Here is a 57671-nt window from a genome sequence, read left to right as displayed (position 1 = left end):
TTCCTGTGTTTGGGCAATGTATAAATTACATTTTAATGAGACCGAGGATGCAGATACAAAAAAAGCAGTATTCTGCACTGCACCAGCAATTAGAAATACATTTTCGAATCTATTTAGTGAAGCTATTGGGACATTCGTTTTATTGTTTACTATCTTATATTTTACAGATGCCAGTATCAATGATACCGAAACCGTTGTTGGTTTAGGTTCTTTAGGCGCACTACCTGTAGCGCTTCTGGTTTGGTCTATTGGTCTATCACTTGGCGGCACAACAGGTTATGCCATAAATCCTGCTCGTGATTTAGGACCAAGAATTATGCATGCTATCCTGCCAATAAAAAATAAGGCAAATAGTGACTGGAGCTATTCTTGGATTCCTGTTATTGGACCTCTGGCTGGTGGTTGCTTGGCTGCTTTACTTATGCTGGCACTTTCTTAAAAAAGACAATTTTATTAATTAAATTTAAGATGTCAATTCATTGTGGATTGGCATTTTGTTTGTTCAGTTTCTAAAAGTATCTTTACATAGTCTATGAAACACCTACTCTCAATTATATTCCTTTTTTTGGGCTTGCAAACTCACGCGCAGGAGTTGCCTCCTATTGAAAAATTCTCATCTGCAGATTATAATGGAGACAATCAAAACTGGATGATTTCCCAAGCAGAGAATGAGTTTATTTATGTAGCCAACAATAAAGGTTTATTGGAATATAATGGTTCCGTTTGGACCAGTTATGTGTCACCAAACAATTCGGTTATGCGTGCAGTAAATGTTATTGATGACAAAATATATACAGGCTGCTATGAGGAATTTGGCTATTGGCAAAAGAACAAATTGGGTCGATTGGACTATATGTCTTTACTTCCGAAGTTAAAAGATAAAGAGTTTAAAGACGATCAAATCTGGAACATCCTTGACTACGATGAATGGATCTTGTTTCAATCTGGTCACGAACTCTATTTTTATCACAAAGTTGACGAAACTTTCAAAATCATTTCTTCGGAAAGTATCATCTACAAAGTATTTCTAGTTGGTAATCAATTATATTACCATGTCGCAAATGAAGGGATTTTCAGTATAAAAGATGGCAATCCAACCTTGGTAATTAATGACGCTGTCGTTTTAGAAGATCGTGTTATAAATATTTTTGAACGTGAGAATAAATTGCTTTTGTTGACCAGAAATTCCGGATTTTATTACCTAGAAAACGATACCTTAAAATCTTGGGAGGTTTCAAGTAATTCTGAATTAAAAACACTCAACGTATTTAATAGCATCCAGCTCGATGATGGAAGTCTAATTTTAGGAACAATCTCCAACGGGATTTTAAAAATCAGCACTACAGGAGCTATTGATTATTCGATAAATCAAAAAAAAGGGCTTGCCAACAATACTGTTTTATCACTTTTTGAAGATAAAACGCACAATGTCTGGGCTGGGTTGGATAATGGGATCAATTGCATAAATGTAAAATCTCCAATTAGAACGTTTATTGATTATGAAGGCGTTTTAGGAACTGTTTATTCTACGATCATTTTTAAAAATCAATTGTATGTTGGTACTAACCAAGGGCTTTTTTATAGATCTTTAGATGACAAGAATCAAGCTTTTCAATTTGTAGAAGGCACAGCTGGTCAAGTTTGGAGTCTATACAGTGATGGTGAAAACTTAATGTGCGGTCATCATCTTGGCACCTTTTTAATTGATAATAATACTGCGGAAAAGATAAGCACAATTTTAGGTGCTTGGAATTTCAAAAAAATCCCTAATCATCAAAACTTACTATTGCAAGGTAATTACAGCGGACTTTATATTCTTGAAAAGAAAGACAGCTTATGGAGTTTAAAACATAAGGTTGAAGGTTTTGGCAATTCTGCGAGATTTTTTGAAATTAATGATGATAACGAGATATTTGTTAATCATGAATACAAAGGTTTGTACAGTATGCAAATTGACAATTTTTATAGAAAAGTTGATTCTGTAAAACTCCACCCAGAAGTACCAACCAGCAAAAGCTCTAGTTTGATATCTTATCGCAATGCTATTTTATATGCAGCAAATGAGGGTATTTTTAGGTATGAAAAAACTAAAAACGTTTTTATCAAAGACTCTTTAATGAGTGCATTACTTACACCAGAAGATTACACCTCTGGCAAAATGGAAATAGATAAAACAGGGAAACTCTGGATGTTCTCTAAAAATAATATAAGCTATATTAAAAATGATGATCTTACGAATAATCCAGAAATCACCAACATCCCTATACCTTCTAATTTAAGAGCAGGTGTTTTGGGTTTTGAGAACATTCAGCATATAAAAAATGAAACTTATGTTTTAGGGACAACTAACGGTTACCTTACTTTAGATCTTTCAAAAACAGATTACCAATATGATTATAATGTTTATTTAAACAGAGTTACAATCAAAAATATTGACGAGCAAACAAGAGCTTTATCAATTTCAGAAAAAGGCGAGTTTGATCACAAAAAAGGTATTGTAACATTTCAATATTCGGTACCTCAATATGATAAATACCTCGACATCACATATCAGTATAAGTTAATGGGACATATTGATAATTGGAGTGATTGGACTAACAAATCTAGTGTTCAATTTGAGAATTTGTCTTTTGGAGATTACACTTTTGAAGTAAGAGCAAAAGTAGGTAATCAAATATCACAAAACAGCAATCCATATAATTTTAAAATAAACAGACCTTGGTATATTTCTGATTTTGCAATCGCCATCTATGTCTTAGCTTTAATTGGAATTGGCTTTTTAGTTCACAAAGCTTATAAATTTTATTACGTTAGAATTTTAAAGCATGAGCAGATTAAGAATGAGAAAACCATTATCCAGATTAAAAACGAGAAACTTAACCAAGATATAGAAAGTAAAAATCGTGAGCTCGTCATTTCTACAATGAGTATCATCAAAAAGAATGAGTTACTTAACAAAATAAAGAAAGAACTTAAAAAAAGTAATACTAAAAAAGATCTTGGAGATGCAATAAGCTTAATAGATACCAATTTAAACAACACCAAAGACTGGAAATTCTTTAAACAAGCATTTAATAATGCAGATAAAGATTTTTTAGATAAGATTAAAGCGCAACATCCAGATTTAACTCCTAACGATTTACGTTTTTGTGCCTATTTAAGACTTAATTTATCATCAAAAGAGATTGCGCCTCTTCTCAATATTTCAACCAAAAGTGTTGAAACAAAAAGGTACAGACTTAGAAAAAGATTAAATCTTAACCATGATGACAGCCTAGTTAATTATATCTTAAAATTTTAATACCTCGACAGGGCTGTTTTCTACCTAGACTTTACCACTACATGAGCAATAAATCACCCATTTTATTGAGATTTACAGTAATTTAACATTCGTTAACAAATAATAGTATTTACGGTAAACACGAGGCTATATTTAAAGTCATTTTACGTCAAAAATTACGATGTTCGTTTTTTATCGTGGTATATTTTATCAATTTAACAACGAATTGCATTTAAATTTACGAAAGCTTAATACTGAACATTAGAACAGTTTTAAGTCTAATTATAATTTTGACATTTAATAAACTAAACCAAAATTCATGAAATTAAAATTTCAAAAATTTAGAATTGAAACATTCTTATGTCTCTTTTTACTGTGTAGTTCATTTTCATTAATGGCGCAAACTACAGTAAAAGGAAAAGTGCTTTCAGCAGCAGATAATATGCCATTGCCTGGAGCATCTGTAGTAGAAAAGGGTACATCAAACGGTGTATCAACAGATTTTGATGGTATGTTTACATTGGAAGTAACAGACGAATCTGCTATAATCGTAGTCTCTTATTTAGGTTACGACACTCAAGAGCTTACAGTTACTACAAGTGACATGACTATAAGTCTTAAAGAAGGTAATGCTTTAGACGAAGTCATTGTTGTTGGTTATGGTACTCAAAGAAAGAGTGACGTTGTTAATGCTGTAGCAAGTACAGATATGGAGAAAGCAATGTTGTCTCCAGTATCAGACGTTAATGAGATGCTAAGAGGTAGAATTGCAGGTCTTCAAGTAGATGTTGGAGGTGGTACATTACGTCCTGGTGGAACTTCAGAAATTTTATTAAGAGGTCGTGGATCAATTGAAGGTAATATTAGTGCTATTTACGTAGTGGATGGTATTATTAGAGATGGTGGTATTGAAGATATCGATTCTGATGATATAGAATCTATTGAAGTTTTAAAAGATGCATCTGCTCAGGCAATCTATGGATCAAGAGGTGCTAATGGTGTTGTTTTAATTACAACCAAGCGTGGTAAGGCTGGCAAAATTAGTGTCAACTATCACGGTTTTTATACGACTAAATCTATTGAAAGAAATTTTGATGTTTACAGCGGACAAGAATTTGCGCAATTGCGAAGAGAAGCTGTAAGAGCTAATAATGATGGTGATGTCTATTCCGAAGACGAAGAGATTTTTTCAGAATTGGAATTAGAATCTATAGCTAATAATGATTTCGTGGATTGGGAAGAATTATTGGTGAGTAATGGTAACGTCAATAGTCAAGCGTTTAGCATTTCCGGAGGAACAGAAAAAACAAAGATCTTTGGTAGTATTAACTACTTTAAAGAAGAAGGGATTATACCAACTTCTAATTATACAAGAAAAACATTCCGTTTAAATGTAGATCAAGAAATAAGTGATAAGTTTTCTGTGAATTTCGACGTAAATATTTTAAATGATGATATCAATAGAGCTGCTAACGTTAATGTAATTACATTCTCTCCTTTAGGAAGAGCTTTTGATGAAGACGGTAATCTAACCCAATTTCCTAGTGGTGAAGAGTTATCTGCAGTAAATCCACTTTGGAATCTTAGAGAGCAAAATAATTTAGAAAAAGGAAATGATTTTGTTGTAAACATCAGTCCTATTTGGCAAATTACAAACAACTTAAAGTACCAATTAAAAACAAACTTTACGAGAAGAACTTCAGAAAGAGGACAATATTTATCATCTTTAAGTTCGGCTGGAGATGATGTTAACGGTATTGCTAGAATTGATAATAGATTACAGGAATCCTATTTAATTCAAAACGTCTTAACATATGATGCCAAAATTAATGATGACCATAAATTTGATTTTACAGCAGTACATGAAGCTCAAGAATTTAATTCTTTTAGAACCTTTACCCAAGGAGAAGGATTTACAAACGAGAGCTTAGGTTACAATGGAATCTCGAATGCAATCGGTAATGTATTTGTAGAACGTGATGATCTAGGTAAGGTAAGCCTTACTTCGGTTGCTGGGAGATTACGTTATACGTTATTTGATAAATACCTTTTAGAAGGGTCTTTTAGAAGTGATGCTTCTTCTACAAATGCAGAAGGAAATAAATGGAGTCAAAATGGTGGTGGATCCGTAGCTTGGAAAATACACAAAGAAGATTTTTTAAGTAACACCAATGCTGTTCAAGAATTAAAATTAAGATTGAGTTATGGTTCATTGGTAAATGCATCACGTTTTGCTTATAGGTCTCTTTTTACTGCAGAAGGTCAAAACTACATTTTTGATGGTGAGTCTGCTTCAGGGTATTCTCCATCAACAACATTACCTAACCCAGATTTAAGATTTGAAAGAATTACGACTGCAAATGTTGGTTTGGATTTCTCATTATTTAAACGTTTTTTATTCGGAAGTATCAACTGGTACGATGCTCGAACTACAGATTTACTATTAAGAAGAGGTGTGCCATCAACCACAGGATTTACTGATACTTATTTTAATGCTGGTGAATTACAAAATACCGGGTTTGAAGTTAATCTTACTGCAAATCTTATCAACACAGAAGACTTTAAATGGTCGGTTTCTACAAACTGGTCTAATAATAAAAATAAGATTATCGAGCTATATAACGACGGAAACGGAGATGTCATAACCGAAGACAATACATTCAATTACTACGTAGGTCAACCAGTTGGAGTAATCTACCAGTATCAATTTGCTGGTATTTGGCAAGAAGGTGAAGATTTTGAAAATGCACCACAGGCAAATCCAGATTCTGCATTACCACAAGAAAATTTACGTCCTGGAGATATTAAGATATCAGATGTTAATGGTGATGGCATCATTACTCAAGACGACCGAGTCTTTATAGATCCAAATCCAGACTGGTTTGGGTCATTATCAACAAACCTAGAATATAAGGGATTTGATTTATTTGTTGATTTTTACTTTGTAGAAGGTGCTACTAAAATCAACCCATTCTTATCAGATTTTAATAATGGTGGTACACTTTCAGGGAAATTAAATGGTGTAAAAGTAGATTACTATACACCAGAAAATCCATCTAATACATTTCCAAGACCTAGTTTTGATACAACTCCTTTATATCTAAATTCTTTAGCAGTAAAAGATGCATCTTACGTAAGGTTAAGAACGGTAAGTTTAGGATATACTTTAAATAACGAGACAGTTTCACAAATTGGACTTGAAGGATTAAGATTTTACATAACAGGTACTAATTTATTTACAGATACTGATTATATTGGGTATAGTCCAGAAGTTAATATTAGAAATACGTTTTCTAATGCAGATACAGGCTATCCAGATTCTAGAGCGTTTACATTTGGTGTAAGAGCAAACTTTTAATAAAAAAATAAGATACATATGAAAACGAATTATTTTAATTTAAAATTAAAAAGCAGCATGCTGATGGCATTGACACTTGTATTTATGGTGTCATCATGTGAAGATTTTCTTGAAGAAAATCCAAGTACTCTAATTGATGCAGAATATATTTATACTACCGAAGAAGGATTAAAATCTGGTGTTGTAAGTTTATATAAATTTGATAGAGATCGTTATGATGCAGGCACAGAAGATTACATGGGAGGCGTACTCATGTCTTCAAGAAGTGATTTAGCATTTAGTAGAACCGGTTACACAGGTTTAATGGGAAGATACCAAAGAGGTGTTTCTCCTGTTGATCAAGGCGCTAATTTTGTATCCTCCTTATTTTGGAAGCAATATTACAATATGGCAAATAAAGCCACTGCTATTATTAATGCTGCGGAAGTTGTTGAGGATATAGATGAAGACTCCAGAAATCAAATTATAGCAGAAGCTAAGTTTTTTAGAGCTCATGCCTATTTTTATTTATACAGAATGTTTAATAACATTTATGTAACTACTGAGACCGCTACTGTTGATAACGCATTTGACGTAATAAATGATAGATCTTCGGAAGAAGAAATTTTCGCACTTTTAAATAGCGATTTAAGCTTTGCAATAGAAAATCTAGAATGGACTGATACTTTTGGACGTATCACAAAGGGAACCGCAAAACACGTGAAAGCTAAAGTAGCAATGTGGCAGGGTAACTGGACAGAAGCTAAAAACCAAGCTTTAGACGTTATTGAAGGACCAGATAGTCCACACAGTTTAGTAGGATCTACAGCAGATGTATTTTCAGGAGATCGTAATCATTCCGAAGCATTATATGTTATCCAATCCCAAGACGATCTTCTTGGAGGTGGTGGTACCACAATGATTAATGCTAATTATGTTACGCAATATTTTCAAATACCTGGTATAGAGGCCAATATAGAACAAGGTGGAAGAGGTTTCTCTAGAGTATTACCAAATTTATATTTATTAGGTCTTTTAGCAGACGATCCAAATGATACTAGAGATGATGATACTTATTTCAGATTGAAATATTATTACACATCTGGTGACAATATTGGTGAAGAAATTGATATTTATCAACCTATTACAGATTTAGATAACCCAAGTAGCAATTACACCCAATATTATCAAAGATTACATCCTTCATGTATTAAATTCGCTCAGGATGATGACAATCCAGATTCATATTTAAACAGAAGTAACATTTTGGTATATCGTTTAGCAGAAACCTATTTAATTGCTGCGGAAGCTATTTTAAATTCTTCTGGAGATCCATTGCCATACATCAATGCTGTTAGAACTAGAGCAAATGCAGCTCCTTTAACGAGTGTAGATCAACAAGCCATTTTAGATGAGCGTGCAAGAGAATTAGCTTTTGAAGGTCAACGTTGGTTTACTTTAAAGAGAATGGGGCAATCGGTTATAAATTTCCAGATTACAAATTATGCTGGAGATGGAGAGTTTTTTCCTAATAATCTTGGAGAAAGAGATCCTAGAACAAATTGGCAACCGCATTATATTAATTTCCCTATTGCTCAAATTGACTTAGACTTATTAGGTCCTGGTTACCCACAAAATGACGGGTACTAAAATTTAATTATCTTAAAAATTTCAACTCATCATTATACTGTTTTGTAATGTGTATAATGATGGGTTTATTATAACTTTTATATAGCTCGAAAATCCCTATCCCTAATTAATAGCAGCTATGATTATCTGCGAAACTGTATGATTCGCCTTAAAGCCTAAACTATGCGTTATATATTTTTTGTTTTAGTCTCCATTTTAGTAATGTCCTGTGAGTCTTCTAAGGTAAAATATATAGATTTTGCAGATAATAAAGTTATAGCTCATCGAGGCGCATGGAAAACTCAAAACTTACCAGAGAATTCTATTGCAGCCCTAAGACAAGCCATAGCATTAAATTGCACTGGCTCTGAGTTTGATGTTCGCATGACAGCAGATAACGTTTTAATAGTAACCCATGATGCTGACTATAACAATCTTAAAATTGAAAATTCCACTTACGAAGAGTTAGCAAAATTGAAACTTTCTAACGGTGAAACACTACCTAAACTTAGTGATTTTTTAAAGGCAGGAATGAAAAATAATGATTCTACAGGTTTAGTTTTAGAAATAAAACCTTCAAGCATCGCTGGTCGCAATATCAAAATTACCAATAAGGTTCTCGATTTAGTAAAAGAATTGAACGCAGGTTCCCACATCTCCTATTACATTAGTTTTAGTTACGAAATTTTAAAACACATTGCTAAAGTCAATCCAACTGCAAAAACTCTTTACTTGGATGGTTCTAAAGCACCACAAAGCTTAAAGAATGACAGTATAACTGGTTTAGACTATTTGGTCTATAAATTGAAGAAAAAAGGGAATTGGATCAAAGAAGCTCAAGAATTAGGTCTAGTTTTAAACGCATGGACAGCAGATAAAACGGAAGATATAGATTGGTTAATCGCCAATAACTTTGATTACATAACCACCAACGAACCCGAATTGGTTTTTAAAAGGCAAAAAGCAAGTCCAACCAATGACAGTTACAAACTAGTTTGGAGCGATGAGTTTAATGACGACGGAAAACCAGACCCCTTAAAATGGGATCACGAAATTGGGTTTAAGAGAAATCAAGAGAAACAATATTATACAGATAGTTTAAAAAACTCAAGAATTGAGGATGGTTACCTCATCTTAGAATCCCATAAAGAAAAAATTAAAAACGCAGCTTTTGAAAGTAAAGACGTTAAAAACTGGCGAACAAATCAGCCCTTTGCAAACTATACAGCATCAAGTTTGACCACTAAAAACTTAGCAGAATGGACTTACGGTCGTATAGACATTAAAGCTAAATTGCCAGAAGGCGTCGGTTTATGGCCTGCATTTTGGATGTTGGGCGCAAATTACAGCGAAGTAGGCTGGCCAGAATGTGGCGAAATAGATATTATGGAACATGTTGGATTTAACCCAGACTCTATTTTTGGCACCATCCACACAAAATCGTATAATCACATGAGAGGTACACAAAAAGGTAAAACCACCTATGTTGAGAAGCCATATGATACCTTCCACATCTACTCTCTCGTATGGACACCAGAGTACATGGATTTTATTCTCGACGGAAATGTCTACAACCATATAGAAAACGAACATAAAACCACTCAAGAATGGCCATTCGATCAAGACTTCCATTTGAAGATCAACGTTGCCATTGGTGGAATGTTAGGCGGAAGAAAAGGAATTGACGATGAGAGTTTCCCTAATAAAATGATCATAGATTACGTACGAGTATATCAAAAAGAAAATTGATTATGAAATTTAGTTTATTCGCTGCAGGACTATTGTTTTTTTGTTTTTTCACAAATTGCAATACAACCTCTAAACCCGAAACACAAACCGAAACCGAAAACCTGCAAACTGCCATGTCGAACAACTTAAAAGTAATGACTTACAATATGCGCTTAGATGTTGCTTCAGATGGAGAAAACGCTTGGCCAAACAGGAAAGATTTTTTTACATCCCAAGTGCTATTTTTAGAACCGGATATTTTGGGAGTTCAAGAAGCGAGACCCAATCAAATTGAAGATTTAAACGCATCACTGAAAAACTATAAATTTATTGGTACTGGACGTGATGGTGAAAAAAAAGGTGAATACTCTGCTATATATTATAATTCAGAAAAAATAAAAGTAGAACAAGAAAACACCTTTTGGTTATCCCAAACACCAAATGAAATGTCACAGGGTTGGGATGCTGCTTACCCAAGAATCTGCACCTATGGTTTGTTTACCGTTTTAGAAAACAATCAAAAAATATGGGTGTTTAATACGCATCTCGATCACCAAGGAGCAGAAGCTCAAAAAGAGGGCATGAAACTTATTCTAGAAAAAATCCAATCTGTAAATACCAATGATTTTCCAGTAGTGATTACGGGTGATTTTAATGTAGAACCCAATAGCGAAGTCATCGCATACACAACAAATTCATTTCATGATACTAAAAATTTGGCAGCCATTACTTTTGGTTCAGAAGGTACATTTAATGGTTTTAAATATAATGAACCCGCGACGAGACGAATAGATTATATACTACTTTCAAAATCTACTAATCTTTCGGTAAAAAAGTATGCAGTGTTTTCTAGCGCAGTAGATTTTAAATATCCTTCAGACCACTTTCCGGTATTTGTTGAATTAGAATTCAAATAATATTATTAATGAGAAGATTATCACCATCGTTTTTCTACAAATTTGTGATCTTATTTTTTATAGGGATCATTATACTAGTTGTTTCTAATACTTTAAGAGCTCAAGAAAAACAAAATCCAGATCAACAACTACAATATAAATCAGATCATTCAGCAGACATTGAAAACACTATTTTAAATGAAAAAGTAGATTCTGTCTTAGCATTAATGAAAATCAATGAAAAGATTGGACAATTGGTTCAATATAGTGGTGGTTGGGATGTTACAGGGCCTTCATCCTCAAAAGGAGATCAGCACAAATTAGACAAGTTAAAAAAGGGAGAAGTCGGCTCAATGCTTAATGTGACTTCTGTGGCTTCCATTCGCGAAACGCAACGTATCGTTATGGAACATTCGAGATTAAAAATTCCCTTGATTTTTGCTTATGATGTCATTCATGGTTATAAAACGATTTTCCCTATTCCGTTAGGAGAAAGTGCGAGCTGGGATTTGGACATGATTGGGCAATCTGCTTATATCGCAGCAAAGGAATCTGCTGCATCAGGTTTAAATTGGACGTTTGCACCAATGATTGATGTGTCAAGAGATGCACGCTGGGGAAGAGTGATGGAAGGTGCTGGTGAAGACACGTTTTTAAATGCTGAAATTGGCGTGGCAAGAATTAAAGGCTTTCAAGGTAATAATCTCGCTAACGTTAACACCATCGCTGCATGCGCTAAACATTTTGCAGGATACGGTTTTGGAGAAGCTGGTCGAGATTACAACACCGTACATATTGGTGAATACGAATTGCACAACACCATCTTACCTCCTTTTAAAGCTGCTGCAGATGCTGGAGTAGCAACGTTCATGAATTCCTTTAATGATATTGATGGCATTCCTGCAACTGGCCATAAAGTATTGCAAAGAGATGTATTAAAAGGCAAATGGAACTGGGACGGATTCATCGTTTCAGATTGGGGAAGTATAGGAGAAATGGTTGCTCATGGTTACGCTTTAGATAAAGAGCATGCTGCTGAAATTGCCATGAATGCAGGTAGCGATATGGATATGGAATCTTATGCTTACGAAGCTGCTCTTGAAACGTTGCTCGATGAGAATAAAGTAACAATTGCTCAAATTGACGATGCTGTTAAACGTGTTTTAAAACTGAAATTTGAATTAGGTCTATTTGATGATCCTTATAGATACTGTGACGAGGAGCGCGAACGTACACAGGTTTACACACCAGAACATCTTTATGTTTCTCGTAATGTAGCAAAGAAATCTATTGTATTGCTCAAAAATGAAAACGAACTTCTTCCGCTTTCTAAAACCATAAACAGTATTGCTGTTATTGGTCCATTGGCAGATGATAAGAATTCTCCCTTAGGAAATTGGAGAGCTAAGGCAGAATATAATTCTGCTATATCATTGTTGGAAGGTGTAAAAGCTTCCGCAGATAAAAACACGACAATTTATTACGAAAAAGGGATTGATCTCACGATCCCAACTGTAGAACCTGGACAAAATCAATTTTTGCATCCATTACAATTTAATACAACCGATCGCTCCGGAATTGAAAAAGCGGTGAAAGCTGCAAAAAAAGCAGACGTTGTGTTGTTGGCCATTGGAGAAGATGCCTATCAAACAGGAGAAGGCAGAAGCCAAACCGATATTGGATTTAAGGGACTTCAAATAGAGCTTTTAGAAGCTGTGCAGGCAGTAAATCCCAATGTCGTTGTTGTGTTGATGAATGGTCGCCCAATGGATTTATCGCGTCCTACGGAACTCGCGCCTGCTATTTTAGAATGTTGGCATTTGGGTTCGCAATCTGGTTATGCCATTGCAGATGTACTTTTTGGGCGTTATAATCCCTCAGGGAAATTGCCAGTTTCGTTTCCGCACAATGTCGGTCAAGAGCCATTATATTACAATCAAAAAAATACGGGAAGACCTTATAACCCTAAGCATGTCACGTTTTCTGGATATCGTGATGCACCAAAAACCGCATTATATCCATTTGGTTTTGGGTTGAGTTACACCACTTTTGAATACAGTAATTTAAAAACTTCAAAAACTGAAATCAACACAGATGGAAGTTTATTAGTTACTGTAGATGTTAAAAACACTGGAGACGTTATGGGTGAAGAAGTCGTACAACTTTACATTAGGGATTTGGTAGGTAGTTTAACCCGTCCTATCAAAGAGTTAAAAGGCTTTCAAAAAATACAGCTAGAACCTGGAGAGACTAAAACGGTCACTTTTTTATTAGACAAAGAGCGTTTACAATTTTATACCATCAATAAAACATGGGAAGTTGAGCCAGGACAGTTCAATATTTGGGTTGGTGGTAGCTCTGAGGCTTCTTTAAAAACTAGTTTTACTGTTGTGGAATAGTTTTTTTTCTTCGGAAATTTTAAAGCTTAATTGTAAATTCATTTTCTTTATGTTTTCAATCTACAAATAATCAAGATCTTTTTTGTAAAAACACAAAATACTTGTAAAAAGCATAGTAATGTTACATATAGTGCATACTTTGTTACAATATTTTTAAGTATAAACACAGACTTCAACTAATTTTATCATCTATAAACCAGGCACTTAAAAGAGTCTTAAAATATATGGTGATGAAAACATTTTTACTTATTACGGGATTTCTAATATTCGGATTAACGTCCGCTCAAAACTCCATAAACTATAAAGCTATTATAAAAGACAGTAACGGTAACGTTCTTGATACCGAAACCATATCGGTTAGGTTTGGTATTATAGATGAATCTACATCGACTACTGTATATCGAGAAGAATTTGCTTCTGTTGAAACTAATCAGAATGGTCTTATTATTCTAGAAATTGGAAGTGGTAGTGCATCTATAGGAACATACAACGCGATAAATTGGAATAGTGGAAATAATTATATGCTAAAAGTAGAGGTTGATCTTCAAGATGGTTCTGGTTATGTCGATATGGGAAATAGCCCTTTTAACGCTGTTCCATTCGCGAAAGTTGCGTCAACAATTGCAAAGATACCAAGTAGAACTCTTGAAGTTGCGGGAGATGGATTACAAAGATTAAGAATCAATTCAGAAAATGGAATAACGACATCTCTTGAGCTTATGAGAACTGGAGCCTTTACAGACTGGAGAATAGAAAATTCAAGTACTTGGTTGGATTTTTTAATATCTGAAGACGATTTTAGCTCTAGTGAGTATAAGTTTTCATTTCATAAAGATGGACGTTTGGGTATAAACAATAGCAATCCTGTTGAAGAACTTGATGTCACTGGAACGATTCGATCGTCTGATCTCGCTGGTTCAGGTACGCGCAACCTTGTTGCTGACGCACAAGGGAATCTAATCGTAGACAACCAAACAAAATTCATATCTATTAATCCAGTAGCTTTTCATGCAAAAACCCCAATTGGAGTAGAAGTAGCGACGACTGTTATTACTGGGAATGCACTATCAGGACAGTCTGGAGATAAGCTTTTTCAAACGAACCTAAACATTCCTCATGGAGCAACCCTTACTGGTGTATGGGTACACTATGTCGATAATTCAGCAGCCTCAAATATGACTTTCCAAATGGAAAGAAGACCAGTGAATAACAATACTTTCGTTTTAGTTGTTGACGGTGCCTCTTCGGGAAGCAGCTCTGCACATAGAGTTTATACAGTTTCTCCGTTAGGTTTTACTAATATAGATAATTCTAGATACACTTATATAATGAAAGTGCGTTCAACCAATTGGCAAAATCAAATGTATGTAACAGGTATTGTAATTTCTTATATAGACTGAATATTATGGCTACCCTCTAAACAAAAAGAAATCATCCTTCATGTCTTCAATTTGAGCATCCTCATTTGTGATAATGTAATCAATAGCTTGAGTGGTAAATTCATCCCCTTTTGGAGTTAACGACACAATCTTGTTATCTATCATAATCATATTGTTTTTTAAAGCCAAGTCTAAAACAGTTTTAGAGCGGACTTTTTGCCAATTGATATGTTCGTTTAAATGATTGACGTGACGTTCACGTTTATCGTCGTGGTTTTTAAGGTGTAACAGAAAAGTAAGTAAAGACACTTCTGTACGTTGTTGTTTCTCTCGGTACATAACAGCAATAACGCCTTTGCTAGGTGCAAATAGATACACAAATAAAAATAAAACTCCGAGCATAGTAGTAATGGATCCAGAAATAGACGCATCTAAATAATGTGCTAACCAGTATCCTGAGATAGCGCTAAATATTCCGAAGCCAATAGACAACCACAACATTTTCTTTAAATCTGTTGTGAGCAGATATGCAGTGGCAGCAGGCGCAATCATCAAAGCAACAACCAAAATAGCGCCAACTGCATCAAAAGCGCCAACAGTCGTTACTGAAGATACGGTCATTAAACCATAGTGGATGATCACCGGTGAAAACCCTAAACTTGCTGCCAAGCCCTTATCAAAAGTGCTCAGTTTCAATTCCTTGAAAAAAGCAAGGAGCAACACAATTGTAATCATCAAAATACTACCAACAATCCAAATGGATTTTGGCCCAACATCAACTCCAGAAATCATCAATCTATCAAAAGGTGCCAAGGCGAGTTCTCCAACTAGAACAGCATCAATATCTAAATGTACATCGTTTGCTTTTTTGGCAATCATCAAAACACCAATACTAAATAAAACAGGAAACACTAAACCGATTGCTGTATCCTCTTTTACCAATCCCGTTTTTTGAATATACTCTACCAAAACTACTGTGATTACTCCTGTTAGAGCTGCCAATACAATCAATAATGGAGAATTTAAATCTTGGGTAATAAAAAACCCAACCACTATCCCTGGAAGTATTGAGTGACTGATGGCATCGCTAATCATGGCCATTTTCCGAAGTACTAAAAACGTACCTGGAATAGCACATGCAACAGCAACCAAACTGGCAATAATTTGTATTTCAATTTGCGCGTTACTCATCTTTTTTGTTTAATTGGTTGTACAAATTGGCAGCAGATTCAAAACCCTCACTGGTCAAACTCCATGTAGAACCTTGTAAAGTCACATAATTTTTCTCAACTAATTTGTTTAGTGTCGCTCTGGTATAACCTTGAAAACTATTTAAGATCTTAATTTCGTGAGGATGCGAGATATTGTTATGAGTTTCAGCAATATTGTACATAAAGGCTAGTGTTTTATGCAATTCTAGATCACGACGGTTTTTTATAAATCGTATTTGTTTAAACAATAATCCTCTACTTGGAGAAAACAAAAAGGATATTAGTACAAAAACTGCTGCAACTAAAACGATCACTGGTCCTGTTGATAAATTATTTTGGCTTGCGCTGATGGCTGTTCCAAACACTCCGGAAAATGCTCCAAATATCGCTGCTAATAGTACCATAGTTGCGAGACTATTTGTCCATTGTCTTGCAGCTGCTGCAGGAGCTAACAACATCGCACTCATTAACACCACACCAACGGTTTGCAGACCTAAAACGATGGCCAAAACAATAAAACTCGTGATTAAAACATCAATGGTTTTTGTATTAAACCCCAAGGTTTTTGCATAGTCTTTGTCAAAGAGTAAGATTTTAAATTCTTTCCAAAACAAAAGTAGTACGAACAGACAAATCCCTGTAACAATTGCCATCATCCAAACGTCGCTTTCTACAAGTGTTGCTGCCTGCCCAAATAAATATTTATCCAGTCCAGCTTGATTGGCATTTGGTTGTTTTTGTATGAATGTGAGCAAGAGCATTCCGAAGCCAAAAAACAAAGATAAAATTAAGCCTAGCGCAGTATCTGCTTTGAGATGGGTTTTGGTGACGATTCCCCTAATCCAAAATGTGCCAATCAAACCACTAACCAAAGCACCCAATAGCAACGTGTTACTGTCTTTTGCGCCTGTTATTAAAAATGAAATTGCGATACCTGGCAATGCTGCATGTGAAATTGCGTCACCCAATAAACTTTGTTTTCTCAATACAGCAAAACTTCCCAACATACCAGTCACTGCACCAAGAATTGCAGTTCCTAAGGTGATGGTTCTCAACGTATAGTCTGTAAAGACTAGAGAAAAATAGTCTTGAATATCCATTATTCTTGTATGCTCACTTTATAATTAATCCCATAGGTCTTTGTAAGATTATTGTCATTAAAAATATCCTTAACTGGACCTGTGGCAATTTTCTTAACGTTTAAAAAGGTCACCCAATCAAAATATTCAGGGACGGTTTGTAAATCATGATGTACAACAATTACTGTTTTTCCTGCCTTTCTTAAATCTTTTAAAATATTGATAATCGCAATTTCTGTAGTTGCATCCACACCTTGAAATGGCTCATCCATAAAATAGATAGAAGCATCTTGTACCAAGGCACGCGCTAAAAATATACGTTGCTGCTGTCCGCCAGAAAGCTGACTTATCTGTCGGCTTTTAAAGGATAACATCCCAACTTTTTCCAGCGCTTCTAAAGCTAGTTTTTTCTCTTTTTGGCGAGGTCGTTTGATCCAGCCCAAACTTCCGTAGGTTCCCATTGTAACCACATCAAGAGCTGTGGTTGGAAAATCCCAATCCACACTACCTTTCTGCGGAACATAAGCTACCAAAGACCGCTGTTTTTCATAAGATTTGCCATAGATCGAAACACTTCCTGCTATGGGTTTTAAAATTCCTAAAATGGATTTGATAAGCGTGGATTTGCCCGCTCCATTTGGCCCAACGATCGCCATTAACACGCCTTCCGGGATTTCTAAATCGATATCCCAAAGTACAGGTTTGTAGTTGTATGCTACGGTTAAATCGTCTACTTGTACTGCTATCACTCCTGCGGAGGCAGGAGTCTCTTTGTCTTTTGTTTCTCTATTCATCTTTTTAAAAGATTTTCTCTAAAAACCCACTCTAAAAAATTCATTAAACCAATGTTCGGTATCTTTTCGACTGTGAGATTCCTGCCTTCGCAGGAATTTACTTCAAAGCATCAACTATCGTATTTACATTATACTCAAACATTCCAATGTAAGTCCCTTCGGGAGTTCCTGCATTTCCTAATGCATCGGAATATAAAGTACCTCCTATTTCTACATCGTGTCCTTTAGATTTTACTGCTGCCTGTAAGGCCTCAATGGTTCTTCTTGGCACTGAGCTTTCTACAAATATAGCTTTGATTTCATTCTCAATGATAAATGCCGAAAGCTTCTGCACATCTTGTACTCCAGCTTCGGTAGCGGTAGATAATCCTTGTAAGCCAACCACTTCAAAGTCGTACGCTTTTCCGAAGTAATTAAAAGCATCATGCGCTGTTACTAATATTCTTTTTTCCTTCGGAAGGGTTTCGATCTTTGCTTTTAGCTTTGTCTGTAAATCGTCTAATTTAGCCAGGTATGCCGACTCGTTTGCTTTAAAAGCATCTGCGTGTTCTGGACTTTTTTCTGAAAGTACTTTTGTTACTTTTTTAGCAAATTGTTTGAAATACGCAATATCAAACCACACATGAGGATCGTAATTTGACGCAAAATAATCGGACCCTATCAAGGTGCTTTTATCCAATTCTTCGCCAAGAGCAATTGGCGTCTTGGTTGAACTTCCCATTTTCTCAAATACCTCAACAAGCTTTCCTTCAAGATGAAGCCCATTGTAAAAAATCACATTGGCATTTACTAATTTGGTGACATCACCTTCACTGGCTTTATAAAGGTGTGGATCTACTCCACTGCCCATCAACCCTTCTATATTCACATAATCTCCACCAATATTTTTTACCAAATCGGTAATCATGGTTGTCGTAGTGACGATGTTTAATTTTCCGTTTTGTTTTGCTTCTTGTTTACAACTGAAAAAAGCTGTTATTAAAAGTATGGCTATTATTTTTTTCATTTTAAAATTTTCTGTTTTCAATTTTGTTTTAATTATTGAATAGTCTAAGACTGGCTCCCAAACCTATTAAGATATCCTGGCCTTTGGTGATACTCCTTCCGAAGTAAGTGTCAATTTGTAAATCGTTTGAAACTAAATACGTTAGTCCAGCATCCCAATAATGGTTGGCTTTACTGTCTTCTGGCAAGTCACCATAAAGCTCTGCGTACATTCCAAATTTCTCTGTGAAACTATAGCCATACGCTACTGTGTAAATGGCAGCAGCTTCTGGGGAATCGTTTCCCCACTGACCTCCAATATTATACGCAATGCTCGAGTTTTCGCTTAATGTGTGGGATAATGAAAATCTAAAATCTATTGCTGTTGTTTCTGGACGATAGTCCTTTGATGCAGAAAAAAGCGGAAACACATGTCCAATCAATGCTATTTCTGGCATGCCATTTTTCTCTTCAGCAATATCAATTTTCACACCTAATAATAAAGGTGATAAACCGCTAGTGACATTATCCAGCTTATTGCCATTGACTTTTGTTGTCCCTTCAACGAAGTCCCAACCTAAGCGAAGTTCTAAATTATCAAGAATTCCATAACGTACTAATGTAGTGTTATAGGTATAGTTTTCATTCTTTATAGAATTTTCTTCAAAGGAATCATATAAACCACCAGACTCTATTTGGAGGATGCCTTTACCTACTGTCGATGACGCTTCTGTTGCATCTGGTCTATCTGTAACTAATGGCTGAGAGGATTTTTCTGATTCATTTTCATCTTGAGCATATAAAGCTCCGGAGCCTATTATTAAGCACCATAAAAGGATAATTTTATTTTTCATCAACATAAATAATTTTTGTAAAATCTTCATTTAAAACAATCGTATTTGACCCAATACTGATTTGAGTCATTTTATTAGTTACGAATTGTTTGGAGACGGTTAACGTATTTCTATATTTTATTTGGTTTTGATCGCAAAAATCAAAGAATTCTTTATCATCACTCATTAATCTGGATATCATATATGTTTTTCCTTCTATTGCTTCGGAAAGCGAGATAGATGTATCCTCTGTAGTGATTTCACCATTTGCATTTGGGATAGGATCGCCATGAGGATCAAATTTTGGATGGCCTAAATATTCACTTATTTTCTCTGCCAACAAATCTGATGTTTGGTGCTCGAGTATTTCTGCTTCCCGATGGATATCGTGCAGAGACATATCAAACATTTTAAATAGAAAGGCTTCCCAAAGTCGGTGTTTTCTAACAACGTTGAGTGCCATTTTGGTGCCTTTTTCGGTAAGTTGAAGTTCTTGGTATTTTTCGTAATTAAGAAGATCTTTCGCAGCTAATTTTTTAGCCATATCTGTTGCTGCTGCATTAGAAATACCTAGCTTTTTAGCAATATTTCCAGGCTTAGTATCTTTAATATCATGTTTTTCATTTTTGTAAATTGCTTTTACAAAATTTTCGATAGCTACAGACATTTATAATGACTTTAATTAATTTTTAAGTGGACTTAAATATTATACAAATGTAACTAAAATTTTAGTATTTTGTTAATCAACTTTTTATTACCATCATTATTGGATTAAATTAGAGTTATGAAAAAACCTGTATTATTATTTTTTATTAATTCTATTTACGAGTATTTCAAGAATTAAAGCTCAGACGTCATTCATCAAAGATTCGCTGAGTGTCACTTCATTTTTAGAGTTTGATAGAATAGCAGATTTTGAAAATTATCAAGTTAAATTTAAAAAAGTATTCTCAGATTCCCGTTGCCCAAAGCACGTAACATGCTTTAGAGCTGGAGAAGCAAAAGTAGTGGTCACTATATTTGAGAATGGGAGGTTTATAGAAAATAAACACATAACTATTGATGCAAGTGGCTATGTTGTCAAGGAGAACAATCTAATATTTAAAGCAACAAAATTTAAAATCTTCGGGATGTCTCTCAATCCCTATCCTAAAGCCACAAATAGAATTGCAGATGAAGATTATACGTTAGAAATTGTTTTTCAGCCTAAAAATTAAATTAGGATTTTTTTTGAATAGATTTTAGTGACAACCACAATCATCTTGTCCACAGGCTTTAGAACCTGCTGTTTTTTTCTTAGGAAGAATGCCATATGTATTCAATAAATACCATATTGCTAAAGCAATTGCTATACCTACTAATATGTTTTGAATAACTGTGTTCATTATATTTGGTCTTTTCTAAATATACTAATTATTTTAGAACTTGATAGGCTACTAAAGCGACAATATAGGCGAAAGCACTCATAATAACCAATTGGTACATTGGCCATTTCCAAGAATTGGTTTCACGTTTGACAATTGCCAATGTACTCATACATTGCATGGCAAATGCATAAAAAAGCAAAAGAGAAATACCGCTGGCAAAATTAAATAATGGTCCGCCCAAAATTGGGTTGACCTCTCCTGCCATTCGGTTTTTTATGGTTTCTTCTTCGTCGCTTCCAACGCTGTAAATGGTTGCTAAAGTTCCCACAAAAACCTCTCTTGCTGCGAATGAGCTTACGATGGCGATTCCAATTTTCCAATCGTATCCTAATGGTCTAATAGCAGGCTCAATGGCATGTCCAGCAATCCCGATAAAAGAATGTTCTAACTTATGAGATGCTAATTTTTGTGCAAATTCCTCTTGTGATAAATTTTCCGAAGCATATTGTGTAGATACAATATTCTCTGCATTATTAAAATCATCTCCAGCTCCATAAGACGCTAAGAACCACAACACGATTGAGATTGCTAAAATAATTTTACCTGCTCCAAAAATAAATGACTTTGTTTTTTCCAAAACTGTCAAAGCCACATTTTTAAATAATGGTACTTTATAATTAGGCATCTCAACTACAAAAAAGGTCTTGCTTCTAATTTTTAAGATTTTATTTAAAATCCAAGCAGATACTATTGCTGCTCCAAACCCTATAAGATAGAGGAACATCAATGTTAATGCTTGGTAACTCAACCCTAATACTCTGCCTTCTGGAATTACCAAAGAAATGATGATCAAATAGACAGGTAATCGGGCTGAGCACGTCGTAAAAGGTGTGACCAAAATAGTGATTAACCGCTCTTTCCAACTTTCAATATTTCGGGTTGCCATAATTGCAGGAATTGCACATGCTGTTCCAGATATTAATGGTACTACGCTTTTACCGCTCAATCCAAAGCGTCTCATAATGCGATCCATTAAAAAGACAACGCGACTCATGTAACCACTTTCTTCTAGCACTGCAATGAATAAGAATAAAAATGCTATCTGCGGAATAAATATTACGATACCACCTAATCCTGGTATGATGCCTTCGGCAATTAAGTTGGTAAAAGCGCCATTTGGCAGTACGTTTTTAGTCCACTCGCTTAACGATGCAAATGCACCATCGATAAAATCCATCGGGACACTTGACCAATCATAGATAGCTTGAAAAATCGTTAAAAGAATCACTCCAAATATTAAATAGCCCCAAACTTTATGGGTTAATATGCGATCCAGTTTTATTCTAAGATCTTTGGCAGATTTTAGGTCAATGGTCTGCCCTTGTTTTAAGGTATTGTTTATAAATTGATAACGCTTAATGGTTTCTTTTTGCTGAAGTCGTTTAAGATCTGCTTTACCTTTGGTTTTAAAACTGTTGATGGCATCAATTTCATTTCTGTCTACTTTTCCGAAGTTAACATCTTGCGTAATGACCAACCATAACTTATATAATAACTGTTTTGGAAATGCTTTTCTAAGTTTGTTGAAATATTCTGGATCAATTTCCGAAGCATTTAAACAAGGTGATGTTGGGAGCTCTTTGTAATTTGTAATGAGCTCTTTTAAGCTTTCAATACCTTTCTTTTTTCTCGTGCTTACAAGTGCTATTTTAGTTTGAAGCTCTTCTTCGAGATACGGAATATCTAGCTGTATGCCTTTATATTCCATACGGTCAGCCATGTTAATGACCAAAATTGTAGGAATTTCAAGATCCTTTATTTGCGTGTATAAAAGAAGATTTCGCTTTAAATTTTCTACATCGCTTACAACAACTGCAACATCTGGAAAATCTTTGTCATTTCTATTGAGAAGCAACTCAATAACAACATTTTCATCTAATGAAGATGCGTTTAAGCTATATGTACCTGGTAAATCAATAATATGAGCTTTAACGCCTCTTGGGAGTTTGCAAATTCCTTCTTTTTTCTCAACAGTTATACCAGGATAATTACCTACTTTTTGATTTAAGCCTGTTAAAGCGTTAAATACAGAAGTTTTACCTGTGTTTGGATTTCCAATAAGCGCAACATTAATTTGTTTAGCCATTAGAAATTTCTATTAAAATGTGGATTGCGGTTTCTTTTCTTATGGCCAGATGCGTCCCATTAATATTAAGATACATTGGGTCTGCAAAGGGTGCGACTTGTACAAGTTTTACCAAATTACCAGGCAAACAACCCATTTCCAACAGTTTGAGAGGGATGTGTATTGAGGAAACATCGGTAATTACACCTTCTTGACCTCGTTTTATATCTGCTAAAGTAACTTTCAATATTATTTAGATTGATTTTAATTAAGCAAAAATAAAGTAAAAAACTAGCGTAAAAAAATTGTAGTTGGTTTTTATTGGTATTCCTTTTTAAGAGTCTTGATATCTTGAATTAAAGAATCAACAGACGTTGGACTTATCCCATTGTATAACCCCCTAATTTGCTTGTTTTTATCTATTAATGCAAAGTTTTCTGTGTGGATCATTCCGTAGTCTTCAGAATCATCATCTTTGACTACTAAATATGATTTTCTTGCAAGATCATAGATTTCTTTTCTATCGCCTGTGACGAGATTCCATTTTTTATCATTAACTCCTTTTTCAATAGCATAGCGCTTTAATTGTGCTACGGAATCAATTTCTGGAGTTACAGAATGTGAAAGTAACATGACCTCATCATCAGTCAAGTACTCTTGTTGTACTCGAGACATTTGATCTGTCATTATTGGACAAATAGATTGACATGTCGTAAAAAAGAAATCGGCAACATAAATTTTATTCTCGTAGTTTTCTTCAGTAATCGAATCGCCATTTTGATTGATGAGTTTAAAGTCAGCAATTTTATGGTATTTTTTTTTGTACTGAATAGTGCTATCCACCAAAGAAGCATCCACTTGATTAGGTTGGTAAATAGGCAAACGTTTCTCTTGATCTAAAGCTGAATATATCAAATAAATTATAACTGCAGAAACTAAAGCCAGAACGATAAAAAATACTTTAAGCTGTTTCAAATACCTCAACATAAACTGATAATTAAGAATTTAACGGTTGTGATTTGTAAGTTTGGAGTGCAAAAATACGTCACAATACTAACAAATTGACTACTTTTAACATGCTATCTTAGATTTAAGAAAAATACATTATCATGAAATTACGACTACTTTTTATATTCGCACTTTGTACTGCAACATCCTTTTCACAAGACTATAATGAAACTTTGGATGCCATTCGTGAGTCGGAAGCAAAATCTGCATTAAATCACATGATGCAGCGCTCAAATCTAAACACAGGGAATTACGATTTAAAATACCACAGACTCGAGTTGGATATTGATCCTTCCGTAGCATTTATTGCAGGTGATATTACGAGTTATTTTGAAGCAAAAAGCGACATGTCAACTGTTACATTTGACCTTACTTCAAATATGGTTGTCTCACAAGTAATGCAAAGAGGAAATGTATTGGACTTTACTCAAAACGATGCTGATGAATTGGTTATCACGTTACCAGTAACTCAAACCACAGGTGTTTTAGATTCACTTACCGTAAGTTATTCTGGCAACCCAATAAGTTCTGGTTTTGGATCCTTTGAGCAAACAACACATAATGGAGACCCAGTAATGTGGACACTGTCTGAGCCTTATGGTGCAAAAGCTTGGTGGCCATGTAAACAGGATTTGATTGATAAAATTGATTCTATTGATGTCTTCATGACCACTCCACAGTTTAATCCTTCAAGCGAAGAATATATTTCTGTTTCTAATGGGCTCGAGCAAAGTCAGGTCATTGAAGGCACAAATAAAACAACTCATTTTAAACATCGTTATCCAATCCCAGCATACTTAATTGCCATAGCAGCTACTAATTATGAGGTATATTCACATACGGTTCCAAATAATGGCAACCCTTTTGAAATCGTAAATTATGTGTATCCAGAAAGTTTAGCAAATGCTCAAGCAAACACACCCATTACTGTAGATATCATGAATATTTACACAAGTTTGTTTGAAGAATATCCTTATGCAGATGAAAAATACGGTCACGCTCAATTTGGTTGGGGAGGCGGTATGGAGCACACCACAGTATCTTTTATGGGAAGTTTTGGTCGCAATCTCGTGGCACACGAATTGGCCCATCAATGGTTTGGAAATAAAATTACCTGCGGAAGCTGGAAAGACATCTGGCTCAATGAAGGTTTTGCCACCTACCTTTCTGGAATTACCATCGAAAATTTAGATGGCAATGATGCATTTAGAACTTGGAAGCAGCAACGAAATAACTCCATTACTTCTCAACCAGGAGGAACAGTTTATCTTACAGATAACGATACCACAAGCGTGAGTAGAATATTTAGCGGACGTTTATCTTATAATAAAGGCGCAATGGTATTACATATGCTTCGGAAGAAACTTGGAGACACTCAGTTTTTTCAGGCATTACAGACGTATTTATCCACTTCGGAACATGCTTTTGATTATGCCAGAACTGAAGATTTTATCGCTATTGTTGAAACATCAAGTGGAACAGATTTAACCGAGTTTTTTAGTGATTGGCTCTATAATGAAGGTTACCCAAGTTATACCATAAACTGGAACCAACCCGCAACTAATGACGTTTCAATAACTATAGAGCAAGTGCAAAGCCACCCTTCTGTCTCCTATTTTGAAGCGCCTGTTCCTGTTCGTTTGATCGGGACACTTGGTGAAACTCTAGATTTGGTTTTAGATAATACGTTCAACCAGCAAAATTTTTTAGAAACAGTGAATTTTGAGGTTCAAGCTCTTTTGTTTGATCCAGAATCTGATTTAATTTCAAAAAACAACGATGTGCTTCTGGGAGTCAATGATGGGTTAATAGATCGGGAATTGGTATTGTATCCCAATCCAACTTCCGAAGTATTGCATATTAATAAACCCGAAAGTTTAGATATTTCCGAAGTAAAAATATTTAATCCGTTAGGGCAACTCGTCAATAAGATGCCTTTTACTCAAACCATAGACACATCGTCCTGGACTACTGGATTATTTTTTGTCCAATTTCAAACCAAAGATGGAGTCATTACTAAAACGGTGTTAAAAAAATAAGCATAAATCACCCTAAAACATTACTTTTGTCGCTTAGAATTTTTATGATTAAGAATACATGGAGTTTGTAATAAGAGTATCTCAGTTTTTATTGAGTCTTTCACTACTAATCGTGCTACACGAATTAGGTCATTTTATACCAGCAAAATTATTTAAAACCAGAGTAGAGAAATTTTACTTATTTTTTGATGTCAAGTTTTCTTTGTTTAAAAAGAAAATTGGAGATACGGTTTACGGTATTGGCTGGCTACCTTTGGGAGGTTACGTGAAAATTGCAGGAATGATTGATGAGAGTATGGACAAAGAGCAAATGTCCCAGCCACCTCAGCCTTGGGAGTTTCGTTCAAAACCAGCTTGGCAGCGTTTAATAATTATGTTAGGCGGTGTTACGGTTAATTTTATTTTGGCGTACGTCATCTATGTTTTTGTTGCATTTATATATGGAGACAAAACAACTAAAATAGATAGTTTAAAAGATGGTTACTGGATAGAAAACCAACTATTACAGGATATCGGTTTTAAAACTGGTGATAAGGTCGTCAAAGTTAACGACATAAAAATTGTCAATGATTATGATGTGCGCTCTAATATTATTGGTGCAGAAACCATAACCATTAGAAGACAAGGTGAAGAAAAAGTCATTACGTTACCTGAAGATTTTCTTGGTCAATTTTCTTCTGCGGAAAGCAGAGAGTTGTTCGAGCGTCGTATTCCATTTATGGTTGGTGCTGTACAGGACTCTTCCTTGAACAAATCGGCAGACATCAAACCAGAAGATATTATCACCTCTATAGATGGAAAGCGATTAAGATATTTTGATCAATTAGACTCAATCATGAGTAACTATAAAAACAGGACCTTAGAAGTAGAAATATTGAGAGGCGATCAAAAAATCACGCGAGATCTCAAAGTTAATGATAAAGGCAAACTTGGCATCCAGGCTGCCTTTGATAACGATCGTTTTGCAGAATTGGGTTATTATGACATTGCAATTCAAACCTACACTTTTGGAGAAAGCTTTGGTGCTGGTGGCGCAGATTTTGTAGAGACGGTACAAAAATATGGAGCTCAATTAAAAGCTATCTTTAATCCAAGCACAGGAGCATATAAAGGTGTTGGTGGGTTTAAAGCAATTTATAGTATATTCCCTAGCGTTTGGAGCTGGCAAGCATTTTGGGTGCTTACTGCATTTTTATCAATTATGTTAGGTGTTCTAAACCTATTACCAATACCAGCCTTAGATGGTGGGCACGTAATGTTTTTATTATATGAAATCATTTCTGGACGTGCACCAAGCGATAAGTTTTTGGAACGTGCTCAATTAGTTGGGTTTATCATATTAATTGCTATGGTACTGTCTGCCAACATTAACGATTGGATTTAAAAAAATTAAATTTTTTTTTAAAAAAAGTTTTTGACATACTTAAAAATTAATATATATTTGCGCTCGCAAAAGCGATAAAACAGTCCTCCTTAGCTCAGTTGGTTAGAGCATCTGACTGTTAATCAGAGGGTCCTTAGTTCGAGCCTAAGAGGAGGAGCAAACAAAGTTCAACAGAAATGTTGGACTTTTTTGTTTAAATCATTCACTTAAAAATAATATTCAATTTAAATTCTTCTCATTAGGAAGCACCTCTATTTCTTTTGAAATTAAATAAATATCCTTAATTATTACTTCTTCCTTTTTTAAACTATCTAAGATTTTCTTAGGCATACTAGATTCTATGTCATTTTTATTAATAACATAATAAAGTTTAAATTTATAAATACTATTTGAATACAAAGGCAAGGCAAAAGTTTGATCTCCTGAAACGTTGTAGTCTATTGAAAGAGGCAAACTTAAAATGGATTTAACGTTTATACTTTCGTTTGGGGCTAAAATTTCAAAATTACTTAACCTTTTTTCGTCATCATAAGAATTATAAATTGTGATTTCTTCTGCTAGACTATCTTTTTCATATTGTTGAATCACTTCATTTGTTAAACGAGGTAAATCATGTAAACCAAAAGGAATTGGATATAAATCTTCATTTTTACTACTTTGGATTTGGTAATACAAATTAGAAGTTTCAATGTTATCTCCTTTATAAAAGTTATCAGTAATTATGTTTTTTGTTAAGACAAACAACTTTTCATTTGAATTATTAGTAAGTTCGAATTTCACATTGTTTATAGATTTTAACCAGTCATTATTATTTTGATAACGAAAGTATACACTATTCATGATAGCACGTCCACTTGAGTCTTTAGGACTGTCAAATATAGTTGCGTAGTGTAATTTCTCATTTAACAAATTGAGCTCAATGTCTTTTTTTTTGGTACAGCTAATCGTAATTAATAACGCTAATGCAATAATTAGTTTGGTTTTCATAATTGAAATTTTAGAACCTCGTACACAAATTTAACTCAAAATCCATAAGCTTAGTATAAGTTTTGTTGGATTAAAACAACCGCATCTGTCCATCTTTATAAAACTCATGCAGTTCAATATTTAACTTTGGCATCGCTTTATCTTTAAAATATTTTAATCGTGCCAGTTTAACCAAGTCATTAATTTGTTTTGCAATTTGACCTTCACCTTTCATGCGCTGTCCAAAACGAGAATCGTTCAGTGTTCCTCCATGGCAATCTTCAATTTGATGCAAAACTTTTTCTGCACGATCTGGCATCGTTTTATGAATCCAATCTGTAAATATGTCTCCTATTGCTCCGTTTAATCTCACAATGGTATGTGCGATACTCAAAGCTCCAGCTTCAGAAACTAATTTTGCCAAAGGTAAAATTTCATGACTATTTATAGACGGGATTATTGGCGCTAACATGACATTTACAGGAATCCCGTTGTCACTTAAAATCTTTACGGTTTCAAGTCGTTTTTTAATGGTAGCTGTTCTTGGTTCTAGAATTCTTCGGGTAGTTTCAGATAGGGATGTAATAGATATGTTTATGCTTACCAAATTATCTTTTGCTAGTGCTTTCAAAATATCCAAATCACGAAGAATTAGAGCGTTTTTTGTAATAATACCAACAGGGTGTTTATACTTTAGAAACACCTCCAGACAATTTCGGGTAATTTTAAATTCCTTTTCCGCAGGTTGATAGCAATCTGTATTTCCCGACATGACAATAGGATGAGCTTTCCAACTTTTACGCTTAATAAAAGCCTCTAATAATTTTGGCGCCTCTTTTTTAACCAAAATACGACGCTCAAAATCCAATCCTGCACTAAAACCCCAAAATTCGTGACTATTTCTAGCATAACAATAAATGCAACCATGTTCACAGCCTTGGTACATGTTCATAGAATAACCCATTCCAACATCTGGACTGGTCACTTTATTGACTATTGTTTTAGGAAAGACTGGAAGATATAGCGTTTTATTTTGATCTACTTCTTCACCTTCTTTAGCGCAGTATTCTAAGAAATCATCTCGCTGTTCATGGCTTAATTCGAAAAACCGATTGGGCACATTACGTTGAGCACCCCGACCTTTCACAGCAGATTTATCTAACATATTATTAATTTTTTGTAAAATTACAAAAATAATATGCGCTTAATATAATTTAAATTTTGAATTGCAAACAAATTACAGAATTATTTTCCTGGAAAATCTGCCTTGCGCTTCTCTAAAAACGCAGTAGTTCCCTCCTTGAAGTCTTCGGTACCAAAGCATTTACCAAATTGTTTGATTTCAATTTTATAACCATCAACGCCATCTTTAAAATTCGCATTAACAGCTTTTATAGCACCTTTAATTGCTACGGAAGAATTTCTCATTATTTTCCCAGCTAGTTTTTCAGCCAGCGCAATGACCTCACCTCCAGCAGTAACGTGATTTACCAATCCATATTCTAAAGCTTGGTTGGCATCAATCATACCAGCTGTCATAATCATTTCCATTGCGCGACCTTTTCCTACTAACTGTGGTAAACGTTGTGTACCGCCATAACCAGGAATTACGCCCAAAGATACTTCTGGTAACCCCATTTTTGCATTCAAACTTGCTACTCTAAAATGGCATGCCATTGCCAATTCTAAGCCTCCGCCAAGCGCAAATCCGTTTACAGCAGCAATAACGGGAGTAGAAAGTTGTTCTATAAAATCAAATAAAATTTCTTGACCTTTTGCAGCTAATTTACCGCCATTTTTTTCATCAAAATGAGCAAATTCGCTAATGTCTGCACCCGCAACAAAGGCTTTTTCTCCGCTACCCGTAATAATAATTACCTTGGTCTCTTTACTTTTATTACAATCATTTAAAGCCTCGTGAAGCTCTTCAATTGTGTCTTTATTTAAGGCATTTAATTTATCAGGTCTATTAATTGTAATTGTAGCAATACCGTTGTTTACAGTGCTTAAAATATTTTTGTAACTCATCGAAAATTTATTTTCGTTCCCGAGAAATCGAGAATCTTATTAATATAATGTTTAAAAGCACTTTTGTCAACTTTAGTGCTAGTTTGTAGTTGCTTTCTCTTTATTGGCAGACTCCTTTCTTCAAAGGAATTTTATATTTTCTTCGGAAATGCAACCGTAAAAACAGTTCCAAATCCTAGCTGAGATGTAAAGGTAATATTTCCTTTATAAGTTTCTACAATATTTTTTACCATCGCCAAGCCTAATCCCATCCCACTGGATTTTGTAGTAAATTTAGGTTCAAAGATTTTTATTTCGTTGTCTTCGGAAATTCCCAAACCATTATCTTCAACAGATATAATTACCATTCCGTTTTGTGAGCCAACATTAACTTCTATTCTGGGATTTTCTCTTTCTTCTGGTATTGCCTGGATACTGTTCTTAACCAAGTTAGTGACGACCCTAATCAATTGGGTACGGTCAAAATTGGCTAGAATTTTATCTTCTTCCGCAGAAAAAATAATATAATCCTCGCTAAAAATATCCAATCCCAACTTCACGATGCTTACCACATTTAACGTTTCGTTTTGCTGAGCTGGCATTTTTGCGAAATTTGAAAATGCCGACGCAATGGAGCTCATCGTATCAATTTGCTGGATTAGGGTTTGACTATATTCATCTACTTTTTGGTGGATATTTTCATCCTGCGGATCAAACTTACGCTGAAAACTCTGAACACTCAATCGCATTGGTGTTAACGGGTTTTTAATCTCGTGAGCTACTTGTTTCGCCATTTCCCGCCATGCTTGCTCTCTTTCACTAGTGGCTAATTTTACTGCACTTTCCTCGAGTTCGTCAATCATGCTATTGTAAGAATTAACTAAAGTTGAAATTTCTTCGCTAGAGGATGAGATATCGATTCTCTTATTGCGTTTTTCCAGACGTGTTTCATTGATTTTATCTGAAATTGTCTTCAACGTTTTTGTGATATATTTCGACAATAATAATGCTAGTAAAATTGCAATGAGCATCATAAAAACATAGGCGTACGCTAAACGTTTTAAAAATTCGTTGAGCTCTTTATTGAGAAAATCGTCATTCTCTAAATAAGGTAAATTTAATATGGCAAGCGGTTTGGACCTTGCATCGTAAATGTAAGTATACGACGATTGAAATGTTTCACCGTTTTTTTCATTTTTTACTACATAGCTGTGGTTTGCACCATTAGAAATCTCGTTTAAAATGTTAACATCTATGCAACTAACTACCGAATCTTTTGTGATACTCGCTTTTGAGGATTTTAAAAGTGTACCATCTAAATCGTAAAGAATAACCCGTAGGCCATGAATGGCATCAATACGATAAATTTCATCTTTAAAGATTAGTGGCACTTTTTCGGTTTCTACGGGATATGTTGTTTCTCTAATAACGTAATTGATATCACTAATAATGGCAGATTCCTTTCGTTCTAATCTTTCTTTATGATAGTCTCTTGCCTCCTCATTATATTGGTAAATTGTTACTCCTGCAATTAACACAGATGCAATAAGCACCAATAAAATCATTGCAAAAAATATTCGAACTCGTAAAGACAGTTTGTTTAACTTCATCTCAATTTTTGTAGTGCAATAAATGTAACAATAATTAAGCCAATGTTAGGCATCTGGATTTTTGCTTCTAATGTTTTTGTATATTTTGAAACCAAGCATCAATAAAATGCCCAATACAAGAATTCCTATAACGCCAAAAATCCAATTAATGGCACTTTTGAGAATAACAAGGAATATAACTGCAAATAGAATAAAGGTGGCGCCTTCGTTCCAAAGTCTCATAAAATTTGAAGTTTTTTTAACCTCATCCCGTTGCAACTGCTTGTAGTATTGATGGGTTTTTAAGTGATATAAAAAAAGTAATGCTACAAAGACTAGCTTTACTTGCATCCACGGAATTTCTAATAATACCGGGTTTAAAAACAGAAGCACAACTGCAAAAGAGGTCGCTAAAATTGCAGAGGGCCAAGTAATGATATTCCACAAGCGTTTTGCCATAAGTTTGAGTTGCCTACCAAGAATTTCCTTTTCTGGAGACGGTTTGTGAAATGCTTCTATTTGATACACAAATAATCTTGGGATATAGAATAAACCGGCGAACCAAGTCACTATAAATATGAGGTGTAAAGCTTTTATATAGTTGTAATATTCCATTAATTTTCAACAAATAAGTAATTCAATTGCTTTTCATTAAATGCTTTATTAAATGCTTTAATTTCATCATTAATCAATGTATTGAACATTTTTAATTGCTCATCAATTTTAGCAGTTAGTTCGTTTTTTACAGCAAAATCTTGATCTGTTGGTGCAAAATCTCCCATACCAACCAACGCATTTAGATGTCCCAACTTATTAGTTAATCGAATAGGAAAATTCAAAGGATCTTGACCACTTTTATTTTGTGTTTGGTATAAAGCCTCTTCAATTTTAGTAAATTCCTCTTTAAGCTTTTTGGCATCATCCAAAAGTGTTTTCAAATCTTCATTGCCTTTATATTGTTCTTCAAAAGCAGTCAACTGTGTTTTAATATTTCTAATTTTTTTAATCGATTTATGGGCATCATCCATCGTTTTATTCACATCTGTTATAAAAGCAAATTGCTTTTCCATGTCTGCTTGAGTACTTTCTGCTCTTGGGTCTGCAACAATAGTAAACGTCTGCGGAATAGCATTACCATTCACATTCAAATGAACCTTGTAAGTTCCAGGAATAGCTTGAGGTCCATCTAAACTTGCCCACCATAAAATCATGCCTTCCAGTTTTTCTGCACCATCATACGTCATATCCCAAACAAATTGATTCATTCCTTTTTTAACCTCCAACTTATCCTCTTTCTTATTTTTTGTAGAAAACGTTTTTATCGTATCACCTTTGGGATCAAAATAAGTTAGCGAAACCTCATCGGTTTTTTCATCATAACTTTTCAAATTAAAATAGGTAATCACACCATTAGGATGATTCGTTCCAGCGGTTTTGCTTCCAGTTCTACTTCCACCACGCATTCTATAAGTGTCTTTTGGTTTGAAAATTTTATGTTCTTCGGAATTTCCTTCGGAAGCTTCGACATACAATTGATGCAAAACCGTCAAGTCATCAATCATCCACAAGCTTCGACCTTGGGTAGCAACAATTAAATTATTGTCTTTAATCGCCAAATCGGTAATAGGAACGATAGGTAAATTCAACTGAAACGGTTTCCAGTTCTTTCCGTCGTTAAACGAAATGTACATACCTGTTTCTGTTCCTGCATATAGTAACCCTTTTTGTTTTGGATCTTCTCTCAACACTCTTGTAAAATGTTCTTCATTGATGCCATCTGTGATTTTCTTCCATGTTTTTCCGTAGTCTGTAGTTTTATACAAGTAAGGTGCAAAATCACCTGTTTTATATTTTGTTCCTGCCACATAACAGGTTCCTGCATCAAAAGCACTAGGCTCTACACTATTGATCATCATCCATTCTGGCATGCCTTTGGGTGTGACATTTTCCCAATTTTTGCCACCATCTTTAGTAACATGAATTAAACCATCATCACTACCAACCCAAAGCAAGCCCTCTGTAACTGGTGATTCTTGTGCAGCAAAAATGGTACAATAGTATTCAACCGAAGTATTGTCTTGTGTTATTGGTCCTCCCGAAGATTTCAATTTCTCAGGATCGTTTCTTGTTAAATCCGGACTAATAATCTCCCAACTCTGACCTTCATTTTCGGTCACATGTACATGTTGTGAGAATGTATATAAGCGGTCTGTATTATGCTTAGAAAAAACAATTGGGAAGTTCCATTGAAAACGATATTTCATGCCTTCCGCTCCATGACCCATTGGGTTATCTGGCCACACGTTGATTGCTCTAACAGTTCCGGTTTCGTGATTTACCCTTGTGAGAAAACCATCGTAACTTCCGCCATAGACAATATTATTATTTTTTGGATCTACTGCTATATGAGCAGACTCTCCACCTGCAGTTTCTTTCCAATCTTCATCAGTTATAGAATATCCATCGGTTCTATGCGGAATTCTAATTGTCGAATTATCCTGCTGTGCCACATAAATACGATACGGGAATGCATTATCTGTCGTCACACGGTAGAATTGTGATGTAGGCTGATTATGATACGTACTCCATGTTTCGCCACCATCATAAGTGACTTGCGCTCCACCATCATCTCCAATAATCATACGGTTTGGATCTTCTGGGGCAATCCATAAATCGTGATGATCTCCATGAGGTGCATTATAAGTGTCAAACGATTTTCCACCATCTGTACTTTTATGGTAGCGAACATTTAACACATACACCACATCTGCATCTTTGGTATCCGCATAAACCCTTGTATAATACCATGCTCGTTGACGTAGTTTACGTTCGTTATTAACTTCATTCCAGGTTTCACCACCATCATCACTCCTATATAAACCACCGTTATCTTTATTTTCAATAATAGCCCAAACGCGTTGGTTGTTCACTGGAGAGACGGTTACTCCAATTATTCCCAAAGTACCTTCTGGGAATCCTTTTTTGGTTGAAATTTCAGTCCAAGTTTCGCCTTTATCTGTACTTTTCCAAAGTGCTGAACCTGCTCCTCCAGAACTCAAACTGTAAGGTGTACGTTGCACTCTCCACGTAGAGGCGTATAAAATTCTAGGATTGGTTGGGTCGATTAATAAATCTACGACGCCTGCATTTTCATTGGCGAAGAGTGTTTTTTTCCAAGTTTTACCGCCATCTGTACTTTTAAAAACTCCTCGTTCTTGTGTTGGTTTGTAGATATTTCCGAGGACACCAGCATAAACAATGTTATGATCGGTTGGATCAATTGCTATTCTTGGGACGTGACGCGAATTTTTTAATCCTGCGGAAGCCCAAGTTTTCCCAGCATCGACACTTTTCCAGATCCCATAACCTGAAGACACATTACCACGAACCGTTTTTTCTCCTCCTCCTACATAGATCACGTTGGGATCACTTTTTGCTACGGAAATTGAGCCAATACTACCACCAAAGAAACCGTCTGAAATATTGTCCCAAGAGCGTCCGCCATCCAAAGTTTTCCAGATACCTCCTCCTGTAGAACCAAAGTAATATAAATTTGGTTTATTGGGAACTCCTGTGACTGCAGCACTTCTTCCGCCACGAAATGGACCGAGTAGCCGATATTCTAAAGCATCATATTGGGATTCTTCAAAAGACTGAGCTTGTAAAGTGGTTACATTTCCGAAGAGAAAAAGGCATAAAACTGTGGTGAGTAATCGCATGGTGTAAAGGTTTTTTACTTTCAATAAAAATAAGCATAAAATAATATTATGCCGACACCTTATTTAATTTTAATCGAATCTCACGACGCAAAAAGAACCAAGTAACAATTGTAGACAGCACATCTGCGATTGGGAATGACATCCAAATCCCTAATTCCCCAAAAAATAGAGGCATAATGTACATGAGCGGAATAAAGAAAATAGCTTGCCTCGTCAATGTTAAAATCAATGCGGGAATAGCTTTGCCAACCGCTTGAAAATAAGCAGAGCCAATGAGTTGCAATGCCAAAATTGGGATTGCAGCAAACGTCCAGCGCATATTGGTTGGAGTAATGTTAATCACATCTACATCTTGTGTAAACCATTTGGTAATAACTTCTGGAAACACCATCAAAACAACAAACACAATACCTGCGAGAATGGTTGCATATTTAATCGCTGTATAAATGACTTCCTTAACACGATCATATTGAAAAGCGCCATAATTAAAACCTGCAATTGGTATGAACCCTTGTGTAATCCCAAAAACAGGAAACAGTGCAAACATGCTCAACCGACCAATAATAGCGTAAGCTGTGACCGATGTCTCACCTCCAAAATTAAAAAGCGCATTATTAACGAGCAAAAATGTAACACTCACTACCGCTTGTCTGGCAAGGGTTACAAAGCCCAAAGAACCAATTTCTGAAACGATGGTTTTCTCTAATTTAAAATGGGAGAGATTGATTTTTAATTCCGAATTTTTAGACAAAAAATACCATAAAATAAATAGAAACGACACCACATAAGATCCTGTTGTGGCCCAAGCTGCACCTTCCATACCCAGATCCATCACATTTATAAATATGTAATCCAAAAGTAAATTTCCAATAGATGGAATTAACATCGCGTACATAGCAAATTTGGGATTGCCCTCTGCCCGAATAACGTTGTTTCCCATCATGACAAATCCTAAAACCGGAACACCATAAAGGATGATTTCGTAATAGACTTTCGCTGGATCAAAAATGTTACCTCTACCTCCAAATGCTGGAATGAGTGTGTCTACATAAATTAATCCAAATATGGCAAATGAAACAGTAAATAAAAAGGTTAGGGTAATTTGATTTCCGAAGGTTTTAAAAGCTTTTGCAGGATTATCTGCTCCCAAAGCTCGTGAAATTATAGAGGAACCTCCAATCCCAATCGCCATTCCCAATGCTGCAATAAAAAAGGATACCGGAAGCACAACATTTATAGCTGCGATTGCGGTTGAGCCAATCCAATTTCCGACGAAAATAGTATCGACCAAAATATTGAGTGACATCACTAAAATCCCAATAGACGCAGGAACTGCCTGCTTAATGAGAAGCGAACCAATGGGCTGTGTCCCCAAATCTTTAGACGATGTTTTTGCCATTATGTGGTCACCGTTTCGGCTGTTGCCCAATCATTGATCCAGTTAGATAATAATTCTACAAACTCTTTGTCATCATTTAAACATGGGATGGTCGTAAAGTCTTTTCCTCCCATTTCGTGGAAAATCTCCTCACCTTCCATCGCAATTTCTTCTAAGGTTTCTAGGCAATCACTTACAAATGCGGGTGTAACGATAGCCATTTTTTTAATGCCCTCTTTACCCATTCTTTCAATAGTACGATCTGTATACGGTTGTAGCCATGGATCAAAACCTAAACGTGATTGAAAGGAAGTTGAGAATGTCCCTTCTTTTAATTTGAGTTTTTCACCAACCAGTCGCGTGACTTCTTTACATTGGTGTTTGTAGCAAAACACGTGTGCTGGCGACGGAGTTTTACAACACAGGCAATTTTCCTTATCGCTTGGTTTACAATGTGATTTAGTGATATCGCTTTTTCTAATGTGTCGCTCTGGCACGCCATGATATGAGAACAATAAATGCTCATAATCTTTTCCTTCTAAATGTCTTGCGATAGAATTTGAGAGTACTTCGATGTATTTTGGCTGGTTATAAAACGGTTTTAAATCTGTGATTTTTATCTGCGGAAAATGTGCTGCTCTAATTTCTTCTGCTAAAACTAGAATCGTTTCGGTCGTTGCCATTGCAAATTGCGGATACAACGGAATAAGAAATACCTCATCCACTCCCTTATCTACCAATTCCTGTAATCCATTTTTAATGGTCATACTTCCGTAGCGCATTGCTAAACTTACTGGAATATCGGTTTGGTTTTGGATTCCGCTTTGCAAACGTTCAGACAAAACAATGAGAGGTGATCCTTCATCCCACCAAATTTTTTGGTAAGCAGCAGCCGATGCTTTTGGTCTCGTATTCAAAACAATGCCTTTAACAAGCAAGGTTCTTGCCCAAAGAGGCACATCAATCACGCGCTCATCCATCAAGAACTCGCCTAAATATTTTTTAACATCTTTAGGGCTTGGGCTATCTGGTGAGCCTAAATTTACTAGTAAAACTCCTTTCATCTATTTTCTTTTTAGCAACTCAAAATTCAAAATTTAGATTTAAAATCTATAGCCTATTCTAAGGTGTAGATTCACAGCTACATCTGAATCGTCGAGCACAGTAATATTTTCTTTTTCAAAAATATGAATATAGCCTACCCCAATTCCCGCTTCATAATTGAAGTGTGATCCAATGTTTCGTCTAATTCCCCATGTTGGTATTATTGAAATGTCACTCAAAAAAACCACATTTTCAGGAAGATTAATTGTAAACAAATCTGGATGGTAGCTTGTTTTAATTGATATAAAATTACCACTATTACCATCTATACGTTTTGATTTTCCTTTACGTTTTTCTAGATTATAATACCAACGTGGCTCTAATGTGATTACTGGACCAAAAAAAGTAGACGTATTTTCATAAATACCTCCTCCCAATATTCCTGCATCTAAGCCTAATTCGGTTCTTAAAGCTATCGTTTTTGATAATTGCGATTCATTATGAATCCATACCCCTAAAAAACCTGTTTGGATACCAAAGATTGATTTCTCAACACTAGCATCCTGAGCATTCAAACTTAAGGTAAGCACAAATACAACTAAAGTTAAGAGGTGTTTTCTTTTCATAATAGATTTAGTTTGTTTTTATCAATTCTGTTCTCACACTCTCAGGAACAATCGAATCTACTAATTGCTTCATAGCATCGTCGTTTCCTATAAATTTCCACCCATCATATTTAGGGTCTTTAATAGCGAACATTGTTGCGTCCATATTGATAACCAAAGACATATCCGTTTGATTTGAAACCACATTTTCTGCTCCAAATTGGGTGTCCATAGTTACTTTCATAAAATCTAAAAAGGCCTTTTGATCTTCCTCTGGTTTATCCTTTTCAGACAAGAATGTCATTTTCATTTTACTGTTGTAAAATACTGCAGCATACGTAATTCCATCCACTATTTTTTCTTCGGAAACTTTAGTCACATCATTAGAAAGAAATTCAATTTTCATTTCTGGAGAGCTGAACATTTGCTCCATTCCTGCTTTCATTTGAGCTCTTGGAGCCATTTCAAAAACCTTTGGATACATATAATCCAACACACCATCAAAATTTTGATTGGTCATGTAATCGTAATAGGTTTGGGCATTTTTCGTGACCTCTTCTTTATGGGATTGCGCAAACGTTGAGATTGAAATAAGTAAGACAAGTATTGAAGTGAAGATATTTTTCATAGTGTGTTTTGTTTTTGCAAAAATACGATTTTATTAAAAAATATTCAATTGGTTATAGTTAAGAATATTTTAACCCAAAGCCATCAAATACTTCTTTGGTGTCGTCCCATATTTCTTTTTAAATGCTGAAATAAAATGACTCGACGTACTGTAACCTACTTTTAAACCAACCTCATTGACATTGTGGTTTCCAGCTTCTAACAATTTGCGAGCGACTTCCATTTTGTAATCAAACAAAAAACTAAATACAGAGTCTCCATAAATTTGTTTAAAGCCCTCTTTTAGCTTTTTAAGACTGAGACCAATTTCTTCGGAAAGCTCTTGAAGTGTTGGTGGTTCTGCCATACGAGTGATCATAATATCTTTGGCTTTTCTAATTTTGATGACGTTGGTCTCATCTACTAAAAACGGACATTGCTCAATATCTGCATCCTCACTCCTGTTAAAATACAAACTCAATAACTCTAAAGCCTTACCTTTAAAATAGAGCGTTTTTATAGATGAATTGAGATTGTAATTGATGATTTGATTAAGAGCAATCGCCATAGATGGTGAAATCTTTCCATCTTTATAATATTTTTTATCCTTATTGTCAACGCTTAAAAACGTGATGTAATCTGCTTCTTGCGAGAAAAGACCGTGAAATTTTTTAATCGATACCAATACAGACACCAACCAAGACTTAGAATGCACTTCTAAATGAATAGGCAAATCACGTTGCGGATTATACAACAACAGCGAATTCTCCTCTTCAATCTTTAAACGGTAATTCCCATTATTAAACACAAACTCGCTCGATCCCTTAATGCAAAAATGAAACTGTATATAACTACTATCGATCTCACGTTCAAGAGTTTGAATCGTGTTTTCATTATTTTGGTAGGTAAGTACAAAAAAGCCATCATCTAATTTTGTTTCGTTAAATGAACCTCTAGCGATATTTTTTAAGTCTGAAAAATCCATATTTATTTTGTTCTTATTTAGATTGGTTCTAAACTAAAGTATTTTAAAGCCTTGATATGACTACAAAAATATAACATTTATAAGGTTTTATTAATAAATACTCTCAAAAAACCACAAACGATATTAAAAGTTCTTCTAGCGTTGTTTTTTGTCGGTTAAGCTTTTTACTTTTGCTACCGCAAGTTTTCCTGGATAACTTTCCAAATCAAGTATGGAGCACTATAACATGTCGAGAGGCACAACATTTTACGCAATCGGGCTAAGCTATAAAAAAGCTGATGCAGAAATTCGTGGTCATTTTAGTTTGGATGAAGATTCAAAACTTGCAGTATTAAATCAAGCCAAGCACAATGGCATTGAAAGTTTAATACTCACTTCTACATGTAACAGAACCGAAATATATGGTTTTGCAGAACATCCATTTCAACTTATTCAATTGCTCTGTGACAACACAAAAGGAACTGTTGAGGAGTTTCAAAAAGTAGCATACGTTTATAAAAATAAAGATGCTATTACCCATATGTTTCGTGTTGGTTCTGGTTTGGATAGCCAAATTTTGGGCGATTTTGAGATCATAAGCCAATTAAAAGTAAGCGCTAGGTTATCAAAAAAACATAAATTATTCAATCCGTTTTTAGAACGATTGGTAAATGCTGTCATTCAAGCTTCCAAACGTATCAAGACCGAAACCGATATTTCTTCTGGTGCAACATCTGTCTCTTTTGCTTCTGTACAATACATTATGAAGTCGATTGAAAACGTTTCAGAAAAAAATATTTTACTCTTCGGAACAGGGAAAATTGGAAGAAATACCTGCGAGAATTTAGTAAAGCACACCAAGAATCCTCACATTACGTTAATCAACAGAACCAAAGACAAAGCGGAAGCTATTGCAGGAAAGTTCAATTTATTGGTTAAGGATTATTCCCAACTTCAGGAGGAAATCAACATTTCTGACATTTTAGTAGTTGCTACTGGAGCTCAAAACCCAACGGTAGATAAACACTGCATCCAAACAACTAAGCCTCTATTGATTTTGGATCTTTCAATTCCGAAGAATGTCAACGAAAATGTTTCAGAATTAAACAATGTTACCTTAGTGCATCTCGATGATTTAGCTCAAATTACAGATGATACATTAGAGCGCAGAAAGGCGCACATACCTGTTGCAGAAAAAATTATAGAAGAGATCAAAACCGAATTCAATGCATGGCTCGCAACACGTAAGTTTGCACCAACCATAAAAGCATTAAAACATAAATTAACTGATTTTGCTACTGCAGAATTAGATACACAACGCAAAAAAATGAGTGATTTCAATGAAGCGCAGGCGGAATTGATAAGCAGTAAAATTATTCAAAAAATCACTAATCATTTTGCACATCATTTAAAAGGCGATGACGTTTCTACAGACGATAGCCTAGAACTCATAAAAAAAGTGTTTCAACTCGAAGCAACCAAAGAGAATGTCTAAACTCATAAGAATAGGAACTCGTGATAGTCAATTAGCACTATGGCAAGCCAAAATTGTACAAAGTCAACTCGAACATTTAGGCCATAAAACAATATTAGTTCCCGTAAAGTCTACGGGAGATATCGTACTCGATAAACCCATTTACGAACTTGGAATAACTGGTGTTTTCACAAAAACATTGGACATTGCAATGCTCAATGGAGATATTGATATCGCAGTACATTCTTTAAAGGATGTTCCAACAGTTTTACCAAAAGGCATCGTACAAACTGCTGTTATTAAACGCGGAAATGTTAGAGACTGCCTAGTATTTAAAGATAACGAAGAGTTTTTATCACAACGAGAAGCAGTTATCGCAACTGGCAGTTTAAGGCGTAGAGCACAATGGCTAAATCGTTATCCAACCCATACAATGGTTGGTTTGCGAGGTAATGTCAATTCACGACTGGAAAAACTGGAAAACAGTGATTGGAATGGTGCCATCTTCGCAGCTGCGGGATTAGGTCGCTTAGATATAAAACCCGAAGAAAGTTTTAACTTAGAATGGATGGTTCCTGCGCCAGGGCAAGGTACCGTTATGGTGACTGCTCTAGAAGATGACGAAGAAACCCGAACTATTTGTGCAGAAATCAATCATGAGGAAACCGAAATAGCAACAACCATTGAGCGTAAATTCTTAAACGTTTTAGAAGGCGGATGCTCTGCTCCAATTGGCGCATTGGCATTTATTAAAAACGAAGAAGTACATTTTCAAGGTGTGCTTTTAAGTCTCGACGGTAGCAAAAAAATTGAAGTTCAACGTACAGTTGCACTTGGCGCACATCACGATCTCGCACAGTTTTGTGCAAATTACGTTATTGAGCGTGGTGGCAACCGACTTATGGACAGCATAAAAAAGTCGTCACGAAACATAAATATCTATTCTACCAAAACGTTGACCGAAGATCAAAAACAAATGTTTTGCGACGAAGTGGTTAGTGAAAGTTCAGATTTTATTAAAATAAGTTTAAACCGTATGACGCAAACCGTTTTAAGACCAATGCCCAAAAACGTAGTTGTCACGAGCAAAAATGCGGTACAGGCATTACTTACAAATTTTTCTTCGGAAGAGTTGAAATTCGAGAACATCTATTGTGTTGGAAGAAAAACAAAACGATTTGTAGAGCGTAAAATTGGTAAAGTCAAACATACCGAAAATAACGCAAAAGCACTGGCAGAGCACCTTGTTGAATTTATTGATGGCACTAATGTGACCTATTTTTGCAGTGATTTAAGACTAGATGACTTACCAACAATTTTGGCTGAAAACCATATAAATGTTAATGAGGTCATTGCTTATGAAACAAAGTACGATTCAAGAAAAATAAAGGATGGCGTAGAGGGAGTTATGTTCTACAGTCCGTCAACTGTACAAAGTTACAAACAAGAAAATGACGATGATATTATCGCATTTTGTATTGGAGATACTACAGCAAAAGAAGCTAAAAAGCATTTTAAAGATGTGAGAGTTGCTAAAATGCCTACGGTTGAGAGTGTTGTAAAGTTGGTGAATGAGTATTATGAAAGCCTTTAGCTTTTTGCCATTGGCTTTTAGCTAAACTTGTCTTACTAGAATTAAATGGCTAAAGGTTAAAATAAATGACCTGTAATAACCTGTATTATGAGAAATTTCAAAAAGCTTGAAATTTGGAAGAATGGAATTGAGATTGTAAAACAATTATATCCTTTAGCAGATTTATTGCCTTCCGAAGAAAAATTTGGATTGAAAAGTCAAGTTACACGAGCTTCAGTTTCTATACCGTCTAATATTGCAGAAGGCTGTAGTAGAAATAGTGATGTTGAATTTAAACGATTTCTTGAAATTGCAATGGGTTCTCTTTTTGAAGTTGAAACACAATTAATAATAGCACAAAAACTAAGATTTATTCCAGAAAACGAATTAAAAACTATTTTTGAGCTTCTTAATAAGGAAGCCAAAATGATAAATAGTTTAATAAATAAAATTAAAATGGGCTAAAGGCCAAAAGCCAACAGCCAAAGGCTAGTTATGAAAAACGATTTATTTCTAAGAGCATTAAAAGGAGAAACGGTTGAGCGTCCACCAGTTTGGATGATGCGTCAAGCAGGTCGTTACCTTCCAGAATTTATGGAAATCAAAGCTAAATATGATTTCTTTACACGTTGCCAAACCCCAGAATTAGCGAGTGAAATCACAGTACAACCTATTCGTAGATACGGTATGGATGCTGCGATTTTATTTTGCGATATTCTGGTAATTCCTCAAGCCATGAATATTGAGGTACAAATGAAACCAAACTTTGGTCCCTATTTACCAAATCCTGTTCGTACTCAAAAAGATGTCGATAATGTGATTGTCCCAGATGTAAAAGAGGCTTTAAGCTATGTTTACGAAGCTATCAAAGCAACCAAAGAAAAGCTAAATGATGAAATCCCGTTAATTGGTTTTGCTGGTTCGCCTTGGACGATTTTATGTTATTGTGTACAAGGTCAAGGTTCTAAAAACTTTGATAAAGCCAAAGAATTTTGTTTTACAAATCCAATTGCTGCACATCAATTATTACAAAAAATCACAGACACGACGATTGCCTATTTGAAAGAAAAAGTAAAAGCAGGCTGTAACGCTGTTCAAGTCTTTGATTCTTGGGGAGGCATGCTGTCGCCTGTGGATTATCAGGAGTTTTCTTGGCAATATATCCAACAAATTATCGATGCTTTAAAAGATGAAGCACCAGTAATTGCGTTTGGCAAAGGGTGTTGGTTTGCATTAGACAAAATGGCCAAATCTGGAGCCTCTGCTTTGGGTGTAGATTGGACGTGCTCTGCACAAAATGCACGTTATTTAACTGGCGGAAACATTACATTACAAGGTAATTTTGATCCAACACGTTTATTTTCTCCTCCAAGTGAGATCAAGAAAATGGTGACGCAAATGATTAATGACTTCGGAAAAGATAAATACATCGTCAATTTAGGTCACGGGATTTTACCAAACATACCTTTAGACCATGCAAAAGCATTTATTGATGCTGTAAAAGAGTATGAGCATCCTTGAAAATTTCCGAAGAAAAAATTAAAATTTTAGTTGATGAAACATACATTTCAAAGATTCGCTAAAAAGTATGCATTACTAAAACAAGGTTGGACACCTCAACAAAACCTATTTTACGGGTTTTTAACTTATATTTTGTTGGGCTCATTGTTGCTTTGCCTACCTATTTTTCAAAAGACCAGTGCGTCTATATTGGATAACATTTTTATAGCAACCTCAGCTGTTTCAACAACAGGTTTAGTTACAGTCTCTATTTTTGACACTTATAATTTCTTTGGCCAGTTTATAATCATGATCCTAATACAGTTGGGAGGTATTGGGTATTTATCGTTTACAACGTTCATGATTTTATCAACGACTCGTAAAATGACCTTATGGCATAAAAAAATTCTTTCTACGGAATTTACGCTGCCAAATACCATTAAGATTACAGATTTCCTAAAATCTGTGGTGCTGTTTACACTCATCATGGAACTTCTTGGAGCGGTTCTGTTTTTTATAGCTTTCAAAACGGAAGGGATGCCAACATTAGATGCGATTTGGTCTTCTGTTTTTCATAGTATAAGTACATTTTGCACAGCGGGTTTTAGTCTTTTTAACGATAGTTTTATGGGCTATGTTGATAATGATTTTATTAATTTCATTATCTCAATGCTGGCTATTTGTGGCTCGTTAGGTTTTATTGTGATTACCGATTTTGGATTAAAAATTAAAGATAAGACCCATAAATTGAGCTTTACTACTAAGATTATTTTCTTTGGGTTTTTAATCTTGCTCACTTTTGGAACCGCATTTTTTTATTTTGAGCCATCCATAATGGATGCGCATGGAGAATCTAGATTTCTCGCTGCATTTTTTCAATGTATGAGCGCCATGACCACAGTTGGTTTTAATACGGTAGACTTTGGGCTCTTTAATCAAGCTATGATGCTGGTTTGTATATTTTTAATGTATATTGGAGCATCACCATCAGGTACCGCTGGTGGTATAAAAATCACTACTCTAACTGCTGTTTTCGCAATCATGAAAAGCAGATTAAAAGGCAGTAAGAATATTACTTTTTTAGGACGACGTATTCCTTATGAGCGTCTATATATTGCAACGTCTGCTTTTATATTTTATACCATCATCATTGTACTAGGTACTTTTTTTATAACACTTACGAATGATTTTAAATTTGAACAAATTTTATTTGAAGTATCATCTGCTTTAGGAACTGTTGGTCTAAGTACAGGAATTACAGGAGATTTAAATACCTTTGGTAAACTAGTAATAATTATTTTGATGTTTATTGGTCGCTTGGGAGTATTAACTTTTGGATTGGCGATCTGGTCTAAAGATATTAGCGAAGAAGATCGAAAAGTTTTAAAAGAAGATATCGCAGTATAAATGATGTTTAAAAATATTTTAAAAGGTATACAAGCCTATTCTGGTAGTCTTACTTTAATTTCAAAATTGAAGCTTTGGAAGTATTTTTTAGTGCCTATCATCATCAGTATTATTACTGCCAGTGTAATCGTTATTTCAACCTACGGACTTTCAGACAACATAGGAAATTTCATTTCTAGGGTTTGGCCTTGGGATTGGGGAAAAGAGGCATTTACTTCTTTTTCAACGATTCTTGGAGCAATCGTCATTTTTGCGATAGGCTTAATTTTGTACAAACATATCATTATGGCGTTATCTGCGCCATTTATGAGTCCTGTTTCAGAAAAAATAGAAGCTCATTTAATGGGTGTTGAGAAGCACAATCATAGAAATACTACGTTTAGCGAACAACTTTGGAGAGGTATAAGAATAAACGTTAGAAACTTATTGAAAGAACTATTGATTACGATTCCGCTTTTGATTCTCAAATTTATTCCAGTGGTCAATATATTTTCTACGGTTCTTTTATTTTCAACTCAAGCCTATTATGCTGGTTTTGGTAATATGGATTATACGTTAGAACGTCATTTTAAATATCGTGATAGTATTAAATTTGTGAGAAATCATCGTGGGATTGCCATTGGTAACGGATTGATTTTCATCCTATTTCTTATCATACCTGTGATTGGAGTTATTTTAGTTCTACCAATGAGCGTAACTGCTGCCTCAATAAATACCGTAAAATTGCTGAAAGAGGAAAACAGACTTAATGAACAAATAACAAGGCTTTAATGATCGCTCAATTTGATGGTTTCGAAATTAATGCTATTCACGAAGGCGATGCTTGGAAGATTTGCGATTTTGCAATTGCTAATACAGATCGTTTGAAACGCTATTTTCCGAAGACATTAGAACAAAATTTGAACCCGACGTTATCTCAAATTTATGTGGAGAAAAATGTCAAAGCTTTTTATGAAAAAACACAGTTTGTGTTTACTTTAAAACAAACCGTAACTAGAAAACTTGCAGCATTAATTATCATCAAAGAACTAGATTGGAATATAAAACAAGGTGAATTTGCGTATGCGATCGACTACAATTTTAAAGGTCAAGGATTAATGTCTAAAGCTATAGGTAAACTCTCTACATATACCTTTGAAAATTTAGGTTTAGAGCGTTTACAAATTATTGTAAATAAAGACAATATACCAAGTAGTAATGTTGCCACTAATAGTGGGTTTAAGTGGCAAAAAACCTTAAAAAACGAATTTACACCCAATGGTGAAGCTCCTCTAGACATGGAGTTATATGAATTATTTAAAAGCGAACCGTGAAAGACAAATTCTTTAAATACATACACGAATTACAAGATACAATTACAGCAAAGCTAGAAGCTGTAGATGGTAAAGCTAGCTTTAAAGAAGATATTTGGGACCGTCCCGAAGGTGGTGGAGGACGAACACGAGTTATAGAAAACGGAAATGTTTTTGAAAAAGGAGGTGTCAATATCTCTGGAGTACACGGTAAATTACCAGACAGCATGCAAAAGTATTTTGGTGTAGAAGATGCCGATTTTTTTGCCTGCGGAATAAGCCTCGTGCTCCACCCAAAAAGTCCAATGGTGCCAACCGTTCATGCCAATTGGCGCTATTTTGAGATGTATGATAAAAATGGAAATATCGTTGACCAATGGTTTGGCGGTGGTCAAGATTTAACGCCATATTATTTGTTTGAAGACGATGCCAAACATTTTCATCAATTTTGTAAAACAGCGTGTGATAAGCACAACTCAAGTTTTTATTCTCACTACAAAGAACGATGTGATACCTATTTTTACAATACGCACAGAAACGAAACTCGAGGTATTGGCGGACTTTTCTTTGATTATTGCAAGAAAACCGATGACATGTCCATGCAAAACTGGTACGATTTTGTAACCGAAGTTGGTAACAGTTTTTTGGATGCTTACGTTCCAATTGTTGAGAAAAGGAAAGATTTAGAATACACAAAAGCCCAACGTGATTGGCAAGAAATAAGACGTGGTCGTTATGTAGAGTTTAATTTAGTTCACGATAAAGGCACGCTCTTTGGGTTAAAAACAAATGGTCGTATTGAAAGTATTTTAATGAGCTTACCTCCTCATGTGCAATGGGTTTATGACCATCACCCTGAAGCTGGTAGTGAAGAAGAAAAATTAATTACTGTTCTAAAAAATCCTATGGATTGGATTAAAAAATAAACACATTATGAATCAAAACATAAACACTTTAAAAATGTATCCATTAAGAAGAAACCGAAGATTAAGAACCAACGCATCAATACGAAGCTTAGTTCGTGAAACCATCATTTCTCCTAATGATTTTCTCGTTCCCTTATTTATTGTCGAAGGCAAAGGGATTAAACAAGAAATTCCATCTATGCCAAATTACTACCGCTTTAGTTTAGACTTACTGGAAAAGGAAGTGAAGGAACTTTGGGGCTTGGGTTTAAAATCGGTGTTGCTTTTTGTGAAAGTGCCAGATCATTTAAAAGATAACAAAGGTACAGAGGCTTTAAACTCTAACGGTCTTATGCAACGCGCTATCAAAACAATCAAGAATGTGTGTCCCGAAATGTTGGTCATGACAGATGTTGCTCTCGATCCCTATTCGTCTTTTGGTCATGATGGGATTATTAATGAAGGAAAAATAATCAACGATGATACCGTAAGTGTTTTAGCTGAAATGAGCCTATCCCACGCTCAGGCTGGAGCAGATTTTGTTGCTCCAAGCGACATGATGGATGGACGCATTTTTGCGATACGTGAGACTTTAGAAACTGAAGGCTTTACAGATATTGGGATTATGAGTTATTCGGCGAAATATGCATCTTCGTTTTACGGACCGTTTCGTGATGCATTGGATTCTGCTCCTGCAGATGTCAAGGATATACCAAAGGATAAAAAAACCTATCAAATGGATTTTGCCAATCGTTTTGAAGCCATCAAAGAAACCCAAATGGATATCGATGAAGGTGCAGATATTGTGATGGTAAAACCAGGATTGTGCTATTTGGATATCGTTCGGGAAATAAAAAATGCGGTCGATGTACCTGTTGCTGTCTATCAAGTATCGGGAGAATATGCGATGCTCAAAGCTGCTGCCGAAAAAGGTTGGTTGGATCATGACGCAGTGATGCTAGAACAAATTACAGCGATTAAACGTGCTGGTGCAGATGTCATTGCTTCTTATTTTGCTAAGGATGTAGTGAAATTATTATATTAGAGTTTGAAACAGTTTATTTTCATAGCAACGCTTATCATTATTGCTGGTCTAAGCATATTAATTATTGCGGTGAAACCAAAAAATGCCTCAACAACTACGTCTGCTCTAAACAATTCTAATTTCTGCGGAACAAATGCTTTTTATAACGAGAATTCTTCCGAAGGAAAAAAACTTTTCAATGCCAATTGTGCGTCCTGTCACCAATTGGATAGAAAAATGACCGGACCAGCACTTAGAAATGTCGCTCAAAAATATGATTCTATAACAATTCTCAAATTTCTTCATGGTGAAAAAACAGAAATCATGAATGAGGATTATGGTATGACTTGTGTTAATTTTCCGCAACTAACATAAGAGGATATTTCCAGTCTGCTGTCTTATACAAATTAGGGGTTTTCAAAACCTCTTTAAATACTATTTTCAGGACTATTTTATATAGATTTATTTACAAGTATTTTTAGTCGTATTTCAGTAAAAATTATTTTCAAAAAAGCATACTTCTATGAGCGCCAATAAATTAACATAATTCTAATTTGGGAAAGGTTTTTTTACAATTTAAGGTCAAGATATTATTGATTATTTAAATTAATTATTATACTTGTGGTACTAAACTTACTACTCAAATGCTTAACAACCTAAAATTTCCTGGCCTACTCATAATCTTTTTTCTCTCTTTTAATTGTATAAACGCCCAACTTGAAGCCTTTGAGCTTGATGGAGAAGGCTGGGCAAAAGGAGACTTTATAGAATTTGCAATTAATTCTAAAGGTGTTTATGGAGCTCGAACAGAAAACACTCCTGCAAGCTTTCACGACAATAGAGAGCAGGATGGAAACGAATTATTTGGATTTCTTGCAAATCCGTTAGCAGATGGTTGGGTTGATTATGATGGTGATTTCTTTACTCCTGGATCTCCAGAAGAAGGTTTTGCTATTGAAGTTAGTGGGCAAAACTTCAACAATAATAATACAAGTGGTCTTTTTCAAATTCCGGGTGAGATAAAAGGAGTTAACGTTATACAATCGGACTGTTTTGAAGATACTGCACAGATCACCTGGGAAGGAAATGTGGTTGGGCTCAATCTAAAACGTTATTACAGTATTACAAAAGATGGGCTTTTTATACAAATGACTACCATTATTACAAACGTTTCCGAAGAAATAAAAGAAGACGTTTTTTTCATGCATAATGTAGATCCAGATAACAATGTTACATTGAGTGGAAATTATGAGACCGATCTTGAGCTGATATCACAGGCATCTTCTGCTGATGATGATATTTGCCTAGTTAAAGCCTCTCAGCCTCCTATTGGAAGCTCTCAGGACATGGATGGATCAAACGTAAGTTTTTATGCTCAAAATGAGATTGCCAGAGTTAGTTATGGTGGGTTTGAAAACCGAAACGCAAGTGCTGTTTGGAATGGTACTGGATATTCTTCTGCGGAAGGAGACTCTGTAAACTTCCTGGATGAAGCCATTTCAATCGCTTTTAATTTGGGTGATTTGGAGCCTGGCGAAACCACAAGATTCACATATTATTATATTCTTGAGAATATCGATGAAACATTTATTCCATTAATAGTAAATGTTTTTAAACAAAACCCATCAGTTTGTAGTGGTGGTGATGGGCAAATCGTACTTTCTGGTTTAGAGCCTGGAGAATCATATGTTATACAATATTTAGATGATGGAGTTTTAATACCTGACACTACCTATATTGCAGACGAAAATGGAGATGTTGCAATTTTAAATTTAGATGCTGGAAACTATACTAATTTAATGTTGAGCTATAGTGGTTGTTCTACAAATATCGATACTGTGTTTGAACTGCTGGATCCCGAACCACCAAACTATACAATTACAAGCCAAGAGTCTACAGATTGTGTTAATCAAAACGGAGTGATACGTTTTTCTGGTTTAACTCCTTATACAAATTACAAATATCAATACACATACAACGGTGAGCTTTTTGGTCCTGAAGTTGAAACTGCAAATGAGATTGGCGATATTATTTTAAACGATTTATCCCCAGGAACATATGCTAATTTTGTATTAGAACAATATGAATGCGTTACGAGCGATTCTTCAATAATTGTAATTACTGGCCCTCCGGTTCCTGATACACCATCTATACCAAATCAATTTTACTGTGATGAAGATCTAGACTATGTAACATCAATTGATTTGACGCCATTAAATGCCTTTGCTTTGGGCAGTTACTCTTCATCAACACATACCATTACATACCATGAAACAGAACAGAATGCAATAGATGGTGTCAATATTTCTGCTTCTAATTATACAACGTCGGGTGCTGTTACTTTTACTTTATATGTAAAGAGTACAGATAATGATTCTGGATGTTTTTCTTACAGTCCTTTTGGTGTCACTATTAATATACCTCCAGATTTTGAATTGACAGATGGTAAAATCTGCTTAAACAGCGATGATACCGTAAATTTAGATTACGATCCACCTATTTTAACAACAGGACTATCAAATACACTTCATAGTTTTGAATGGTATTTTGAAGGTGATGTTATTCCTGGAGAAATTTCAAATGAATTAACTGCCACGAATTTTGGAAACTATTCCGTAAAAGCCACTTTAATAGAAACTGGATGTGATATTATCGAACAAGCTGTCGTAACTCCATCTGGACCTCCACAAACATTAGAGGTAAATATTATATCTAATCCTTTTTCTGAAATTCACATGGTTGAGATCATTGCAAATGGCTATGGAGTTTATAACTATAGCATTGATAATGGCCCATACCAGACCTCTCCTCTATTTTCAGAAGTAATGGCTGGATATCATGAGTTTAGAATCATAGACGTTAATGGATGTGGACAAGTAATTGTAGAAAAAGTATTTGTCGATTACATGAAAGTATTTACACCAAACAATGACGGTGTCAAGGATTATTGGCAAATAATAGGCGTTAAGGAACTGATACAACCTATAATTTACGTTTATGATAGATATGGTAAGCTCATCACTACCTTAAATGATGATTCCATTGGATGGGACGGTACTTTAAACGGGAAACGTTTACCTGCAGCCGATTATTGGTTTACTGTTAAGTTTTTAGATGATAAATATGTTGAAAGACAATTTAAATCTCATTTTGCTCTTAAACGCTAATAATCTTTAGAGTATTTGTGCGTAGACCCTTTTTTAAAAAACAGAATAAGGTAAAAGGTTAATTGATAGTTATCAAAATAGTGGATTGGAATTTTGTAAATTAGCATCAAACTAAAATAATTTATGGGATTACTTATATTTTACGCACTTATATCTATCTTCTTTTCATTTTTATGCTCCATTTTAGAAGCTGTTCTATTAAGCATAACACCTACGTTTATCAACGTTAAGAAGAAAGAAGGCAAACATTACGCTGCAACGCTAGAAGAGTTTAAAAAAGATGTTGACAGGCCTCTAATTGCTATTCTCACTCTCAATACAATTGCACATACGGTTGGAGCGATTCTAGTAGGTGTACAAGCCAAAGTAGCCTATGCAGAACTTTATGGAAGCGAAGAGACCAGTGTATTCGGTATCGCCTTTACAGTAGATCTCATGGTTGGTATTGTTTCCACCATAATGACGATTTTAATTTTAGTTGCTTCAGAAATCATCCCAAAAACAATTGGTGCAACCTACTGGAAAAAACTCGCCAACTTTACAGCCAAAGCATTGCGAATCTTAATTTTTCCTTTAAAATGGACAGGAATTCTATGGCTTTTGAGATTAACCACAAAACTTATTGGAGGTAAAGGTCATGGCAGTGTCTTAAGTAGAGAAGGCTTTATGGTGATGGCAGATATGGCACATGAAGAAGGTGTTTTTCAAGAAAACGAAAGCAAGATCATTAGAAACTTACTTAACTTTAAAGAGGTCTTTGCAAAAGATGTTATGACGCCAAGAACCGTCATGAAAGCAGAAGACGAAAACACGACGATAGCAGATTTTTTCGGTAAAAATATGAACCTACGTTTTTCTAGAATTCCTATTTATTCTGGTGATGCAGATAATATAAAAGGTTTAGTACTTAAAGATGAAATCTTCAGGGAAATGGCCTTAGATAATGGTGATAAAAAATTATCTGAAATTAAAAGACATATCATTGTTATAGATCGAGAATTACCAATCCCCAAATTGTTTGAGCAATTGGTAGATACCAGAAACCACATGGCATTGGTTGTCGATGAGTATGGCTCTGTAAGCGGTTTGGTAACTATGGAAGATGTTATAGAAACACTACTCGGTCTTGAAATTATGGATGAAAGCGATAACGTATCAGACCTGCAAAATATGGCAAGAAAAAGCTGGGAAGCTAGAGCCAAAAAACTTGGTATTATAGAAGATACTGATGAAAAACAGGATCCCGAAAACAACAAATAATTCTTGGAGCAGTGTATCATTAAATCACCTTTAGGTTATACCAAAATTGTTGGTGATGATGAAGGGATTTCCGAAGTTGTTATTTTAAATTCCGAAGAAAAGGAAACAGATATTATTCCTACGGAATTAGAAGATTGTGTGATACAGCTCAAAGAATATTTTGAAGGTACTCGTAAATCGTTTGATTTAAAACTGAATCCACAAGGTACCGATTTTCAAAAGCTCATTTGGGAACTTCTGCAAGAAATACCTTATGGAAAAACCATTTCGTATCTCCAATTGTCAAAAAGATTGGGCGATGTTAAAGCTATTAGGGCTGTTGCAAATGCCAACGGTAAAAACCCAATTTGGATTATCGTACCATGCCATAGAGTTATTGGTAAGGATGGTAGTCTAACAGGATATGCTGGTGGTCTAAACCGTAAAAAATGGTTGATAGAACATGAAAATCCATACAAGCAACAACGCTTATTTTAAATAAAATAATTGCATATATTTAGTCTACAAAGCATTACAAACCATGAAATATTTAAAAAAATTCCTTAAATGGACACTTATCACCATTGCAGTATTGGTTCTATTACTGTATGTTTTTGACTACGGTTATATTTTAAGGGGAGTTCGCGTGGTTTATTTAACTGGTCACGACACAGCATTTATTGACGATTTCCCGTATTTTGAAAACGATACCATAAAAAAAGGAGCTCAAATCGATGCTTGGCCAAACCATAAAAATTACAACACCGTTTCTTCCACTAAAACTTTAGAACAGTCTAACCAAGATTGGGGCACTATTGCCTATGTCATCATAAAAAATGATAGTATTTGGTTTGAAAAATATTACGAAGGTTTTGATGAGAACTCCAAAACTAATTCGTTTTCTATGGCTAAAAGTTATGTTTCTGGGTTGCTGGGAAAAGCAATAATGGATGGTTACATAAAAAGCTTAGATCAACCTATAAGTGACTTTTATCCAGAATATAGCTACGCCAAGACAACGGTTGGAGATCTGGCATCAATGGCTTCTGGCTTAGACTGGGTTGAGTCTTATACAAGTCCGTTTTCTGTAACAGCACGAGCTAATTATGATGATGATCTTGCTGAAACCATTTTAGACCAAAAAGTAGTAAAAACACCTGGAGTAGAATTTGAATACTTAAGTGGTAGCACACAATTGTTAGGCATGATCATAGAAAAAGCTACAGGCAAAACGTTATCAAACTATCTATCTGAAAGCTTTTGGAAACCTCTTGGATCATCTGATAATGCGTTATGGCAATTAGATGATGAAGACAATAGATTGGCAAAAGCATTTTGCTGTATTGGAAGTAATGCTAAAGATTTTGCTCGCTTTGGAAAACTCTATAAAGACCATGGTAAATGGAACGGGAAACAACTTTTAGACTCTGCATTTGTTTCCAAATCAATAACACCCCGTTTTGCTCAAAGTCCTCAATATGGATACGGGTGGTGGCTGTATGATTATATGGGAAAAGAGTTTTTTATGATGCGCGGTCATTTGGGACAATACGTTATAGTAGAACCAAATGACAACATCATAATCGTGAGATTAGGACACAGAAAATCTCCAGACAACAATGCAAATACATTTAGTAATGACATTGGAGTATATATAGAAGAGGCTTATAAAATGCTGAACACCAAATCATAATATTTTGTTATTTAACAATTAGTTAGAGCTAGTTTTCTTGAATTATACTTTTTTTGATAAAAATCAATCAATCATGAAAACGACAGTACTCTCAACAATCACACTTTTTTTATACGCTCTTATATCTGCGCAAACCTCTCACAATTTAGATTTTGAAATCCTTGAAAACGATAGCGCTAAAGGTTGGACAACCTTCGGTACTGGAGATTACAAAGTCTCTTTTGATACCTCAGTCGTCAAAAATGGAAAAGTCTCTGGAGCCATTGAAAGCACGGGAGCCAACACACAATTTAAGGCATTAGCCTACACTATTCCAGCCAATTTTGGAGGTGAAAAAATTAAGCTCACAGGTTATCTCAAAACGGAAAACGTTAATGGTTTTGCAGGTTTGTGGTTGCGTATCGATCCACAGATTGCATTTGATAATATGCGATCAAGAAAAATAAATGGCACAAATGACTGGAAAAAATATGAAATTGAATTAGATCTGGATAATCGTGCACAACAAATAGTGTTTGGAGGACTACTTTCGGGTTCTGGGAAAATATGGATCGATAAATTAGAAATAACTATTGATGGTAAACCTTTAGAACAAGCTCCAAAGAAAGCGTTGGACAAAGTACAATTAGATCAAGAATTTGATAATGGTTCTAATATTACCTTCGGAAATTTAACTACTCAAAAAATAGAGAACTTAGATTTACTAGGACGTGTTTGGGGATTTTTGAAATACCATCATCCTGAAATTGCCAAAGGCAATGTTAATTGGGATTATGAATTATTTAGAGTTTTACCAGATTATCAAAATGCAAAAACCATTGAAGAACGTGATGCTATTCTAATCGCTTGGATTGATCAATTAGGTACTGTTGAACTCTGTAAATCTTGTAAGGAAGTATCTAAAAATGCCTTTCTAAAACCCAATTTAGACTGGATGACTTCTAACTCAATCTCCAAAGAACTAAGTAACAAATTACAGTACATTCAAAAAAATAGAAATCAAGGTAACCATTATTATATTGGTATGATGCCAGGTGTTGGGAATCCCGAGTTTAAAAATGAGAATCCCTATTCAGAAATGAAATATCCAGACGCTGGTTTCAGGTTATTATTTGTGTATCGCTATTGGAATATGATTAACTATTTCTTTCCGAATAAACATCTAATAGATAAAGATTGGGATAGTTGTCTTTCAGAATATATTCCGAAGTTCATAAATGCAAACAATGAATTAGAATATGAGTTGGCAGCACTTCAAATGATTGCAGATATCAAAGACACACATGCCAATCTTTGGGGAGGAAATGATAAAATCCAAGAACAGCGTGGTTATTATTTTGCACCCGTTCACGTAAAATTTATTGAAAGCAAACTAGTTGTAGACGATTTTTTCGATGAAGAAAAAAGTAAAGACACTGGATTAGAAATTGGTGATGTCATTACACATATCAATGATAAACCTATTGATTTATTAGTAGAAGAGATGAATGCTTTTTATCCAGCTTCGAACCAACCTACGCGATTAAGGGATATTAGTTTTGATATGTTGCGTTCTACTAAGCAAAGTTTGCAATTAACTGTAAAACGCAAAGAAACTACCAGAGATTTATCTATAGACCTATTCAATAAAAACGAGATTAAAGGATATTATAGATGGTATCCTGAGCGCACTGAAAGCAGTTTTAAAAAACTAAATGATGATATTGGATATGTTACCTTACAAAATATTACAGATGAAGATATTGATTTACTAAAAGAAGAATTTAAAGATACCAAAGGCATCATTGTAGATATTAGAAATTATCCTTCAACCTTTGTTCCGTTCAAACTTGGTAACTATTTGAACAGTAATCGTTCATATTTTGTTAAATTTACACAAGGCAGTATAAATCAACCCGGAGAATTCACACATCGAGATGGCCATAAAGTTGGTCGAAAAAGGGGTTGGACGTATAAAGGTGAAAAGGTTATTGTCTTGGTAAATGAAATATCTCAAAGCAATGCAGAATATACTGCAATGGCATTTAGAGCAGGCGATAAAACAACA

The 57671-nt window shown here is 35.0% G+C and carries 47 protein-coding genes and 1 tRNA gene (2 of these 48 running past the window's edge); 27 read left to right on the top strand and 21 right to left on the bottom strand.

Annotated elements, in window-relative coordinates; genetic code table 11:
- The 8 genes from GQ40_RS13810 to GQ40_RS13775 form a co-directional block, all read left to right on the top strand.
- Positions 1-439, top strand: the 3' portion of a protein-coding gene (locus GQ40_RS13810) for an MIP/aquaporin family protein (RefSeq protein WP_047549607.1). 290 nt of this gene lie to the left of the window's left edge; 439 of the gene's 729 nt are visible here — the last part of the coding sequence; its start codon lies beyond the left edge, outside the window; its stop codon occupies positions 437-439.
- Between the two features lie 93 nt (positions 440-532).
- The gene (locus tag GQ40_RS13805) at positions 533-3301 is read left to right on the top strand and encodes a triple tyrosine motif-containing protein (protein WP_047549604.1); all 2769 of its coding nucleotides are present in this window, start codon (positions 533-535) and stop codon (positions 3299-3301) included.
- A 298-nt stretch (positions 3302-3599) separates the two neighbouring features.
- Positions 3600-6638, top strand: coding sequence for a SusC/RagA family TonB-linked outer membrane protein (locus GQ40_RS13800; RefSeq protein ID WP_047549601.1), 3039 nt, complete (start codon positions 3600-3602; stop codon positions 6636-6638).
- Between the two features lie 18 nt (positions 6639-6656).
- Positions 6657-8267 (top strand): RagB/SusD family nutrient uptake outer membrane protein, encoded by a 1611-nt coding sequence (locus GQ40_RS13795; RefSeq protein ID WP_047549598.1) that lies wholly within the window; start codon positions 6657-6659, stop codon positions 8265-8267.
- A gap of 162 nt (positions 8268-8429) precedes the next feature.
- Complete coding sequence (locus GQ40_RS13790; RefSeq protein ID WP_047549596.1) at positions 8430-9995, top strand: glycerophosphodiester phosphodiesterase family protein; 1566 nt, start codon at positions 8430-8432, stop codon at positions 9993-9995.
- Positions 9996-9997: 2 nt separating this feature from the next.
- The gene (locus GQ40_RS13785) at positions 9998-10891 is read left to right on the top strand and encodes an endonuclease/exonuclease/phosphatase family protein (RefSeq protein WP_197052680.1); all 894 of its coding nucleotides are present in this window, start codon (positions 9998-10000) and stop codon (positions 10889-10891) included.
- Positions 10892-10899: 8 nt separating this feature from the next.
- A complete protein-coding gene (gene bglX / locus GQ40_RS13780; protein WP_081990220.1) occupies positions 10900-13269 on the top strand; it encodes a beta-glucosidase BglX in 2370 nt (789 codons plus the stop codon).
- Between the two features lie 230 nt (positions 13270-13499).
- A complete protein-coding gene (locus tag GQ40_RS13775; RefSeq protein ID WP_047549593.1) occupies positions 13500-14669 on the top strand; it encodes a hypothetical protein in 1170 nt (389 codons plus the stop codon).
- Between the two features lie 9 nt (positions 14670-14678).
- Here the strand turns inward: GQ40_RS13775 and GQ40_RS13770 are convergent, their stop codons facing one another.
- From GQ40_RS13770 to GQ40_RS13745, 6 genes are all read right to left on the bottom strand, one after another.
- On the bottom strand, positions 14679-15839 hold the full coding sequence (locus tag GQ40_RS13770) for a metal ABC transporter permease (RefSeq protein WP_047549590.1): 1161 nt from the start codon (positions 15837-15839) through the stop codon (positions 14679-14681).
- Positions 15832-16959, bottom strand: a complete 1128-nt coding sequence (locus GQ40_RS13765; RefSeq protein WP_047549587.1) for a metal ABC transporter permease — start codon at positions 16957-16959, stop codon at positions 15832-15834. Before GQ40_RS13765 ends, GQ40_RS13770 begins: the two co-directional genes overlap by 8 nt.
- Positions 16959-17732 carry a metal ABC transporter ATP-binding protein gene (locus tag GQ40_RS13760; RefSeq protein WP_052184265.1) on the bottom strand — a complete coding sequence of 258 codons (774 nt, stop codon included), beginning with the start codon at positions 17730-17732 and terminating at the stop codon, positions 16959-16961. Before GQ40_RS13760 ends, GQ40_RS13765 begins: the two co-directional genes overlap by 1 nt.
- Positions 17733-17829: 97 nt before the next feature.
- Entirely contained in the window at positions 17830-18738 is a 909-nt protein-coding gene (locus GQ40_RS13755; RefSeq protein WP_047549583.1) for a metal ABC transporter solute-binding protein, Zn/Mn family, read from the bottom strand.
- Between the two features lie 28 nt (positions 18739-18766).
- Complete coding sequence (locus tag GQ40_RS13750; protein WP_047551974.1) at positions 18767-19570, bottom strand: transporter; 804 nt, start codon at positions 19568-19570, stop codon at positions 18767-18769.
- On the bottom strand, positions 19560-20216 hold the full coding sequence (locus GQ40_RS13745; RefSeq protein ID WP_047549580.1) for a metal-dependent transcriptional regulator: 657 nt from the start codon (positions 20214-20216) through the stop codon (positions 19560-19562). The genes GQ40_RS13750 and GQ40_RS13745 overlap by 11 nt, the downstream gene beginning before the upstream one ends.
- A 340-nt stretch (positions 20217-20556) precedes the next feature.
- On the opposite strand from GQ40_RS13745, the gene GQ40_RS13740 reads away from it, so the two are divergent.
- A complete protein-coding gene (locus tag GQ40_RS13740; RefSeq protein WP_047549578.1) occupies positions 20557-20766 on the top strand; it encodes a hypothetical protein in 210 nt (69 codons plus the stop codon).
- A gap of 24 nt (positions 20767-20790) precedes the next feature.
- On the opposite strand, the gene GQ40_RS17625 is transcribed toward GQ40_RS13740, so the two are convergent.
- From GQ40_RS17625 to GQ40_RS13725, 4 genes are all read right to left on the bottom strand, one after another.
- On the bottom strand, positions 20791-20934 hold the full coding sequence (locus GQ40_RS17625) for a FeoB-associated Cys-rich membrane protein (protein WP_156115588.1): 144 nt from the start codon (positions 20932-20934) through the stop codon (positions 20791-20793).
- 28 nt (positions 20935-20962) lie between these two features.
- Positions 20963-23062, bottom strand: a complete 2100-nt coding sequence (gene feoB, locus GQ40_RS13735; protein WP_047549576.1) for a ferrous iron transport protein B — start codon at positions 23060-23062, stop codon at positions 20963-20965.
- Entirely contained in the window at positions 23055-23288 is a 234-nt protein-coding gene (locus tag GQ40_RS13730; protein ID WP_047549573.1) for a ferrous iron transport protein A, read from the bottom strand. Before GQ40_RS13730 ends, feoB begins: the two co-directional genes overlap by 8 nt.
- 71 nt (positions 23289-23359) lie before the next feature.
- Positions 23360-24028, bottom strand: a complete 669-nt coding sequence (locus tag GQ40_RS13725) for an SCO family protein (protein WP_047549570.1) — start codon at positions 24026-24028, stop codon at positions 23360-23362.
- A 122-nt stretch (positions 24029-24150) separates the two neighbouring features.
- On the opposite strand from GQ40_RS13725, the gene GQ40_RS13720 reads away from it, so the two are divergent.
- From GQ40_RS13720 to GQ40_RS13710, 3 genes are all read left to right on the top strand, one after another.
- Positions 24151-26088, top strand: a complete 1938-nt coding sequence (locus GQ40_RS13720; protein WP_047549567.1) for a M1 family aminopeptidase — start codon at positions 24151-24153, stop codon at positions 26086-26088.
- Positions 26089-26146: 58 nt separating this feature from the next.
- A complete protein-coding gene (rseP, locus tag GQ40_RS13715; RefSeq protein ID WP_047549564.1) occupies positions 26147-27472 on the top strand; it encodes an RIP metalloprotease RseP in 1326 nt (441 codons plus the stop codon).
- Between the two features lie 83 nt (positions 27473-27555).
- Positions 27556-27629 (top strand) — tRNA-Asn (locus GQ40_RS13710).
- A 62-nt stretch (positions 27630-27691) separates the two neighbouring features.
- On the opposite strand, the gene GQ40_RS13705 is transcribed toward GQ40_RS13710, so the two are convergent.
- From GQ40_RS13705 to GQ40_RS13655, 11 genes are all read right to left on the bottom strand, one after another.
- Positions 27692-28459 carry a hypothetical protein gene (locus GQ40_RS13705; RefSeq protein ID WP_047549560.1) on the bottom strand — a complete coding sequence of 256 codons (768 nt, stop codon included), beginning with the start codon at positions 28457-28459 and terminating at the stop codon, positions 27692-27694.
- A gap of 70 nt (positions 28460-28529) precedes the next feature.
- Positions 28530-29603, bottom strand: coding sequence for a PA0069 family radical SAM protein (locus GQ40_RS13700; RefSeq protein WP_047549557.1), 1074 nt, complete (start codon positions 29601-29603; stop codon positions 28530-28532).
- 80 nt (positions 29604-29683) lie between these two features.
- Positions 29684-30466, bottom strand: a complete 783-nt coding sequence (locus tag GQ40_RS13695) for an enoyl-CoA hydratase/isomerase family protein (protein ID WP_047549555.1) — start codon at positions 30464-30466, stop codon at positions 29684-29686.
- 131 nt (positions 30467-30597) lie between these two features.
- Complete coding sequence (locus GQ40_RS13690; protein ID WP_047549552.1) at positions 30598-32055, bottom strand: sensor histidine kinase; 1458 nt, start codon at positions 32053-32055, stop codon at positions 30598-30600.
- A 45-nt stretch (positions 32056-32100) separates the two neighbouring features.
- Complete coding sequence (locus tag GQ40_RS13685; RefSeq protein ID WP_047549550.1) at positions 32101-32649, bottom strand: CopD family protein; 549 nt, start codon at positions 32647-32649, stop codon at positions 32101-32103.
- A complete protein-coding gene (locus tag GQ40_RS13680) occupies positions 32649-35753 on the bottom strand; it encodes a VPS10 domain-containing protein (RefSeq protein WP_047549547.1) in 3105 nt (1034 codons plus the stop codon). The genes GQ40_RS13685 and GQ40_RS13680 overlap by 1 nt, the downstream gene beginning before the upstream one ends.
- A gap of 46 nt (positions 35754-35799) precedes the next feature.
- Positions 35800-37152: an MATE family efflux transporter gene (locus tag GQ40_RS13675; RefSeq protein WP_047549544.1), complete on the bottom strand. Its 1353-nt coding sequence runs from the start codon at positions 37150-37152 to the stop codon at positions 35800-35802.
- The gene (gene hemH, locus GQ40_RS13670) at positions 37152-38195 is read right to left on the bottom strand and encodes a ferrochelatase (RefSeq protein ID WP_047549541.1); all 1044 of its coding nucleotides are present in this window, start codon (positions 38193-38195) and stop codon (positions 37152-37154) included. The genes GQ40_RS13675 and hemH overlap by 1 nt, the downstream gene beginning before the upstream one ends.
- Before the next feature lie 39 nt (positions 38196-38234).
- Entirely contained in the window at positions 38235-38801 is a 567-nt protein-coding gene (locus GQ40_RS13665; RefSeq protein WP_047549537.1) for a hypothetical protein, read from the bottom strand.
- Between the two features lie 7 nt (positions 38802-38808).
- Positions 38809-39408: a hypothetical protein gene (locus GQ40_RS13660; protein ID WP_047549534.1), complete on the bottom strand. Its 600-nt coding sequence runs from the start codon at positions 39406-39408 to the stop codon at positions 38809-38811.
- 69 nt (positions 39409-39477) lie between these two features.
- The gene (locus GQ40_RS13655; RefSeq protein WP_047549530.1) at positions 39478-40371 is read right to left on the bottom strand and encodes a helix-turn-helix transcriptional regulator; all 894 of its coding nucleotides are present in this window, start codon (positions 40369-40371) and stop codon (positions 39478-39480) included.
- A 211-nt stretch (positions 40372-40582) separates the two neighbouring features.
- On the opposite strand from GQ40_RS13655, the gene hemA reads away from it, so the two are divergent.
- The 15 genes from hemA to GQ40_RS13580 all read left to right on the top strand — a co-directional run.
- Positions 40583-41845: a glutamyl-tRNA reductase gene (hemA, locus tag GQ40_RS13650; RefSeq protein WP_047549527.1), complete on the top strand. Its 1263-nt coding sequence runs from the start codon at positions 40583-40585 to the stop codon at positions 41843-41845.
- A complete protein-coding gene (gene hemC / locus GQ40_RS13645; protein WP_047549524.1) occupies positions 41838-43418 on the top strand; it encodes a hydroxymethylbilane synthase in 1581 nt (526 codons plus the stop codon). Before hemA ends, hemC begins: the two co-directional genes overlap by 8 nt.
- Before the next feature lie 87 nt (positions 43419-43505).
- The gene (locus tag GQ40_RS13640) at positions 43506-43862 is read left to right on the top strand and encodes a four helix bundle protein (protein WP_047549521.1); all 357 of its coding nucleotides are present in this window, start codon (positions 43506-43508) and stop codon (positions 43860-43862) included.
- Positions 43863-43892: 30 nt separating this feature from the next.
- Positions 43893-44918, top strand: coding sequence for a uroporphyrinogen decarboxylase (gene hemE, locus GQ40_RS13635; RefSeq protein WP_047549518.1), 1026 nt, complete (start codon positions 43893-43895; stop codon positions 44916-44918).
- A 33-nt stretch (positions 44919-44951) separates the two neighbouring features.
- On the top strand, positions 44952-46304 hold the full coding sequence (locus GQ40_RS13630; RefSeq protein ID WP_047549515.1) for a TrkH family potassium uptake protein: 1353 nt from the start codon (positions 44952-44954) through the stop codon (positions 46302-46304).
- Positions 46305-46307: 3 nt separating this feature from the next.
- On the top strand, positions 46308-47075 hold the full coding sequence (locus GQ40_RS13625) for an EI24 domain-containing protein (protein ID WP_047551972.1): 768 nt from the start codon (positions 46308-46310) through the stop codon (positions 47073-47075).
- Complete coding sequence (locus tag GQ40_RS13620; protein WP_047549512.1) at positions 47075-47617, top strand: GNAT family N-acetyltransferase; 543 nt, start codon at positions 47075-47077, stop codon at positions 47615-47617. The genes GQ40_RS13625 and GQ40_RS13620 overlap by 1 nt, the downstream gene beginning before the upstream one ends.
- Entirely contained in the window at positions 47614-48522 is a 909-nt protein-coding gene (hemF, locus tag GQ40_RS13615) for an oxygen-dependent coproporphyrinogen oxidase (protein ID WP_047549509.1), read from the top strand. Before GQ40_RS13620 ends, hemF begins: the two co-directional genes overlap by 4 nt.
- Before the next feature lie 34 nt (positions 48523-48556).
- Positions 48557-49546, top strand: a complete 990-nt coding sequence (hemB, locus tag GQ40_RS13610) for a porphobilinogen synthase (protein ID WP_047551970.1) — start codon at positions 48557-48559, stop codon at positions 49544-49546.
- 3 nt (positions 49547-49549) lie between these two features.
- Positions 49550-49900, top strand: coding sequence for a c-type cytochrome (locus GQ40_RS13605; protein ID WP_047549506.1), 351 nt, complete (start codon positions 49550-49552; stop codon positions 49898-49900).
- 269 nt (positions 49901-50169) lie between these two features.
- Positions 50170-52692 (top strand): T9SS type B sorting domain-containing protein, encoded by a 2523-nt coding sequence (locus tag GQ40_RS13600; RefSeq protein ID WP_047549501.1) that lies wholly within the window; start codon positions 50170-50172, stop codon positions 52690-52692.
- Between the two features lie 123 nt (positions 52693-52815).
- Positions 52816-53952 carry a CNNM domain-containing protein gene (locus tag GQ40_RS13595; protein WP_047549498.1) on the top strand — a complete coding sequence of 379 codons (1137 nt, stop codon included), beginning with the start codon at positions 52816-52818 and terminating at the stop codon, positions 53950-53952.
- A 3-nt stretch (positions 53953-53955) separates the two neighbouring features.
- Complete coding sequence (locus tag GQ40_RS13590; protein WP_047549495.1) at positions 53956-54429, top strand: methylated-DNA--[protein]-cysteine S-methyltransferase; 474 nt, start codon at positions 53956-53958, stop codon at positions 54427-54429.
- Positions 54430-54472: 43 nt separating this feature from the next.
- Entirely contained in the window at positions 54473-55624 is a 1152-nt protein-coding gene (locus GQ40_RS13585; protein WP_047549492.1) for a serine hydrolase domain-containing protein, read from the top strand.
- Between the two features lie 73 nt (positions 55625-55697).
- Positions 55698-57671: the 5' portion of a S41 family peptidase gene (locus tag GQ40_RS13580; protein WP_047551968.1), read on the top strand. The gene runs 255 nt beyond the window's last position; 1974 of the gene's 2229 nt are visible here — the first part of the coding sequence; it begins with the start codon at positions 55698-55700; its stop codon lies beyond the right edge, outside the window.

The sequence above is a fragment of the Psychroserpens sp. Hel_I_66 genome, assembly GCF_000799465.1.
In the GTDB taxonomy this organism is placed as follows: Bacteria; Bacteroidota; Bacteroidia; order Flavobacteriales; family Flavobacteriaceae; genus Psychroserpens.
This window is presented reverse-complemented; position numbering and strand designations above follow the sequence as displayed.

Coding starts and splice junctions, on each gene's coding strand:
- GQ40_RS13805 (WP_047549604.1), top strand. CDS start 533: ATGAAACACCTACTCTCAATTATATTCCTTTTTTTGGGCTTGCAAACT.
- GQ40_RS13800 (WP_047549601.1), top strand. CDS start 3,600: ATGAAATTAAAATTTCAAAAATTTAGAATTGAAACATTCTTATGTCTC.
- GQ40_RS13795 (WP_047549598.1), top strand. CDS start 6,657: ATGAAAACGAATTATTTTAATTTAAAATTAAAAAGCAGCATGCTGATG.
- GQ40_RS13790 (WP_047549596.1), top strand. CDS start 8,430: ATGCGTTATATATTTTTTGTTTTAGTCTCCATTTTAGTAATGTCCTGT.
- GQ40_RS13785 (WP_197052680.1), top strand. CDS start 9,998: ATGAAATTTAGTTTATTCGCTGCAGGACTATTGTTTTTTTGTTTTTTC.
- bglX (WP_081990220.1), top strand. CDS start 10,900: ATGAGAAGATTATCACCATCGTTTTTCTACAAATTTGTGATCTTATTT.
- GQ40_RS13775 (WP_047549593.1), top strand. CDS start 13,500: ATGAAAACATTTTTACTTATTACGGGATTTCTAATATTCGGATTAACG.
- GQ40_RS13770 (WP_047549590.1), bottom strand. CDS start 15,839: ATGAGTAACGCGCAAATTGAAATACAAATTATTGCCAGTTTGGTTGCT.
- GQ40_RS13765 (WP_047549587.1), bottom strand. CDS start 16,959: ATGGATATTCAAGACTATTTTTCTCTAGTCTTTACAGACTATACGTTG.
- GQ40_RS13760 (WP_052184265.1), bottom strand. CDS start 17,732: ATGAATAGAGAAACAAAAGACAAAGAGACTCCTGCCTCCGCAGGAGTG.
- GQ40_RS13755 (WP_047549583.1), bottom strand. CDS start 18,738: ATGAAAAAAATAATAGCCATACTTTTAATAACAGCTTTTTTCAGTTGT.
- GQ40_RS13750 (WP_047551974.1), bottom strand. CDS start 19,570: ATGAAAAATAAAATTATCCTTTTATGGTGCTTAATAATAGGCTCCGGA.
- GQ40_RS13745 (WP_047549580.1), bottom strand. CDS start 20,216: ATGTCTGTAGCTATCGAAAATTTTGTAAAAGCAATTTACAAAAATGAA.
- GQ40_RS17625 (WP_156115588.1), bottom strand. CDS start 20,934: ATGAACACAGTTATTCAAAACATATTAGTAGGTATAGCAATTGCTTTA.
- feoB (WP_047549576.1), bottom strand. CDS start 23,062: ATGGCTAAACAAATTAATGTTGCGCTTATTGGAAATCCAAACACAGGT.
- GQ40_RS13725 (WP_047549570.1), bottom strand. CDS start 24,028: ATGTTGAGGTATTTGAAACAGCTTAAAGTATTTTTTATCGTTCTGGCT.
- GQ40_RS13720 (WP_047549567.1), top strand. CDS start 24,151: ATGAAATTACGACTACTTTTTATATTCGCACTTTGTACTGCAACATCC.
- rseP (WP_047549564.1), top strand. CDS start 26,147: ATGGAGTTTGTAATAAGAGTATCTCAGTTTTTATTGAGTCTTTCACTA.
- GQ40_RS13705 (WP_047549560.1), bottom strand. CDS start 28,459: ATGAAAACCAAACTAATTATTGCATTAGCGTTATTAATTACGATTAGC.
- GQ40_RS13700 (WP_047549557.1), bottom strand. CDS start 29,603: ATGTTAGATAAATCTGCTGTGAAAGGTCGGGGTGCTCAACGTAATGTG.
- GQ40_RS13695 (WP_047549555.1), bottom strand. CDS start 30,466: ATGAGTTACAAAAATATTTTAAGCACTGTAAACAACGGTATTGCTACA.
- GQ40_RS13690 (WP_047549552.1), bottom strand. CDS start 32,055: ATGAAGTTAAACAAACTGTCTTTACGAGTTCGAATATTTTTTGCAATG.
- GQ40_RS13685 (WP_047549550.1), bottom strand. CDS start 32,649: ATGGAATATTACAACTATATAAAAGCTTTACACCTCATATTTATAGTG.
- GQ40_RS13680 (WP_047549547.1), bottom strand. CDS start 35,753: ATGCGATTACTCACCACAGTTTTATGCCTTTTTCTCTTCGGAAATGTA.
- GQ40_RS13675 (WP_047549544.1), bottom strand. CDS start 37,152: ATGGCAAAAACATCGTCTAAAGATTTGGGGACACAGCCCATTGGTTCG.
- hemH (WP_047549541.1), bottom strand. CDS start 38,195: ATGAAAGGAGTTTTACTAGTAAATTTAGGCTCACCAGATAGCCCAAGC.
- GQ40_RS13665 (WP_047549537.1), bottom strand. CDS start 38,801: ATGAAAAGAAAACACCTCTTAACTTTAGTTGTATTTGTGCTTACCTTA.
- GQ40_RS13660 (WP_047549534.1), bottom strand. CDS start 39,408: ATGAAAAATATCTTCACTTCAATACTTGTCTTACTTATTTCAATCTCA.
- GQ40_RS13655 (WP_047549530.1), bottom strand. CDS start 40,371: ATGGATTTTTCAGACTTAAAAAATATCGCTAGAGGTTCATTTAACGAA.
- hemA (WP_047549527.1), top strand. CDS start 40,583: ATGGAGCACTATAACATGTCGAGAGGCACAACATTTTACGCAATCGGG.
- hemC (WP_047549524.1), top strand. CDS start 41,838: ATGTCTAAACTCATAAGAATAGGAACTCGTGATAGTCAATTAGCACTA.
- GQ40_RS13640 (WP_047549521.1), top strand. CDS start 43,506: ATGAGAAATTTCAAAAAGCTTGAAATTTGGAAGAATGGAATTGAGATT.
- hemE (WP_047549518.1), top strand. CDS start 43,893: ATGAAAAACGATTTATTTCTAAGAGCATTAAAAGGAGAAACGGTTGAG.
- GQ40_RS13630 (WP_047549515.1), top strand. CDS start 44,952: ATGAAACATACATTTCAAAGATTCGCTAAAAAGTATGCATTACTAAAA.
- GQ40_RS13625 (WP_047551972.1), top strand. CDS start 46,308: ATGTTTAAAAATATTTTAAAAGGTATACAAGCCTATTCTGGTAGTCTT.
- GQ40_RS13620 (WP_047549512.1), top strand. CDS start 47,075: ATGATCGCTCAATTTGATGGTTTCGAAATTAATGCTATTCACGAAGGC.
- hemB (WP_047551970.1), top strand. CDS start 48,557: ATGTATCCATTAAGAAGAAACCGAAGATTAAGAACCAACGCATCAATA.
- GQ40_RS13600 (WP_047549501.1), top strand. CDS start 50,170: ATGCTTAACAACCTAAAATTTCCTGGCCTACTCATAATCTTTTTTCTC.
- GQ40_RS13595 (WP_047549498.1), top strand. CDS start 52,816: ATGGGATTACTTATATTTTACGCACTTATATCTATCTTCTTTTCATTT.
- GQ40_RS13585 (WP_047549492.1), top strand. CDS start 54,473: ATGAAATATTTAAAAAAATTCCTTAAATGGACACTTATCACCATTGCA.